The 56,190-nt window shown below is 70.3% G+C and carries 56 protein-coding genes, 1 pseudogene and 2 riboswitches (2 of these 59 running past the window's edge); of the genes and pseudogenes, 15 read left to right on the forward strand and 42 right to left on the reverse strand.

The features are described 5' to 3' along the window. From CP983_RS13130 to CP983_RS13155, 6 genes are all read right to left on the reverse strand, one after another. Nucleotides 1–1,620, reverse strand: partial view of a helix-turn-helix transcriptional regulator gene (locus CP983_RS13130; protein ID WP_150506572.1) — the 5' portion only. Its footprint begins 1,437 nt before the window's first position; 1,620 of the gene's 3,057 nt are visible here — the first part of the coding sequence; it begins with the start codon at nt 1,618–1,620; its stop codon lies off the left edge, out of view. Nucleotides 1,621–1,823: 203 nt separating this feature from the next. Beyond that, nucleotides 1,824–2,015 (reverse strand): hypothetical protein, encoded by a 192-nt coding sequence (locus CP983_RS13135; protein ID WP_107902529.1) that lies wholly within the window; start codon nt 2,013–2,015, stop codon nt 1,824–1,826. Nucleotides 2,016–2,222: 207 nt separating this feature from the next. Beyond that, nucleotides 2,223–2,795, reverse strand: a complete 573-nt coding sequence (locus tag CP983_RS13140) for a hypothetical protein (protein WP_150499700.1) — start codon at nt 2,793–2,795, stop codon at nt 2,223–2,225. A 35-nt stretch (nt 2,796–2,830) separates the two neighbouring features. Beyond that, a complete protein-coding gene (locus CP983_RS13145; RefSeq protein WP_107902533.1) occupies nt 2,831–3,406 on the reverse strand; it encodes a GNAT family N-acetyltransferase in 576 nt (191 codons plus the stop codon). Next, a complete protein-coding gene (locus CP983_RS13150; protein ID WP_125524352.1) occupies nt 3,384–5,630 on the reverse strand; it encodes an MMPL family transporter in 2,247 nt (748 codons plus the stop codon). Before CP983_RS13150 ends, CP983_RS13145 begins: the two co-directional genes overlap by 23 nt. 212 nt (nt 5,631–5,842) lie before the next feature. Further along, on the reverse strand, nt 5,843–6,226 hold the full coding sequence (locus CP983_RS13155; protein ID WP_150499701.1) for a hypothetical protein: 384 nt from the start codon (nt 6,224–6,226) through the stop codon (nt 5,843–5,845). A gap of 126 nt (nt 6,227–6,352) precedes the next feature. Between CP983_RS13155 and CP983_RS13160 the strand changes: the two genes are divergently transcribed. After that, nucleotides 6,353–7,159: an SAM-dependent methyltransferase gene (locus CP983_RS13160; RefSeq protein ID WP_125524351.1), complete on the forward strand. Its 807-nt coding sequence runs from the start codon at nt 6,353–6,355 to the stop codon at nt 7,157–7,159. 59 nt (nt 7,160–7,218) lie between these two features. On the opposite strand, the gene gatB is transcribed toward CP983_RS13160, so the two are convergent. From gatB to CP983_RS13190, 6 genes are all read right to left on the reverse strand, one after another. Next, nucleotides 7,219–8,733: an Asp-tRNA(Asn)/Glu-tRNA(Gln) amidotransferase subunit GatB gene (gene gatB, locus CP983_RS13165; RefSeq protein ID WP_150499702.1), complete on the reverse strand. Its 1,515-nt coding sequence runs from the start codon at nt 8,731–8,733 to the stop codon at nt 7,219–7,221. A 15-nt stretch (nt 8,734–8,748) separates the two neighbouring features. Further along, entirely contained in the window at nt 8,749–8,988 is a 240-nt protein-coding gene (locus tag CP983_RS13170) for a hypothetical protein (RefSeq protein WP_030950278.1), read from the reverse strand. Next, nucleotides 8,985–10,478, reverse strand: coding sequence for an Asp-tRNA(Asn)/Glu-tRNA(Gln) amidotransferase subunit GatA (gene gatA / locus CP983_RS13175; RefSeq protein WP_125524350.1), 1,494 nt, complete (start codon nt 10,476–10,478; stop codon nt 8,985–8,987). The genes CP983_RS13170 and gatA overlap by 4 nt, the downstream gene beginning before the upstream one ends. Before the next feature lie 5 nt (nt 10,479–10,483). Next, nucleotides 10,484–10,780, reverse strand: coding sequence for an Asp-tRNA(Asn)/Glu-tRNA(Gln) amidotransferase subunit GatC (gene gatC, locus CP983_RS13180; protein ID WP_007384860.1), 297 nt, complete (start codon nt 10,778–10,780; stop codon nt 10,484–10,486). A 97-nt stretch (nt 10,781–10,877) separates the two neighbouring features. Continuing rightward, entirely contained in the window at nt 10,878–11,372 is a 495-nt protein-coding gene (locus CP983_RS13185; protein ID WP_150499703.1) for a cupin domain-containing protein, read from the reverse strand. 37 nt (nt 11,373–11,409) lie between these two features. Then, nucleotides 11,410–11,781: a DUF4267 domain-containing protein gene (locus tag CP983_RS13190; RefSeq protein ID WP_150499704.1), complete on the reverse strand. Its 372-nt coding sequence runs from the start codon at nt 11,779–11,781 to the stop codon at nt 11,410–11,412. Between the two features lie 87 nt (nt 11,782–11,868). Between CP983_RS13190 and CP983_RS13195 the strand changes: the two genes are divergently transcribed. Continuing rightward, entirely contained in the window at nt 11,869–12,456 is a 588-nt protein-coding gene (locus CP983_RS13195; RefSeq protein ID WP_150499705.1) for a TetR/AcrR family transcriptional regulator, read from the forward strand. Nucleotides 12,457–12,634: 178 nt separating this feature from the next. Here CP983_RS13195 and CP983_RS13200 read toward each other — a convergent pair whose 3' ends face one another. From CP983_RS13200 to CP983_RS13220, 5 genes are all read right to left on the reverse strand, one after another. Further along, entirely contained in the window at nt 12,635–14,869 is a 2,235-nt protein-coding gene (locus CP983_RS13200) for a putative bifunctional diguanylate cyclase/phosphodiesterase (protein ID WP_150499706.1), read from the reverse strand. Nucleotides 14,870–15,141: 272 nt separating this feature from the next. After that, entirely contained in the window at nt 15,142–17,334 is a 2,193-nt protein-coding gene (ligA, locus tag CP983_RS13205; protein WP_150499707.1) for an NAD-dependent DNA ligase LigA, read from the reverse strand. Nucleotides 17,335–17,348: 14 nt separating this feature from the next. Then, entirely contained in the window at nt 17,349–18,350 is a 1,002-nt protein-coding gene (locus CP983_RS13210; protein ID WP_150499708.1) for a methionine synthase, read from the reverse strand. Between the two features lie 103 nt (nt 18,351–18,453). Next, nucleotides 18,454–19,152 carry an SDR family oxidoreductase gene (locus CP983_RS13215; RefSeq protein ID WP_150499709.1) on the reverse strand — a complete coding sequence of 233 codons (699 nt, stop codon included), beginning with the start codon at nt 19,150–19,152 and terminating at the stop codon, nt 18,454–18,456. An 18-nt stretch (nt 19,153–19,170) separates the two neighbouring features. After that, nucleotides 19,171–19,734, reverse strand: a complete 564-nt coding sequence (locus CP983_RS13220) for an LOG family protein (protein ID WP_107902558.1) — start codon at nt 19,732–19,734, stop codon at nt 19,171–19,173. Nucleotides 19,735–19,784: 50 nt separating this feature from the next. On the opposite strand from CP983_RS13220, the gene CP983_RS13225 reads away from it, so the two are divergent. Further along, nucleotides 19,785–20,120, forward strand: coding sequence for a DUF427 domain-containing protein (locus tag CP983_RS13225; protein WP_107902560.1), 336 nt, complete (start codon nt 19,785–19,787; stop codon nt 20,118–20,120). An 18-nt stretch (nt 20,121–20,138) separates the two neighbouring features. On the opposite strand, the gene CP983_RS13230 is transcribed toward CP983_RS13225, so the two are convergent. Further along, nucleotides 20,139–21,281: an RNA-guided endonuclease InsQ/TnpB family protein gene (locus CP983_RS13230; protein WP_150506574.1), complete on the reverse strand. Its 1,143-nt coding sequence runs from the start codon at nt 21,279–21,281 to the stop codon at nt 20,139–20,141. A 269-nt stretch (nt 21,282–21,550) separates the two neighbouring features. Between CP983_RS13230 and CP983_RS13235 the strand changes: the two genes are divergently transcribed. Continuing rightward, on the forward strand, nt 21,551–22,330 hold the full coding sequence (locus CP983_RS13235) for an alpha/beta fold hydrolase (RefSeq protein ID WP_150499710.1): 780 nt from the start codon (nt 21,551–21,553) through the stop codon (nt 22,328–22,330). 59 nt (nt 22,331–22,389) lie between these two features. Here CP983_RS13235 and mnmA read toward each other — a convergent pair whose 3' ends face one another. Continuing rightward, nucleotides 22,390–23,520 (reverse strand): tRNA 2-thiouridine(34) synthase MnmA, encoded by a 1,131-nt coding sequence (gene mnmA / locus CP983_RS13240; RefSeq protein ID WP_150499711.1) that lies wholly within the window; start codon nt 23,518–23,520, stop codon nt 22,390–22,392. Between the two features lie 60 nt (nt 23,521–23,580). Here mnmA and CP983_RS13245 point away from each other — a divergent pair, with 60 nt between their 5' ends. Further along, nucleotides 23,581–24,246 carry an N-acetylmuramoyl-L-alanine amidase gene (locus CP983_RS13245; protein WP_107902566.1) on the forward strand — a complete coding sequence of 222 codons (666 nt, stop codon included), beginning with the start codon at nt 23,581–23,583 and terminating at the stop codon, nt 24,244–24,246. A 48-nt stretch (nt 24,247–24,294) separates the two neighbouring features. On the opposite strand, the gene CP983_RS13250 is transcribed toward CP983_RS13245, so the two are convergent. The 3 genes from CP983_RS13250 to CP983_RS13260 all read right to left on the reverse strand — a co-directional run bounded on the left by CP983_RS13250 (nt 24,295) and on the right by CP983_RS13260 (nt 26,167). Continuing rightward, nucleotides 24,295–25,470 carry a cysteine desulfurase family protein gene (locus CP983_RS13250; RefSeq protein ID WP_107905165.1) on the reverse strand — a complete coding sequence of 392 codons (1,176 nt, stop codon included), beginning with the start codon at nt 25,468–25,470 and terminating at the stop codon, nt 24,295–24,297. A 126-nt stretch (nt 25,471–25,596) separates the two neighbouring features. Beyond that, entirely contained in the window at nt 25,597–25,875 is a 279-nt protein-coding gene (locus CP983_RS13255) for a DUF4190 domain-containing protein (RefSeq protein ID WP_107902568.1), read from the reverse strand. 58 nt (nt 25,876–25,933) lie between these two features. Then, nucleotides 25,934–26,167: a DUF3099 domain-containing protein gene (locus CP983_RS13260; RefSeq protein ID WP_150499712.1), complete on the reverse strand. Its 234-nt coding sequence runs from the start codon at nt 26,165–26,167 to the stop codon at nt 25,934–25,936. A 64-nt stretch (nt 26,168–26,231) separates the two neighbouring features. On the opposite strand from CP983_RS13260, the gene CP983_RS13265 reads away from it, so the two are divergent. Continuing rightward, nucleotides 26,232–26,858: a TetR family transcriptional regulator gene (locus CP983_RS13265; protein WP_107902571.1), complete on the forward strand. Its 627-nt coding sequence runs from the start codon at nt 26,232–26,234 to the stop codon at nt 26,856–26,858. A gap of 77 nt (nt 26,859–26,935) precedes the next feature. Here CP983_RS13265 and CP983_RS43950 read toward each other — a convergent pair whose 3' ends face one another. Next, nucleotides 26,936–27,355, reverse strand: a complete 420-nt coding sequence (locus CP983_RS43950; protein ID WP_229915071.1) for a hypothetical protein — start codon at nt 27,353–27,355, stop codon at nt 26,936–26,938. A gap of 131 nt (nt 27,356–27,486) precedes the next feature. Continuing rightward, nucleotides 27,487–28,353: a thioesterase family protein gene (locus CP983_RS13275; protein WP_150499713.1), complete on the reverse strand. Its 867-nt coding sequence runs from the start codon at nt 28,351–28,353 to the stop codon at nt 27,487–27,489. Between the two features lie 124 nt (nt 28,354–28,477). On the opposite strand from CP983_RS13275, the gene CP983_RS13280 reads away from it, so the two are divergent. Further along, the gene (locus CP983_RS13280) at nt 28,478–29,716 is read left to right on the forward strand and encodes an alpha/beta hydrolase (RefSeq protein ID WP_150499714.1); all 1,239 of its coding nucleotides are present in this window, start codon (nt 28,478–28,480) and stop codon (nt 29,714–29,716) included. Here CP983_RS13280 and CP983_RS13285 read toward each other — a convergent pair. The 9 genes from CP983_RS13285 to CP983_RS13325 form a co-directional block, all read right to left on the reverse strand. After that, a complete protein-coding gene (locus CP983_RS13285; protein ID WP_107902577.1) occupies nt 29,625–30,281 on the reverse strand; it encodes a trimeric intracellular cation channel family protein in 657 nt (218 codons plus the stop codon). The two genes, CP983_RS13280 and CP983_RS13285, sit on opposite strands and share 92 nt — an antisense overlap. Nucleotides 30,282–30,344: 63 nt before the next feature. Then, entirely contained in the window at nt 30,345–31,613 is a 1,269-nt protein-coding gene (locus CP983_RS13290; protein ID WP_373309900.1) for an ABC transporter ATP-binding protein, read from the reverse strand. 14 nt (nt 31,614–31,627) lie between these two features. Continuing rightward, a complete protein-coding gene (locus tag CP983_RS13295; RefSeq protein WP_150499716.1) occupies nt 31,628–32,710 on the reverse strand; it encodes an ABC transporter ATP-binding protein in 1,083 nt (360 codons plus the stop codon). Then, nucleotides 32,707–33,717, reverse strand: coding sequence for an ABC transporter permease (locus CP983_RS13300; protein ID WP_107902583.1), 1,011 nt, complete (start codon nt 33,715–33,717; stop codon nt 32,707–32,709). Before CP983_RS13300 ends, CP983_RS13295 begins: the two co-directional genes overlap by 4 nt. A 93-nt stretch (nt 33,718–33,810) precedes the next feature. Continuing rightward, nucleotides 33,811–35,562: an ABC transporter substrate-binding protein gene (locus CP983_RS13305; protein ID WP_107902585.1), complete on the reverse strand. Its 1,752-nt coding sequence runs from the start codon at nt 35,560–35,562 to the stop codon at nt 33,811–33,813. Between the two features lie 27 nt (nt 35,563–35,589). Then, on the reverse strand, nt 35,590–36,588 hold the full coding sequence (locus CP983_RS13310; protein WP_107905167.1) for an ABC transporter permease: 999 nt from the start codon (nt 36,586–36,588) through the stop codon (nt 35,590–35,592). Between the two features lie 360 nt (nt 36,589–36,948). Then, nucleotides 36,949–37,746, reverse strand: coding sequence for an enhanced serine sensitivity protein SseB C-terminal domain-containing protein (locus tag CP983_RS13315; RefSeq protein WP_107902587.1), 798 nt, complete (start codon nt 37,744–37,746; stop codon nt 36,949–36,951). Between the two features lie 148 nt (nt 37,747–37,894). After that, nucleotides 37,895–38,686 carry an enhanced serine sensitivity protein SseB gene (locus CP983_RS13320; protein ID WP_150499717.1) on the reverse strand — a complete coding sequence of 264 codons (792 nt, stop codon included), beginning with the start codon at nt 38,684–38,686 and terminating at the stop codon, nt 37,895–37,897. A gap of 79 nt (nt 38,687–38,765) precedes the next feature. Next, nucleotides 38,766–39,440, reverse strand: coding sequence for an AAA family ATPase (locus CP983_RS13325; RefSeq protein WP_167537698.1), 675 nt, complete (start codon nt 39,438–39,440; stop codon nt 38,766–38,768). Nucleotides 39,441–39,609: 169 nt separating this feature from the next. Continuing rightward, nucleotides 39,610–39,708: riboswitch (glycine riboswitch) on the forward strand. After that, nucleotides 39,709–39,824, forward strand: a riboswitch (glycine riboswitch). It abuts the riboswitch before it with no gap. A 39-nt stretch (nt 39,825–39,863) separates the two neighbouring features. On the opposite strand from CP983_RS13325, the gene gcvT reads away from it, so the two are divergent. From gcvT to CP983_RS13350, 5 genes are all read left to right on the forward strand, one after another. Continuing rightward, nucleotides 39,864–40,982 carry a glycine cleavage system aminomethyltransferase GcvT gene (gene gcvT, locus CP983_RS13330; RefSeq protein WP_150499718.1) on the forward strand — a complete coding sequence of 373 codons (1,119 nt, stop codon included), beginning with the start codon at nt 39,864–39,866 and terminating at the stop codon, nt 40,980–40,982. 121 nt (nt 40,983–41,103) lie between these two features. Further along, nucleotides 41,104–41,481: a glycine cleavage system protein GcvH gene (gene gcvH, locus CP983_RS13335; protein ID WP_107902594.1), complete on the forward strand. Its 378-nt coding sequence runs from the start codon at nt 41,104–41,106 to the stop codon at nt 41,479–41,481. 15 nt (nt 41,482–41,496) lie between these two features. Further along, entirely contained in the window at nt 41,497–42,783 is a 1,287-nt protein-coding gene (gene glyA / locus CP983_RS13340; RefSeq protein WP_150499719.1) for a serine hydroxymethyltransferase, read from the forward strand. Nucleotides 42,784–42,875: 92 nt separating this feature from the next. Next, complete coding sequence (locus CP983_RS13345) at nt 42,876–44,243, forward strand: L-serine ammonia-lyase (RefSeq protein ID WP_150499720.1); 1,368 nt, start codon at nt 42,876–42,878, stop codon at nt 44,241–44,243. Nucleotides 44,244–44,337: 94 nt separating this feature from the next. After that, the gene (locus CP983_RS13350; protein ID WP_107902601.1) at nt 44,338–44,895 is read left to right on the forward strand and encodes a glycoside hydrolase family 25 protein; all 558 of its coding nucleotides are present in this window, start codon (nt 44,338–44,340) and stop codon (nt 44,893–44,895) included. Nucleotides 44,896–44,937: 42 nt separating this feature from the next. On the opposite strand, the gene CP983_RS13355 is transcribed toward CP983_RS13350, so the two are convergent. Together CP983_RS13355 and CP983_RS13360 are read right to left on the reverse strand one after the other, a co-directional pair. Further along, nucleotides 44,938–45,156: an EF-hand domain-containing protein gene (locus CP983_RS13355; RefSeq protein ID WP_107902603.1), complete on the reverse strand. Its 219-nt coding sequence runs from the start codon at nt 45,154–45,156 to the stop codon at nt 44,938–44,940. 84 nt (nt 45,157–45,240) lie between these two features. After that, on the reverse strand, nt 45,241–46,188 hold the full coding sequence (locus CP983_RS13360) for a MerR family transcriptional regulator (protein WP_150499721.1): 948 nt from the start codon (nt 46,186–46,188) through the stop codon (nt 45,241–45,243). A gap of 65 nt (nt 46,189–46,253) precedes the next feature. Here CP983_RS13360 and CP983_RS13365 point away from each other — a divergent pair, with 65 nt between their 5' ends. Further along, the gene (locus CP983_RS13365) at nt 46,254–46,886 is read left to right on the forward strand and encodes a GNAT family N-acetyltransferase (RefSeq protein WP_150499722.1); all 633 of its coding nucleotides are present in this window, start codon (nt 46,254–46,256) and stop codon (nt 46,884–46,886) included. Nucleotides 46,887–46,925: 39 nt separating this feature from the next. Here the strand turns inward: CP983_RS13365 and CP983_RS13370 are convergent, their stop codons facing one another. The 5 genes from CP983_RS13370 to CP983_RS13390 all read right to left on the reverse strand — a co-directional run bounded on the left by CP983_RS13370 (nt 46,926) and on the right by CP983_RS13390 (nt 52,637). Next, nucleotides 46,926–48,107, reverse strand: a complete 1,182-nt coding sequence (locus CP983_RS13370) for a YncE family protein (protein WP_150499723.1) — start codon at nt 48,105–48,107, stop codon at nt 46,926–46,928. A gap of 143 nt (nt 48,108–48,250) precedes the next feature. Next, nucleotides 48,251–48,754: an ATP-binding protein gene (locus tag CP983_RS13375; protein WP_125529455.1), complete on the reverse strand. Its 504-nt coding sequence runs from the start codon at nt 48,752–48,754 to the stop codon at nt 48,251–48,253. A 286-nt stretch (nt 48,755–49,040) separates the two neighbouring features. Beyond that, the gene (locus CP983_RS13380) at nt 49,041–49,808 is read right to left on the reverse strand and encodes an enoyl-CoA hydratase/isomerase family protein (protein WP_030967100.1); all 768 of its coding nucleotides are present in this window, start codon (nt 49,806–49,808) and stop codon (nt 49,041–49,043) included. Nucleotides 49,809–49,982: 174 nt separating this feature from the next. Then, nucleotides 49,983–51,224: a L,D-transpeptidase gene (locus tag CP983_RS13385; protein ID WP_189749632.1), complete on the reverse strand. Its 1,242-nt coding sequence runs from the start codon at nt 51,222–51,224 to the stop codon at nt 49,983–49,985. Nucleotides 51,225–51,404: 180 nt separating this feature from the next. Then, nucleotides 51,405–52,637: a L,D-transpeptidase gene (locus CP983_RS13390; protein WP_150499724.1), complete on the reverse strand. Its 1,233-nt coding sequence runs from the start codon at nt 52,635–52,637 to the stop codon at nt 51,405–51,407. 307 nt (nt 52,638–52,944) lie between these two features. Between CP983_RS13390 and glgX the strand changes: the two genes are divergently transcribed. Together glgX and CP983_RS13400 are read left to right on the forward strand one after the other, a co-directional pair. Then, nucleotides 52,945–55,188 carry a glycogen debranching protein GlgX gene (gene glgX, locus CP983_RS13395; protein WP_150499725.1) on the forward strand — a complete coding sequence of 748 codons (2,244 nt, stop codon included), beginning with the start codon at nt 52,945–52,947 and terminating at the stop codon, nt 55,186–55,188. Between the two features lie 62 nt (nt 55,189–55,250). Further along, nucleotides 55,251–55,463 (forward strand): annotated as a pseudogene (locus tag CP983_RS13400) (twin-arginine translocation pathway signal protein); the annotation flags it as partial. Here CP983_RS13400 and CP983_RS13405 read toward each other — a convergent pair. Both CP983_RS13405 and CP983_RS13410 read right to left on the reverse strand, forming a co-directional pair. Further along, on the reverse strand, nt 55,460–56,107 hold the full coding sequence (locus tag CP983_RS13405; RefSeq protein ID WP_107902615.1) for a response regulator: 648 nt from the start codon (nt 56,105–56,107) through the stop codon (nt 55,460–55,462). The pseudogene CP983_RS13400 and the gene CP983_RS13405 sit on opposite strands and share 4 nt — an antisense overlap. After that, a protein-coding gene (locus CP983_RS13410) for a sensor histidine kinase (protein WP_125527325.1) crosses the window boundary here: on the reverse strand, nt 56,100–56,190 show its end. Its footprint extends 1,163 nt past the window's final position; the window shows 91 of its 1,254 coding nt (coding positions 1,164–1,254); the start codon falls outside the window, past its right edge; it ends in the stop codon at nt 56,100–56,102. Before CP983_RS13410 ends, CP983_RS13405 begins: the two co-directional genes overlap by 8 nt.

Below are 56,190 nucleotides of genomic sequence, written 5' to 3' on the forward strand. Positions count from 1 at the left end.
CACCAGCTCCTGGGCGGTGCCGAGCTCCTTCCAGCCGTCACCGCGGGCCATGGCCTGCATCAGCCGGGAGCGCTGGACCCAGAACCAGGCGGCGCGCAGGGGCTCGCCGTCGTCCTCCAGCAGGTGCAGTGCCCGCTTGGTGATCTTCAGGGCGCGTTCGCGTTCTCCGCAGCGCCGGCCGGCGACGGCTGCCTCGGCCATCAGGTCCAGGTAGCGCAGCGGGGTGGTGGCGGGGTCGCAGCCGCAGGGAGGGTAGACCTCGGTGTAGTCGACGGGGCGCAGCGTGGCGCGGATGTCCTCGGGGGCGGAGTCCCAGAGCTCCATCGCGCGTTCCAGCAGCCGCAGTTGCTCGGAGTGGGCGTGCCGGCGGCGGGCGGTCACGGAGGCGTCCAGGACGGCGGGGAGGGCCTTGGCGGGGTCGTGGGCGTGGTACCAGTAGCTGGCCAGCCGCATGACGCGCTCGCCGGCCGGGACGAGCGTCGGGTCGGCCTCCAGGGCCTCGGCGTAGCGGCGGTTAAGGCGGGAGCGTTCGCCGGGCAGCAGGTCGTCGCCGACGGCCTCGCGGACCAGGGAGTGCCGGAAGCGGTAGCCGTCGTCGCCGGGCGCGGCGATGAGGATGTTGGCGCCGACGGCGGCACGCAGTGCCTCGATGAGGTCGTCCTCGGCGAGCTGGGCGACGGCCGCCAGCAGCCGGTACTCGACGGTGGAGCCGCCCTCGGCGACGATCCGGGCGACCCGCTGGGCGCTCTCGGGCAGCCTCTCGACACGGACCAGGAGCAGGTCGCGCAGGGAGTCGGTGAGGCCGGTGCAGCTGCCCTCGTGGGCGGCGACGGCGAGTTCCTCGACGAAGAAGGCGTTGCCGTCGGAGCGTTCGAAGATCTCGTCGACCTGGGCCGGGTCGGGTTCGTGGGCCAGGATGCCGGCGATCTGGCGGCCGACCTCGGCGCGGTTGAAGCGGCCGAGTTCGATCCGGCGGACGGTGCGCAGCCGGTCGAGTTCGGCGAGGAGGGGGCGCAGCGGGTGGCGGCGGTGGATGTCGTCGGAGCGGTAGGTGGCGAGGACGATCAGGCGGCCGGTGCGCAGGGTGCGGAAGAGGTAGGCGAGGAGGTGGCGAGTGGAGGCGTCGGCCCAGTGCAGGTCCTCCAGGGCCACGACGACCGTGCGGCCCGCGGCGACGCGTTCCAGCAGGCGGGCGGTGAGTTCGAAGAGGCGGGCCATGCCCTCCTCGTCGGAGCGGTCGGGTCCGCCGGAGGGGGTGCTCTCGCCCAGCTCGGGGAGCAGTCTGGCCAGTTCTTCCTCCTGCCCGGCGGCCGCTGCGGCCAGTTCGTCGGGCAGTTCGCGGCGCAGGGCGCGCAGCGCGGTGGAGAACGGGGCGAACGGCAGGCCGTCGGCGCCGATCTCGACGCAGCCGCCGAGCACGACGACGGCGCCCTCGCGGGCGGCGGCGGACGCGAACTCCTCGACGAGCCGAGTCTTGCCGACCCCCGCCTCACCGCCGAGCACCCATGCCTGCGGCTCGCCCGCGGCGGCACGGGCGAGCGCGTCGTTCAGGATCTCCAACTCGGCCGTACGGCCGACGAACACGGGACTTACGGACCTGCTCTCCACGGGGGCGAGCATCGCACGCGGCACCGACAGGAGGGCACCGGTTTTCGCCGGGCCCGGCGCGATGCCGGCGGGGGTACGGGGGCTGCCGCCCCCGTACCCCCGCTTCGGCCCTGAACGGGCCTCGTCCTCAAGCGCCGGACGGGCTGAGATCGCCTGGACCGGCTTCGAGCCGTGCGGCACGGCATCGATCGGCGGCCCGGGACCGCCGTCGGCCGTCACGCGGCGCGTGGAGGCCGGTGCCTGTGGAGGCGGGACGTATCGGACTCGGGCTCCGCGGCGGCCCGGGCGGCGCGTTCCTGGCGGCGGGCCGCGCGGCGGCCACGGACCACCTCGCGGACCAGGCGCTCGTGCTCGGCCCGGCGGATCAGTTCGGCGGAACGGATGTGGTGGAGTTCGTACCCGTACATGGTCGATTCCTCGTTTTCCCTGGTGAGAGGTGGTTTCCTGCGTCGCTTTCCGCGATGCCTCAACCTTCCTCTCCCAGGGGGGTCCGCCACATCGGGAGAGTTCCGCATCTTGGCCCGCCGTAGGGGCCTCAGACATGCGTAAGGGGCCTCAGGGCGCCGTCTAAGGTGCTTACGGCGGCTCTGAGGCCCCTTCGGACCTGCGGTGACTCAGCCTGCTGAGGGCAGGCCGAGCAGTGCGTCGGTGTACTTGAGGACGGCCAGCAGGAGGCCGATGACGCCGAGTGCGACGCCGCCCCACGCGACCGACTTGATCCACACGGCCTGCGGCTTGCCGGGCGCCCCGAACGCGGGACGGGCCAGCACCACGACGCCGACGATCAGCGCGGCCAGCGCGAACACGCCGGCCCACAGCGCGGAGGTCTGCCAGGCGTCGCCGTAGACCTCCTTGATCTGCTGGGACACGCTCGCGTTGGAGGCGGTCTCCAGCTGGCCGATGAGGGTCTCGCGCGCGGCGGCGACCGTCCCGATCCAGCCGCCGGTCAGGGAGACGAGGCCGAGCGCCGCGGAGACGACCGCTCCGGCGCCCTGGCCGACGGCGGCGGGGGCCGCTTCCGTCGCCTCGGCGGCCACCTCCTCATCGGTGTCTTCGGTCTCCGCCGCCTCGTCGGCAGCGGTGGAGTCGGTGGCGTCGACCGTCTTGGTGACGTCCACCTTCTCCTCGTCGTTCTTCGCGTCGGTGCCCGTCTCGGCCCCGGTCTCGTCCACTGTCTTCGTTCCCATGCCTCGCACCGTACGGACGCTGTCTGAGAGCTTTCTTAATGATCCTTGTGAGCGGCACGCGCGCGTGCCTGACGCCACTCGGGGGCCAGAATCGACCACACCTCGAGGTCGTGCCGCACCCCACGATAGGGGTAGCTCTCCCTGCGCACGCCCTCACGGGTCAGGCCGAGCCGTCGTGCCACGTTCAGGCTCGGCGTGTTCCCGGCGGCGGCGATCCACTCGACGCGGTGGATACCGCGCCGCTCGATCGCGAAGTCGATGAGCACGTGCATCGCGCGGGTGACGAGCCCGCGCCCGGTGCCGGCGGGTTCCAGCCAGCAGCCGACCTCGCAGTTGGCGTTCGCGGCGTCGAAGTTCAGGAACAGCACCCCGCCGACCAGCTTCCCGTCCAGCCACAGGCCGTGCAGTGATCCGGTGTCGGCGGCGCGCATGTCGGCGTAGCGCTGGAGCGCCTCGCGTGCGGAGTCCACGTCCGTGGCCTGCGCCCCGAAGGGGATGTACTGGTTGATGAACTCCCGGCCACGCTCCAGGTGGGCCAGGAACTCCTCGGCGTGCCAGGGCTCCAGCGGGCGCAGTTCGGCTCCGTCGTCACCCAGCGATATCGCGTACATCCCGCTGTCGCTCCTCCTCGGCCAGCACGTCCGCCACCTCGGCGTCCGTCGCGGCGGCCAGCCTCTCATGGGCGGCGCGGGACTCGGGCGGCTCGATGCTGATGCGGGGCATGCGCCGGTCCAGCCAGCGCGGCAGCCACCAGTTCGCGCCGCCGAGCATGTGCATGAGGGCGGGGACGAGGAGCGTGCGCAGGACGAAGGCGTCCAGGGCGACGGCTGCGGCCAGCGCGATGCCGAACATGGCGATCACGCGGTCGCCGCTGAGGACGAAGGCGAGGAAGACCGAGATCATGATGACGGCGGCGGAGTTGATCACCCGGCTGGTCTCGGCGAGGCCGACCCGGACGGCGCGCCGGTTGTCGCCGGTCTCCAGCCACTCCTCGTACATCCGGCTGACCAGGAAGACCTGGTAGTCCATCGACAGGCCGAAGAGCACCGAGACCATGATCACCGGCAGGAACGGTTCGATCGGGCCCGCGCGGCCCAGCCCCAGCAGTTCGCTGCCCCAGCCCCACTGGAAGATCGCGACGACCACCCCGAAGGCGGCGGCGACGGCGGCCACGTTCATCGCGGCGGCCTTCAGCGGTATGCCGACCGAGCGGAAGGCGAGCAGGAGCAGCAGACAGCCAAGACCGATGACGACGCCCACGAACAGCGGCAGCTTGCCGACGATCACGTCGGCGAAGTCGTCGTAGCCGGCGGTCATGCCGCCGACCTGCACATCGAGCGAGGTGCCGGTCTCGGCGCGGGGCAGGACGTCGCCGCGCAGCCGGTCCACGAGGTCGCTGGTCTGCTGCGACTGCGGGGAGGACTCGGGTACGACGGTGAGGTACGCGGTGTCGCCGCCGGCGTTGTAGGTCACCGGGGTCACCGACGCGACGCCGTCCGTGTTGCGCAGAGCGGCGTCGAGGTTGTCCAGGGCGAGCTTGTCGTCGCCGCCGTCGACCTCGGTGACCAGGGTGAGCGGGCCGTTCACGCCGGGTCCGAAGCCGTCGCCGAGGAGGTCGTAGGCCTGGCGGGTGGTGGCGGTCTGCGGGCCGTTGCCCTGGTCGGAGGTGCCCAGGCGCAGCCCGAGGGTGGGCAGCGCGAGGACCGTGATGACGGCGAGGGCGATGGCGCCGAGCGCCTTCGGGTGGCGCTCCACGAACGCCGACCAGCGCGCGGCGAACCCGGTGGGCACCTCGGGCTCGGGACCGTGCTCGGCCAGCCGGCGCCGCTCGCGGCGGCTGAGGGCGCGCATGCCGATGAACGACAGCAGGGCGGGCAGCAGGGTCACGGAGGCGGCGACCGTGAGGACCACGGTCAGCGAGGCGGCGATCGCGACACCGTTGAGGAAGCTCAGCCTGAGGATCAGCATCCCGAGGAGGGCAATGCACACCGTCGCTCCCGCGAACACCACCGCCCGTCCGGTGGTCGCCACCGCGTTCGTGATCGACTCGGTGACGGACAGCCCGCGTTTCAGTCCGCGCCGGTGTCTGGTGACGATGAACAGGGCGTAGTCGATGCCCACGCCCAGCCCGATGAGCATCCCGAGCATCGGCGCGAAGTCGGCCACCGTCATGGCGTGCCCGAGGAGGGCGATGCCGGCGTACGCGGTGCCGACGCTGACCAGGGCGGTGGCGATGGGCAGCAGGGACGCGGCGAGCGAGCCGAAGGCGAGGAACAGCACGACCGCGGCGACGGCCACGCCGACGATCTCTGCGATGTGCCCGCCGCTCGACTCGGTGAGTCCGATGGCGCTGCCGCCCAGCTCCACCTGGAGCCCGTCGGTCCCGGCGTCCTTGGCCGTGTCGACGACCGCCTGCGCCTCGCCCTGGTCGATGTTCTCGGCGCTGTCGTCGAAGGTGACGGTGGCGTACGCCGTGTGCCCGTCCTCGCTGATCTGGGCGGAGCCCGGCTTGTCGTAGGGGCTGCCGACGGCCGCGACGCCGGGCAGTTCGGCGATCTCGTCCAGGGTCCGCGTCATGGTCTGTTCGACGTCGGTGGCGCGGACGGTGCCGGACGGGGTGTGCCAGACGACGGTGTCGCTGTCGCCGCCCAGGCCGGGGAAGCCGTCCTGAAGGAGCTGGGTGGCACGGCCGGACTCGGTGCCCGGGACCTCGTAGTCGTTCGAGTACGCGGTGCCCGTCACGGCGGCGGCCGCGGTCACCCCGCCGAAGGCGACGAGCCAGAGCAGTACGGCGACGAGGCGGCGTTGGACACACCAGCGTGCTAGAGCTGCCACGAACGTGCTCCCGGGGGGCGATTTATGGATCTTTGACCGGGATCAGTTGTTCAGGGAGTGAACAGCCCGCAAAGAACGCATGAGCGATGTGAAGCAAACTCTCGCAGGCGGGAGAGATCGTTTGCCCTGTTCGTGGGGTTATTCACAGGAGTGGGAGGCAGATCACAGGACAGTAACGGCCACTCTGTCGTTGCCGAGTGGCAACTGTCACATCAGTCGAACTGGTCCCCGAGCGCCATCACCATCACTCCGGCCACGAGCACCCACAGGGCTCGCCGGGTGCGCCCCCGGGAGCCGAGGAACGCGGCGAACGCACAGAAGCCGGCCCCGAAGGCATAGGCGGCCGGGACGAGCGCCGGAGCCGAGCCCGTGACCCGCAGCACCGCGGCGGCCAGCCCGGCGAGAGCCAGCAACGCCCCGCTCCCGGCGGCCGTCCAGCGGGCCCGCCGCGCCACGTCCTCCGGATCGTCGAGGTCCTCAAGATCCTCAAGGTTCTCGATCCCCTCGACGTCCTCGACGTCCTCGACGTCCTGGCCACTCTCGGCGTGCTGCTCCTCCCCCGTTTCGGATATCTCGGAATCACCGCGTCCACTCATGGCGGGCGAGCGTAGCGCGTCGGGCGGCACGCCGCCGCCGACCTGGGCAGGCGCATGGTTTGAGCGTCGGACCGAGCTCCTCCGTATCCCTTTCCGCTGCCCCGGACTCAAGGAGCCCGTTCACCGATGCCAGACATCACCCCGAGGACCTCGGACGAGGATCTCGCCAAGCGGCTGGCCCACCCCGGCCACCCGCGCAGTAACAGCTACGACCCCCGCTGGGTCGTCGAGAACCAGATGGGCCCCAACGCCCTCTGGCTGCTGGAGTGGCTGGCCCCCGCCCTCGGCCTGGACGCCCTGCGCCCGGGCGCCCGTGTCCTGGACCTGGGCTGCGGCCGGGCGATGACCTCCGTCTTCCTGGCCAGGGAGTACGACGCCCAGGTCACCGCCGCCGACCTGTGGATCGAGCCCGACGACAACGCCCGGCGCGTCGCGGAGGCCGGCTTCGCCGACCGGGTGCTGCCGGTGCGCGTCGAGGCGCACGACCTGCCGTTCGCCGAGGGCGGCTTCGACACGATCGTGAGCGTCGACGCGTATCAGTACTTCGGCACCGACGATCTCTATCTGCCCACGCTCACCCGGCTGTTGAAGCCGGGCGGCCGGATCGGCGTCGTCGTGCCCGCGCTGCGCGAGGAGCCGGACGGCCTCGAACCGCCGGAGCACCTCGCGCCGTGGTGGGAGCCCGACTACTGGTGCTTCCACTCCGCGAACTGGTGGCGCCGCCATTGGACCCGCAGCGGGGCCGTCGAGGTCGAGGCCGCCGACTGGCTGGAGGACGGCTGGCGCGACTGGCTGCTGTGGTGCGAGGTGATCGCCGAGGAGAGCCCGGAGGAGTTCCACCGCACGATGGCCCGCCGGGTAGGCGAGATGGTGCGGCGGGACGAGGGCCGCGCGCTGGGCTTCGTACGGCTGGTGGGCCGCCGCGTCGGATGACGCGCCGAGGGGGACGCATCACGGTCGATGCGTCCCCCTCGGGGTGTACGGCTAGCGGGTCAGCCCTCGCTGACGCCCAGCTTCTCAAGGATCAGCTCCTTGACGCGGGCCGCGTCGGCCTGACCCCGGGTCGCCTTCATGACCGCGCCGACCAGGGCGCCGGCCGCGGCGACCTTGCCGGAGCGGATCTTGTCGGCGATGCCCGGGTTGCCGGCGATGGCCTCGTCGACGGCGGCACCCAGGGCGCCCTCGTCGGAGACGACCTTCAGACCGCGCTTGTCGACGACCTCGTCCGGGGCACCCTCGCCCGCGAGGACGCCCTCGATGACCTGACGGGCCAGCTTGTCGTTCAGGTCGCCCTTCGAGACCAGCTCGGAGACACGGGCGACCTCGACCGGCGTGATGGCCAGCTCGTCCAGCGACCTGCCCGACTCGTTGGCGCTGCGCGCCAGTTCACCCATCCACCACTTGCGGGCGGAGGCGGCGTCGGCACCGGCGTCGATCGTGGCGACGATCGGGTCCAGGGCACCGGCGTTGAGGATCGCCTGCATGTCGAGGGCGGTGATGCCCCACTCGGCGAGGAGCCGGGTACGACGGGCCAGCGGCATCTCGGGCAGGGCTGCCCTGATCTCCTCGACCCACTCGCGCGAGGGGGCCACCGGAACGAGGTCCGGCTCGGGGAAGTACCGGTAGTCCTCGGCCTCCTCCTTCACGCGGCCCGAGGTCGTCGACCCGGTGTCCTCGTGGAAGTGGCGGGTCTCCTGGATGATCGTGCCGCCGGACGACAGCACGGCCGCGTGCCGCTGGATCTCGAAGCGGGCCGCGCGCTCCACGGACCGCAGCGAGTTGACGTTCTTCGTCTCCGAGCGGGTGCCGAACTTCTCGGTGCCGTTCGGGCGCAGCGACAGGTTCACGTCGCAGCGCATCTGGCCCATCTCCATACGGGCCTCGGAGACACCGAGCGCCCGGATGAGCTCGCGCAGCTCACGGACGTACGCCTTCGCCACCTCGGGGGCACGCTCGCCCGCGCCCTCGATCGGCTTGGTGACGATCTCGATGAGCGGGATACCGGCGCGGTTGTAGTCCAGCAGCGAGTGCGAGGCGCCGTGGATACGGCCCGTCGCGCCGCCGACGTGCGTCGACTTGCCGGTGTCCTCCTCCATGTGGGCGCGCTCGATCTCCACGCGGAAGGTCTCGCCGTCCTCCAGCTGCACGTCGAGGAAGCCGTTGAAGGCGATCGGCTCGTCGTACTGGGAGGTCTGGAAGTTCTTCGGCATGTCCGGATAGAAGTAGTTCTTCCGGGCGAAGCGGCACCACTCGGCGATCTCGCAGTTCAGCGCGAGACCGATCTTGATCGCGGACTCGACGCCGGTCGCGTTGACGACCGGGAGCGCGCCGGGCAGGCCGAGGCAGGTCGGGCAGGTCTGCGTGTTGGCGTCCTGACCGAGGGCGGTCGAACAGCCGCAGAACATCTTGGTCTTGGTGCCGAGTTCGACATGGACCTCGAGGCCCATGACGGGGTCGTACGACGCGAGAGCGTCCTCGTACGACACCAGGTCGGTCGTGGTGGTCACGGTGAAACTTCCCTCTCAGCCGAGCAGGACGTCGTCGTCGCCCAGCCGCTTCAGCTCGCGGTAGAGGATGGCGAGGCCGGTGGCGATGGCGGCGGCGGACACGGCGGCGTCGATCAGGCGCAGCGTGTCGCTCTCCGTGCGGGCCTTCTTGGCCTGCTTGGCGACGCTGACCGCACCGAACGCGGTGGTGGCCATGGACAGGTACAGACCGGACTTGGACTTCTTGAAGTCCTTGGCCTTCGACAGCTTGCTCACAGCGACGGTGCCTCCTCCAGGAGCGGGTGCCCCCACTTTTCCACGAAGGCCGCCTCGACGGCCGCCCCGACCTTGTAAAGACGGTCGTCCTTCAACGCCGGGGCGATGATCTGGAGACCGACGGGGAGGTTGTCCTCCGGGGCGAGACCGCACGGCAGCGACATGGCCGCGTTGCCCGCGAGGTTGGTCGGGATGGTGCACAGGTCCGCGAGGTACATCGCCATCGGGTCGTCGGCACGCTCGCCGATCGCGAAGGCGGTGGTCGGGGTCGTCGGGGAGACGATCACGTCGACCTGCTCGAAGGCCTTCTCGAAGTCGCGCGTGATGAGCGTGCGGACCTTCTGGGCGCTGCCGTAGTACGCGTCGTAGTAACCGCTCGACAGGGCGTACGTGCCGAGCATGATGCGGCGCTTGACCTCGGGGCCGAAGCCCGCCTCACGGGTGAGGGAGGTGACCTCCTCGGCGGAGTGCGTGCCGTCGTCGCCGGTCCGCAGGCCGTAGCGCAGGCCGTCGAAGCGGGCGAGGTTGGAGGAGCACTCGGACGGGGCGATCAGGTAGTACGCCGACAGGGCGAGGTCGAAGGACGGGCAGTCCAGCTCGACGATCTCGGCGCCCAGCTCCTTCAGCACCTCGACGGACTCGTCGAAGCGCTGGATGACGCCGGCCTGGTAGCCCTCGCCGCGGAACTGCTTGACCACGCCGACGCGCATGCCCTGCACGCTGCCGTTGCGGGCGGCCTCGACGACCGGCGGGACCGGGGCGTCGATGGAGGTGGAGTCGAGCGGGTCGTGCCCGGCGATGACCTCGTGCAGCAGGGCCGCGTCCAGGACCGTACGGGCGCAGGGGCCGCCCTGGTCGAGGGAGGACGAGAAGGCCACCATGCCGAAGCGGGAGACCGCGCCGTACGTCGGCTTGACGCCCACCGTGCCGGTGACGGAGGCGGGCTGGCGGATGGAGCCGCCGGTGTCGGTGCCGATGGCGAGGGGGGCCTGGAAGGAGGCGAGCGCGGCGGAGGAGCCACCGCCCGAGCCGCCGGGGATCTTGGTGAGGTCCCAGGGGTTGCCGGTCGGCCCGTAGGCGCTGTTCTCCGTCGACGACCCCATGGCGAACTCGTCCATGTTGGTCTTGCCGAGGATGACGACGTCGGCGGCCTTGAGGCGCTTGGTGAGGGTGGCGTCGTACGGCGGGATCCAGCCCTCGAGGATCTTCGAGCCGACGGTCGTCGGAATGCCCTCGGTGGTGAAGATGTCCTTCAGCGCGAGCGGGACGCCGGCCAGCGGGCCGAGCTTCTCGCCCTTGGCGCGCTTGTCGTCCACGGCACGGGCCTGGGCGAGGGCGCCCTCGCGGTCGACGTGCAGGAAGGCGTGCACCTTCTCGTCGACGGCCTCGATCCGGGCGAGGTGGGCCTCGGTGACCTGTACGGCCGTGAGCTCGCCGGAGGCGATCTTCTCGGCGGTCTCGGCGGCCGTGAGCTTGATGATGTCCGTCATGGCGATTAGTCCTCCCCCAGGATCTGCGGCACCTTGAAACGCTGCTGCTCCTGGGCCGGGGCGCCGGAGAGCGCCTGCTCGGGGGTGAGCGACGGACGGACCTCGTCCGCCCGCATGACGTTCGTCAGCGGGAGCGGGTGCGAGGTCGGCGGTACGTCTTGGTCGGCGACCTCACTGACGCGTGCGACCGCGCCGATGATGTCGTCCAGCTGTCCCGCGAAGTGCTCGAGCTCTTCGGGCTTCAGCTCCAGACGCGCCAGCCGGGCGAGGTGGGCGACCTCCTCGCGCGTGATGCCAGGCATGCAGCGATCCTCTGGGGTGAGAGTTTGTGGTTTGGGGCCAATCCTATGGGGCGGGGAGCGATGGCCGTTAAACGGTTTCCCCGCCCCGCCCTCGTGGTCACCCGCGGCGCCCGTCCCAGACCTCGCTCCTCATGAAGTGGTTGTCGTAGCGGTCCTGCACCTCCAGCAGGCTCTCCACGGTGGCCTCGCCCAGCGCGATGCGCTGGAGGTGGCGGAAGTACTCGAAGCGCTCGACGCCCGGCGTGATGACGATGAGCAGGTCGGCGTCGGCGCCCGGTACGGCGGCGAAGGCGTGCGGTTTGCCGGGCGGCACCACGACCAGGTCGCCGGGGCCCGCGGTGACGACGTCGTCGCCGGAGAGGATCTCGGCGGCGCCGTCGAGCAGGAAGAACATCTCGGCGGAGTTGTCGTGCCAGTGCGGTTTGGCGCCGTCCGCGCCGCCGGTGAGCGTGACGCGCTGGGTGGACAGCGCGCCTCCGGTGTGGCTGCTGTCGGCCAGCAGGCGGACGGTGGTGGGCGCCCGGCCGACGAGCTCGGCCTCCGCCGCACGGACGATCACGGACTCGTCGAACTTCGGAACGAACAGCGACATGTCTCGAACCCCCGGTGCGAGATCGGTGTTGGCGTGCTCAGACGAGGAACAACAGGACGGCGCTGCTGAGGACGACGACCGCCGTGGCGAAGTGGATCCCGAAGGCCGTCGCCTTCGCGCCGCCGTTGCGCAGCACTATCAGTGTGTCGAAGAGCGGGACGAGTGCCACGGCGAGCATGAACCAGGCCTCCGCACGGGCGCTGACGAAGAACAGCAGCACCAGTCCCACCACGCCGAAGGTGCCGTCCCGCAGGCCCTTGACGGAGAGATAGGCGCCGGCGTCGCCCTCCGGCCGGGCCGGGACGCCGTAGCCGGTGGCGGCGGAGGCGGGCTGGAGCAGGAACCGGTAGCCGAGGAACAGGCAGAACAGGTTGAGGACGACGGCCAGGGTGTACGCGGTCACGGTCATGACTTGACTCCTCGCTAGCACTGCTAGGGACAAGAGCGAAGCTAGCAGAGCATCGACAGATGCGCTAGCACTGCTAGAATTCCTGGCATGACGATCCAGACGCGCAAGGAGCGCGAACGAGCGGAACGCGAGCGGCTCATCGTCACGGCCGCACGGGAACTCGCGGAGTCGGAGGGCTGGGACGCGGTGACGACCCGCCGCCTCGCGGCGGAGATCGAGTACAGCCAGCCCGTCCTCTACAGCCACTTCAAGGGCAAGGACGCGATCATGGCGGCGGTGGCCGTACAGGGCTGCGCCGACCTCGCGGACGAACTGCTCGCGGCCCGTACGGCGGCGAAGGGCACCCGCGCGGCGCTGACGGCGGTGGGCGAGACGTACACGTCCTTCGGCCGACGCCGACCGGCGCTGTACGACGCCATGTTCACGTACCGGGTGGATCTGCCGTTCGCCACGGACGAGGCCCCGGAGCCGCTGAAGCGGGCCTTCGGGGAGCTCGCGGCGGCGGTGGAGCCGATCGCCGGGGTGGGCGAGGACCTGGGGGTGCTGACGGAGACGTACTGGGCGGGGCTGCACGGTCTGGTGACCCTGATGCGCAGCGGGCGGCTACCCGAGAGGGATCATGAGCAGAGGCTGGCGCTGCTGATCGGACACTTCACGGCGGACGCGAGCCGCTGAACAGATCGGCTGGCGGCTGGCGGCTGGCGGCTGGCGGCTGGCGGCTGGCGGCTGGCGGCTGGACAACGCCCTCAGGGGCGCGGGGAACTGCGCGACCCGCCACGACGGCGCCGCAGCCACCCACCACCCCTCGCGGCACCCGGCACTCAGCACCGAGTACCCGGCACTGGCAGGAGACCTACTCCGCGGCAGGCAGTGCCGCGCGCGGCCGCTGCCAGCCGCGCGACCCGCGCGCAAGCAGCCATGCCGTGGCCTCCTCCGGCGGCATCGCGGCGGCCACCAGCCAGCCCTGTACGGCGTCGCAGCGCAGGTCGCGCAGCCGCTCCCAGGTCTCGTCGTCCTCGACGCCCTCGGCGACCACGAGCAGGCCCAGCGAGTGCGCCAGATCGACGGTGCAGCGCACGATCTCGGCGTCCTCGTTGTCCACCGCGAGCCGGGCCACGAACGACCGGTCGATCTTCAGCTCACTCACCGGCAGCCGTCTGAGGTGGACCAGGGACGAGTAGCCCGTGCCGAAGTCGTCCAGGGACATCTTCACGCCGTGCCCGGTCAGTCCGGCCAGCGTGTCCGCGGCTCGCTGCGGGTCCTCCAACAGGACGTGTTCCGTTATCTCCAGTTGGAGCGATCCCGCAGGGACACCGTGCCGGGCGAGCCGGGCGGCGACGGAGCCGGCGAAGCCGGGAGTGTGGACGTCGCGCGGGGAGACGTTGACCGCCACGGGGACATGCAGTCCCTGGGCCCGCCAGCGGGCGACCTGAGCGAGCGCCGTCTCCAGCACGTACTCCGTCAGATGCGGCATCAGGCCGGACGACTCGGCGATCGCTATGAACTCGTCCGGCGGCACCTTCCCGCGCTCCGGGTGCACCCACCGGACCAGGGCCTCGAGGCCCGCCACCTGGCCGTCGAAGCGGACCTTGGGCTGGTAGTGCAGTTCGACCTCGTGCGCGTCGAGGGCCCGGCGCAGATCGCCCAGCAGCCCGAGCCGGTCGGGGGTGTTCGAGTCGCGCTTGGACTCGTAGACCTCGACGCCGGTGCGGTCCCGCTTCGCCTGGTACATCGCCACGTCCGCGCGCCGCAGCAGCCCCTCGGCGTCGAGGGCGTGGTCCGGGAAGACCGCGACGCCGGCGCTGGCCTCCAGGACCAGGGTGAGGCCGTCGAGGTCGAGCGGCGAGCTCAGGGCGGTGACAAGGCCGCGGGCGACCCGGGTCGCGGACGTCGTGGAGTCGGCGACGGGCAGTAAGACGGCGAACTCGTCACCGCCGAGCCGCGCGGCCTCCGCCCCGCGCGGCAGGGCCAGCCGCAGCCGGTCCGCTATCTGCAACAGCAGCCGGTCACCTGCGAGATGACCGAGCGTGTCATTGACCGATCGGAACCGGTCGAGGTCGATCAGCATCAGGGCGGACCGGGCGCCGATGCGCTCGGCGTCGTCCAGTGCGGTCCAGATGCGTTCCAGCAGCCACTGCCGGTTGGGCAGCCCGGTCAGCGGATCGCGCAACTGCTCCTCCGCCCGGGCCCGGGCTATCCACAGGGTGGAGTCGAGGGCGACGAGCGGAATGGCGAAAAGCGGCAGCAGCAGCGGCTTGGCAATGGCGACGACGCACACCAGCGGTGCGATCCCGAGCAGCGCGACGGCGACCAGGCCCTGCCGGACCAGCGCGGTGCGCTCCACGGTCGGCAGGCCGCCGCGCGGGGCCTGGAGGTACCAGAGCAGGACCCGGGTGACGGCGAGGTAGGCGGCGGCGACGAGCACCACGCCGGGCGCGGTGTAGAGCGTCCAGGTGTCCGGGTTCCAGGGGTTCTCGACGGTGGGCACCCGGCCGAAGGCGGCCAGCACCAGGGCGCCGGCGGCGATGCCGAGGATGTCCACCGCGCCGTGCAGCACGCCCTGGCGCCAGCGGTTGCGGCGTGCCACGCCGACCAGGACGACGACGGTGAGGCTGACCATGCCGGCGGGCACCCAGCCGTAGAGCATCAGCACGGCGAGGGTGAGGGCGGCGCCGGAGCCGGTGCCGCCCCACCAGCGGGCGCGGCCGAGGGCGACCAGATGGCCGACGATGACGCCGGTCAGCACGGCCAGCGCCCAGCCGACCGTGCCCGACGGGAAGAGGGCGTGATGGTCCGTGAACGCCCGGTAGAACCCGGCGCCCAGGACGAACGCGGCCGCCGCGACGACCGCCGCGGGCAGCGCGGGCCAGGACAGGTGGCGTTCGTGGTCGGGGTGCGCCGGCCCGACGGTGGGCTCGACGCCGATCTGTACGGTGGTGCGGGCGTCCGGCACGGTGCGCGCCCCCGCGGCGCCCCCCGCGACTCTTTCCGCCCGCGAACGCTCCGCGGTCCGCGCCGCCCACTCTCGCCATGCGCCGGCCAGCCGGCGCAACCGTGAGTGCGGGGCGGCGCTCTCGGTCGGTTCCATTCCCGTCCCTCTCACAGCCGGCGGTGCCCACGCCACGCGGCCCGATGCCCGAAATCGACCTTCAACGGCACCGCGTTGGAAAGCCCTTCCCCTCACCCTTCAAAGCCCTTCAAGAGCAAGGGGATGCCCCAACCGCAGCTGGGCACGGCAGGCGCACATCTCAACAGTAGGCCGCAGAAGGCTTCCACGGGCAGCGGTCGTCGACGGTTGCCCGAATGCGCCCCAGCCACCCGTATGCATCTGGTATGCACCGATCGGGTGGCCTTCAACCGTTACTCCTCTGCGGGGAGGGCAACTTCGGCCGCCGCTTCCGGCCCCTGTTCCAGCAGGACATTGAAGCCGTCCTCGTTCAGGACAGGCACCTTCAGCTGCATCGCCTTGTCGTACTTGGATCCGGGGTTGTCGCCCACCACCACAAAAGATGTCTTTTTCGAAACGGAACCGGTTACCTTCGCTCCGCGGCTCTGGAGCGCTTCCTTGGCGCCGTCGCGCGTGAAGTGCTCCAGTGTGCCGGTGACGACGACGGTGAGCCCCTCCAGCGGACGCGGCCCCTCGTCCTCACCGGAGCCCTCCTCCTCCATGCGGACGCCGGCCGCCCGCCACTTGCGCAGGATTTCCTGGTGCCACTCCTCGGCGAACCACTCCTTGAGCGAGGCGGCGATGATCGACCCGACGCCGTCGGTGTTCGCCAGCTCCTCCTCGCTCGCCTGCTCGATGCGGTCGATGGAGCGGAACTCGCGGGCCAGCGCCTCGGCGGCGACCGGGCCGACGTGACGGATCGACAGGCCGGTGAGGACGCGGGCCAGCGGGCGCTCCTTGGCGGCGGCGATGAACTCCAGCATCGAAACCGCGTTCTTCTTGAGCTCGCCCTGCTGGTTGGCGAAGACCGTGGCGATCTTCTCCTCGCCGGTCTTCGGGTCGCGCTTGGGCAGGCCGCTGTCCTGGTCGAGGACGTACGCCCTGATGGGCAGCAACTGCTCGGCGCTCAGGTCGAACAGGTCGCCCTCGTCCATCAGCGGCGGCTCGGACGGCTCCAGCGGCTTGGTGAGCGCGGCGGCGGCTACATAGCCGAAGTGCTCGATGTCCAGCGCCTTGCGGCCCGCGAGGTAGAACAGCCGCTCGCGCAACTGGGCCGGGCAGGAGCGGGCGTTCGGGCAGCGCAGGTCGACGTCGCCCTCCTTCATGGGCCTGAGCGCCGTACCGCACTCCGGGCACTCGGACGGCATCACGAACTCGCGCTCGCTGCCGTCGCGCAGGTCGACGACCGGTCCGAGGATCTCCGGGATGACGTCACCGGCCTTGCGCAGCACCACCGTGTCCCCGATGAGAACGCCCTTGGCCTTGACCACGTCCTGGTTGTGCAGGGTGGCGAACTCGACCTCCGAGCCCGCGACCGTGACGGGCTCGACCTGGGCGTACGGCGTGACGCGGCCGGTGCGGCCGACACCCACACGGATGTTGACGAGCTTGGTGTTGACCTCCTCCGGCGCGTACTTGTACGCGATGGCCCAGCGCGGGGCGCGCGAGGTGGAGCCGAGGCGGCCCTGGAGCGGGATCTCGTCGAGCTTGACGACCACGCCGTCGATCTCGTGCTCCACGGAGTGGCGGTTCTCGCCGTAGTACGCGATGAACTCGCGGACGCCGTCGAGGTCGTCGACGACTCTGTTGTGCCGGGAGGTGGGCAGGCCCCAGGACTTGAGCAGGTCGTAGGCCCCGGACAGCCGGGACAGGCCCTCGAAGCCCTCAAGGGCGCCGATGCCGTGGACGACCATGTGCAGCGGAAGGGTCGCGGTGACCTTCGGGTCCTTCTGGCGCAGTGAACCCGAGGCGGAGTTGCGCGGGTTGGCGTACGGCTTCTCGCCGGCCGCGACCCGGCGGGCGTTGAGCGCCTCGAACGCCTCCATCGGGAAGTAGACCTCGCCGCGGATCTCGACGAGCCCCGGGACGTGGTCGCCGGCCAGCCGGTGCGGGATCTCCGCGATCGTCATCACGTTGGGCGTGATGTCCTCGCCGATCCGGCCCGTGCCGCGGGTGGCCGCGCGGGTCAGCCTGCCGTTCTCGTACGTCAGGTTCACCGCGAGGCCGTCGACCTTGAGCTCGCACAGGAAGTGGTACCCGGGGGTGCCGACGTCCTTGTGGACGCGCTCGGCCCAGGCGGCGAGCCCGGCGTCGTCGAAGACGTTGTCGAGGGAGAGCATGCGCTCGCGGTGCTCGACCTCGGCCAGATCTGTCTCGAACTCGACGGACACCTTCTGGGTCGGCGAGTCCGGGGTGCGCAGCTCCGGGTAGTCGTCCTCCAGCGCTTCGAGGATGCGCAGCAGGTCGTCGAACTCCGCGTCGCTGACGACCGGGGCGTCCTTCACGTAGTACCGGAAGCGGTGCTCCTCGATCTGCTCAGCGAGCTTCGCGTGCTGCTCCCGTGCCTCGGTGGGCACCGTCGTCTCCGCTTGCTTGTCGCCGGCCACCGTGTTTCCTCCCGTTACTCTGGGTTGTCCGCGAGGGATCTCGCCGCCCGGACGCAATGGGCGAGAACCTTGCGCGCGTACTCGGGAGAAGCCCCCGCGAGTCCGCACGATGGCGTGATGGTGACCGCCTCCGCGAGAAGCCCCGGTGACAGTCCCAGCCTGCGCCACAGCGTCCTGACACCCATGACGCTACCGGCAGGGTCTGACAATGGGCCGTCCGTGCCCGGGACGACACCGGCGAAGAGCCGGGTACCCGATTCCACCGCCTCACCGATCGCTTCGTCGTCACGCTCGGTGAGGAGGGAGAAGTCGAAGGAGATCGCCGCCACGCCCGCCCGGCGCAACAGGGCGAACGGGACGTCCGGTGCGCACGAGTGGACCACGACGGGGCCGTCGCCGTGAACCCCGACGACGTCGCGGAGCGTGGCCTCCACGAGCTGCCGGTCCACGGCGCGGTATGTCCGGTATCCGCTGGCGGTCCTCACCTGCCCGCGCAGGACGGCGGTGAGGGACGGCTCGTCGAGTTGCAGCACGATCTGGGCGCCGGGGACTCGGCGGTGGACCTCGGCGAGGTGCTGGCGCAGTCCCTCGGCGAGCGAGGCGGCGAGGTCGCGGCAGGCGCCGGGGTCGCCGAGCGCGGACTCGCCGTTCTTCAGCTCCAGCGCGGCGGCCAGGGTCCAGGGCCCCACGGCCTGGACCTTGAGCTGCCCCTGGTAGTCCTGCGTGAACTCCTCCAGCGCGTCGAGGTCCTCCCCCAGCCAGGACCGGGCACGCCTGGTGTCCCGCCCCGGGCGGTCCCCGATCCGCCACCCGCTGGGCTCCACGCGCGCGTACAGCTCGACGAGCATCCCGGCGGTCCGCCCGATCATGTCGGCGCCGGGCCCGCGGGCGGGCTGTTCGGCGAGGAACGGGAAGTCCTCGAAGGACCCGGTGACGGTCTTGGCGGCTTCCCGGGCGTCGCCGCCCGGCATGGAACCGATGCCGGTGGCGGGGGCGAAGGTGGGGTTTGCGTTCACGCCCAGAAGCCTATGTTTTCCGCCCCCGCCGCCCCTACCCGTCCCATCCCTCCGGGGCTCAGCCCCGGAACCCGCTCCTCGAACGCCGGAGGGGCCGCGTCCTTCAGCGCCCCGGCCGCACCGTCAGGTCGTTGACCTCGGCGTCCCTCGGCAGGTCCAGGGCCATCAGGATCGTCGTGGCCACCGACTCGGGGTCGATCCACTTCGCGGCGTCGTACTCCTTGCCCTCCTGCTGGTGGACCTTGGCCTGCATGGGGCTGGCCGTGCGGCCCGGGTAGACCGTGGTGACCCGGACGCCGTTGCCGTGCTCCTCATGGCGGAGCGAGTCGGCGAGTGCCTTCAGGCCGTGCTTCGACGCGGCGTAGGCGGACCAGTCGGCGTGCGCGTTCAGGCCGGCGCCGGAGTTCACGAAGATCACCTGGCCGCGGGTGGTGCGGAGCTGCGGGAGGAAGTGCCGGGTCAGTTCGGCGGGGGCGATGAGATTGACGTTGAGCTGGTGGCGCCAGGTCTTCGGGGTCAGGTCCGCCACCGGGCCGAGGTCGACGACCCCGGCGATGTGCAGCAGGGAGTCCACCCGGTCGGGGAGCGACTGGTGGGAGAAGGCCCAGGACAGCTTGTCCGGGTCGGCCAGGTCGCCGACCAGCGTCCGGGCGCCGGGGAACTCCGCCGCAAGTTCCTTCGCGCGGCCCGCGTCGCGCGCGTGGAGCACGAGTTCGTCCCCGCGCGCGTGCAGGCGGCGGGCGACGGCCGCGCCGATGCCGGATCCGGCTCCGGTGATCACATGTGTAGCCATGCCCGCCATGCTCGCATCAGCGGGGAATCACTCCACGCCCTGGTCCGCGGCGGGAGCCGCTGATGTCACAGCCTCCAGGTAGGCCAGCGCCCCGACCGGCTCCTCGGCGAAGAACACCAGCTCGGTCAGCGGGCGGGGCAGAAAGCCCTCGTCCTCCATGCGCCGGAACTGCTCCTTCAGGCCGTCGTAGAAGCCGGCGGTGTTGAGCAGGACCACCGGCTTGTCCGTGTGGCCGTGCTTCTTCAGCTCCAGGATCTCGGTGGCCTCGTCGAGCGTGCCCGTGCCGCCGACCATGATCACCACGGCGTCGGCCTTCTCCAGCAGCAGCCGCTTGCGCTCGGCGAGGTCCTTGGTGATCACCATCTCGTCCACACCCGGGCGGACCTTGGCGGCCAGGAACTCCACGGAGACCCCGACGAGCCGGCCGCCCGCCTCCTGCACGCCGTCCGCGACGACCTTCATCAGCCCGACGTCGGAACCGCCCCAGACGAGCGTGTGACCGCCCTTGCCCAGCAGTTTCGCGAACTCGCGCGCGGGGCGCGTGTAACGGTCGTCGAGGTCGGCGGCGGAGAGGAAGACGCAGATTCGCATGCAGCCACCGTACGCGGGAAGAACCCGGCGCCCGCGAGCGCTCTTCGGATATGGCTGATGGACACACGATCACGATCGAGCAGGGCACGCGACGCGTGCGGGCGGTGCACGGCGACCAGGTCCTCGCGGAGAGCGACCGCGCGCTCGTCCTGCGCGAGACGGGCTGTCCCGCCCGCTACTACATCCCCGCCGAGGACGTACGGCTGGAGCTGCTGACCCCCTCCGACACCCACACCTACTGCCCCTTCAAGGGAACGGCGTCCTACTGGTCGCTGCCGGGCGCCACGGACCTCGTCTGGTCCTACCCCGACCCGAAGCCGGACGTGGCGGAGATCAAGGACCACCTCTGCTTCTACGAAGTCGAATTGACTGCTCCCCTCCCGTAGCGGCGGGGGATTTCTGGCTCAGGCTGCCTCCTGGAGCAGCGCTCCAGGAGGTCTTGCGCCCTCGGCGCCAACCGGGTTCAGACCAGCCCGGACGAGCATCACGCGGGCGGAGTTCCTGTCCCTGGAGGACATGGCTCCGCACTCGATGCAGGTATAGGTACGTTCCGACAGCGGCAGCGCGTGCTTGGCTCTCGCTCCGCATCGACCGCAATCCATGGTTGTGTACGCGGGGTGCACGAGCCGAACATCGCGCCCGTGCTTGCGGCCCATCTCGATCAGAGCGCGTTTGGTGGCTCCGATCGCGGCATCAGCCGCCTTACGGGCCATGGGGGTCCTGGCCAGGAACTTTGGGCGGAAGTCCTCCACCGCCATGGCATCGTGGTCAGTCACAACCTTCTTTGCCCACTTGCGTCCGGTGTCCTGTCGCTGGCGGGCCACCTTCTTGCACGCCTTGGCGCGCAGCATCTTCGCCTTGCGGTAGCCCTTGGAGGCCGGCTCTCCTTTTGCGGGTCTACGGCGAGCCATCATCCGGTCGTACCGTGACAGTTTCGCCTGGGTCTTCCTGCCGTGCTCAGCATGCGAGAGGTCGTGGGCGTCCGACGTGGTGGTGGCGGTCTCCTTCACACCCCAGTCGACGCCGATCACTGCGCCGGTAGCCGGAAGCGGCTGGACTTCGGTGCGCACGACGAACGAGGCGTACCAGTGACCGATGCTGTCCCGGTACACCCGCACGCTGGACGGCTCAGCGGGCAACTCACGTGACCACACCACTGTCAGGACGATGCCGCCCACGAGGTGCAAGCGTCTGTCCTTGAGTCGAAAGCCACGGCGCGTGTAGTTGAGTGTGGGGTCAGCCTCGCGCTTCCTCTTGTGTTTCGGCATCCCGGCCCGCTGCCGCTGCGGCAAGCGGTCCTTAATGTCCTTGAGTGCCTTCGCGCGAGACTTGCCGAAGTCACGGATGAGCTGCTGCTGCGGCATCGACGCGCCCTCAGCCAGCCACGGTGTGACGGCACGGGCCTCGGTCAGCATCCGGTCAAGCCGGGCCGGGCCGCACTTCTCCCCATCACGGTGGGCCTTCTTCGAGCGGGCGACGCACTCGTTCCAGATCCACCGGCAGCGGTCCCACTCCGCCAGGAGCGCCGTGCAAGCCCACGACGACATGCGAAGCCGGAAGGTGTACCGGGCACACCCACCCCCCTTCGTCACGCGTTCCTCCCTTGCCTGCCCCTCCTGCGCCCCTGCTTCCAGTTGAGACTGTATGTGCGAGATGCGCACAACCGTCCCTTGATCACGACACAGCCACTACAACCAGCGAATCTGGCAACACAGGTTCGATTCCTTGCTCGCTTGTGCGGGCCGCGCCTCAGGAAATCGGACACGCAGGTGAAGGTGAACGATTAGTTTCGCGCCTTACGGCAATCTCCACAGACATGGATAAGAACACCAAGTCGGCCGACGGCACCTCCATCGCGTACGAGACCAGCGGTGACGGCCCGGCGGTGATCCTCGTCAGTGGGGCGATGTCCACCGGGGGCACGGTGGCGCCGCTGGCCGTGCCCCTGTCGAAGCACTTCAGAGTGGCCGTGTACGACCGCCGCGGGCGCGGCGCGAGCGGTGCGGCCTCGCCGTACGCCGTGGAGCGCGAGGTCGAGGATCTCGCCGCGCTCATCGACGCGCTGGGCGGCGAGGCGGCGCTGTACGGCACCTCCTCGGGCGGCGCGCTGGTGCTCCGGGCGGCGGCGAGCGGGCTGCCGGTGCGTCAGGTCGCGGTCTACGAGGTGCCGTTCGCCGTGTACGAGGGCGGTGCGCAGGAGCGCGCGGAGTACACCGAGCGGCTGACGGCGGCGCTGGACGAGGGCCGCCGCGGGGACGCCGTCGAGCTGTTCCTGCGGCTGACCGGGATGGCCGAGCAGATGATCCAGGGCGCCCGCCAGTCCCCCATGTGGGCCGGGATGGAGACGATCGCGCCGAGCCTCGCCCACGACAACGCCGTCATGGGCGACGGTCTGGTGCCCCGGGACCGGCTCGCGTCGATCACCGCGCCGGTGCTGGCCGTCGCGGGCAGCGCGAGCCCCGCGTGGATGCACGAGGCGGCGCGGGCGGTCGCACGGACGGCGCCCGGCGGGTCGTACCGGAGCCTGGAGGGACAGACCCACATGGTGGAGCCGGACGTGCTGGCGCCGGTGCTGACGGAGTTCTTCGCGAAGTGACGCGGCGGCCCGGCCGGCCGAGGTGACCGGGCGCCCCCGCCGGCGTCGGGGCCGTCGCCTCAGACCGCCGTCGGTGTCGCCCGTACCGTGGACGCGATCGTCGCCGAGCCCACCACGCGCGTGTCGTCGTACAGGACGATCGCCTGGCCGGGGGCCACGCCGCGGACGGGCTCGGTGAAGGTGACCTCCAGGGAGCCGTCGATCAGCTCGGCGGTCACCTCGGTCTCGCCGCCGTGGGCGCGCAGCTGGGCGGTGTAGGTACCGGGGCCGGTCGGGGCGGCGCCGCACCAGCGGGGCTTGATGGCGGTGAGGGCGACGACGTCCAGGGAGGCCGCCGGGCCGACCGTCACCGTGTTGTTCACCGGCGAGATGTCGAGGACGTAGCGCGGCTTGCCGTCGGGGGCCGGGGTGCCGATGCGCAGGCCCTTGCGCTGGCCGATGGTGAAGCCGAACGCGCCCTCGTGCGTGCCGAGCTTGGCGCCGGACTCGTCGACGATGTCGCCCTCGGCCTTGCCGAGCCGGTGCGCGAGGAAGCCCTGGGTGTCGCCGTCGGCGATGAAGCAGATGTCGTGCGAGTCGGGCTTCTTCGCGACCGCGAGGCCACGCCGCTCGGCCTCCGCGCGGATCTCGTCCTTCGTGGTCAGCGTGTCGCCGAGCGGGAACATCGCGTGCGCCAGCTGCTTCTCGTCCAGGACGCCGAGGACGTACGACTGGTCCTTGGCCATGTCGGAGGCACGGTGCAGCTCACGGGTGCCGTCGTCGTTCAGCACGACGGTGGCGTAGTGGCCGGTGCAGACGGCGTCGAAGCCGAGGGCCAGCGCCTTGTCGAGGAGTGCCGCGAACTTGATCTTCTCGTTGCAGCGCAGGCACGGGTTCGGGGTGCGGCCGGCCTCGTACTCCGCGATGAAGTCCTCGACGACGTCCTCGCGGAAGCGGTCGGCGAGGTCCCACACGTAGAACGGGATGCCGATGACGTCGGCGGCGCGGCGGGCGTCACGGGAGTCCTCGATGGTGCAACAGCCCCGCGCGCCCGTGCGGAAGGATTGAGGGTTCGCGGAGAGCGCGAGGTGGACGCCGGTCACGTCGTGACCCGCTTCGGCCGCGCGGGCGGCGGCGACGGCGGAGTCGACCCCGCCGGACATGGCGGCGAGGACGCGGAGGGGGCGGGAGGGCTGCGCGGTGTCAGTCATAACCCTTCCAGGGTACGGGGGCGCGGGAACCAGGGCCCACGAGTATCCGTTGACGATCACATGGGACAGCGGAAGGCTCCGAAGGACGGCGACCGGAAGGTCGGGCGTCGTGCGTTGCTCATCGGCGGGACGGCGGCCGCGGTGGGCTCGGCCGTGCTGGCCCGGGACGAGCTGGCGCGCCTGTGGTGGCGGGTGCCTGGCGTGGAGAAGCCGCGCAAGGAGGGCGAGGTCGACTTCGCGGGCGCGCGCTGGGTGGCGGCGTCGGACGCGAACTGGCGGCGGGCGGACCGGCCCGACGACTACGGCATAGACATGGTGGTCATCCATGTCACCCAGGGCAGCTTCGACAGCGCGGTGAAGGTGTTCCAGGACCCGGAGCACGGGGCGGCCGCCCACTACATCGTCCGCAAGGACGGCCACATCACGCAGATGATCCGCGAGCTGGACGTGGCGTACCACGCGGGCAACCGCGACTACAACGAACGCAGTGTCGGCATCGAGCACGAGGGCTTCGTGGAGCGCCCGCAGGACCTCACGGACGAGATGTACGAGGCATCGGCCCGGCTGACGGCCCGGATATGCGCGCGCTACGACATCCCCGTCGACCGCGAGCACATCATCGGGCACGTGGAGGTGCCGGGCACCGACCACACGGACCCCGGAAAGCACTGGGACTGGGACCGGTACATGAAGCTCGTACGGACGGCACGCACGGCGCCCGCATAGCGCTCCCCGTGGTGCCGGCCGGAGCTCCCCGTGGGACCGGCCGGCGCCCTATGTCAGACCGGCGGCCCGCGCCCGTTCCACCGCCGGACCGATCGCCTTGGCGACCGCTTCGACGTCGGCCTCCGTGGAGGTGTGGCCGAGGGAGAAGCGCAGGGTCCCGCGGGCCAGGTCGGGGTCGGTGCCGGTGGCCAGCAGGACGTGGCTGGGCTGGGCGACTCCCGCGGTGCAGGCGGAGCCGGTGGAGCACTCGATGCCCTGGGCGTCCAGCAGCAGGAGCAGGGAGTCGCCCTCGCAGCCCGGGAAGGTGAAGTGGGCGTTGGCGGGGAGCCGGCCGTCGGGTGCCGGGTCGCCGCCGAGGATCGCGTCCGGGACCGCCGTACGGACCGCCTCGACCAGGGAGTCGCGCAGGGCGCCGATCTCCCGGGCGAACCACTCGCGCTGTTCGGCGGCGAGGCGGCCGGCGACCGCGAAGGAGGCGATGGCGGGGACGTCGAGGGTGCCGGAGCGGACGTGGCGCTCCTGGCCGCCGCCGTGCAGGACGGGTACGGGGGTCTGGTCGCGGCCGAGGAGCAGGGCGCCGATGCCGTACGGGCCGCCGATCTTGTGGCCGGAGACGGTCATGGCGGCGAGGCCGGACGCGGCGAAGTCGACGGGTACCTGGCCGAAGGCCTGGACGGCGTCGGCGTGCAGGGGGACGTCGAACTCGGCTGCCACGTCGGCCAGTTCGCGGATCGGCATGACGGTGCCGATCTCGTTGTTGGCCCACATCACGGTGGCCAGGGCGACGTCGTGGGGGTCGCGGGCGATCGCTTCGCGCAGGGCGTCGGGGTGGACGCGGCCGTGGGAGTCGACCGGGAGGTACTCGATCGTGGCGCCCTCGTGCTCGCCGAGCCAGTGGACGGCGTCGAGGACGGCGTGGTGTTCGACGGGGCTGGCCAGGACGCGGGTGCGGGTCCTCGCCGGGTCGGCGTCGCGGCGGGACCAGTACAGGCCCTTGACCGCGAGGTTGTCGGCCTCGGTGCCGCCGGAGGTCAGCACGACCTCGCTGGGGCGGGCGCCGAGCGATTCCGCGAGGGTCTCGCGGGCCTCCTCGACGGTGCGCCTCGCGCGGCGGCCGGATGCGTGGAGGGAGGAGGCGTTGCCCGTGACGCTCAGCTGGGCGGTCAGCGCCTCTGCCGCCTCCGGGAGCATGGGGGTCGTCGCGGCGTGGTCGAGGTAAGCCATGGTGGCCACGATTCTAAAGGGCGCCGGTAAGGGGCCTTGTGTCAAGGTCGGCCGGTTGCGGCCGGGGGTGCCCCTACAGGTTCCCCACCGGAGTCGGTGCCCTCGTCGCCCGTGCGACGACCGCCCCTAGAAGCTCCAGGACAGCGTGCTGTCCATCTGGATGAACGCCAGCAGGACCAGCAGGTCGGCGACGCCCAGCCCCATGCCCAGGTACGCCCGGCCCTTGCGGCCGGTGCCACGCCACAGGGACGCGGCGGCCAGGACGATGGCGGTCGGGCCGAGGAACACGTTGAAGACCAGCAGGCCGAGCAGGCCGAGGATGAAGGACGCCACGGCCATGCCGTCGGCGTCGCGGGTGCGGCTGCGCGCGCCGGGGCGGGCGGTGGCCGGTGCGGTGAGATGCATGGGGTGTCAGCTCCTGATGTGTCGGTTCGGTCCGGGTCGGCGAAGTCGATCGGTGAAGTCAGTTGCGGCGGGCGTGCCGCTCACGGGCGGCGAAGACGGCCAGCCAGACGGCGATCACACCGGCGGCGACGACCGTGAAGGCGAGCGGTGCGTGGGCGACGGCGCCCAGCACCACGCCCAGCAGCAGGAGCGCGGCGACAAGGAACAGCATGGGTCGGATCCCCCTCCGAGATCTCTTGTGGCGATCTCTCTCGTTACATTTCGGTGAACAGTTGTAGTAACAGTTGTTCACTGACCCCAAGTCTAGCGCGCCGCACGGCTTTTCAATTCCAGAGAACAGTTGTTAACTGCATGGTATGAGTCACACCCTCGGCCTTCGGCAGGCCCAGAAACAGAAGACCCGCCAGGCGCTGCTGGACGCGGCGCTGGCACTGCTGGAGGAGCAGAGCCTGAGCAGCCTGGGCCTGCGCGAGGTCACCCGCGCCGTCGGCGTCGCCCCGACCGCCTTCTACCGGCACTTCCGTTCCACGGCCGACCTCGGCGTCGCCCTCGTCGAGGAGGCGCTGGGCAGTCTGCACCCGATGATCCGCACGATCGTCTCCTCGGTCGGCGACAGCGACCGACGCATAGAACGGGCCGTCGAGTTGATCGCCGGCCATGTCGAGACGCATCCGGCGCATGTGCGCTTCATCGCCCGCGAGCGGCACGGCGGGGTGCAGTCCGTACGGGAGGCGATCCAGGACCAACTGGCCCGGTTCGCGGGCGAGGTGAAGGAGGCCCTCGCCAAGGACCCGCTCTCCGAGGGCTGGAACGACGAGGACCTCCTCATGCTCGCCCACCTCTACGTCGACCAGATGCTGATCACGGCCTCGCTGTTCCTGGACGTGCTGGAGGCCCCGGAGGACGAGCGGCACGGCGTCGCCCAGGCCGCGACCCGCAGGATGCGGCTGATCAGCATCGGCCGGGAGCACTGGCTGGACTGAGCGCCGGCAGCACGAACAGGGCGGCACCCCCGGTCACCGGGAGTACCGCCCTCATTCGTGCCGTACCGCGTCGCGCGTCAGCCCTCGGTCGCGGAGGCCGCCGCGCTCGGCGCACCGCTCGGGGCACCGCTGGGCGCGGCCCCGCCACCCTGGCCACCACCGGGACCACCGCCGCAGCCACCGCCCGGCCCGCCACCGGGACCACCCTGCCCCCCGCCCGGAGCACCAGTCGGTGCGCCGCTCGGAGCACCACTGGGAGCACCGCTCGGCGCCCCCGACGGCACACCGGAGGCACCGGCCGCACCGGCCGAGGGCGCACCCGACGGCGCCCCGCTCGGCATGCCCGAGGGCGTGCCCGACGGCTGTTGGCACGACTGCTGCTGCCCGGAGCCGCCGTTGTTCGACGTCGACGACGAGTCGCCGGACCCGCAGGCCACGAGGGCCAGGGGCGAGAGCGCCAGCAGGGCGACGGCGGGGAGGAGACGCGCACGCTTCATGAGAGACCGCTCCATGGAAGATGAGAAAAGTCCTGGAGCGGGAACTCAACCAACCCCGGTTAGGGCCCACTTGAGGATCCGCTGTCGGCGGCCTGTGCGCCCGGCGGGCGGCCGCGATCGCGCGGGTCGCTTCAGCGCGCGAGCCGCACCCGGGCCAGCTGCCTCGACTGGGCCACCAGCCGGCCGGCGCTGTCCCAGACCTCGGCGTCCTCCTCCAGGAAGCCGCCCGCGAGGTTGCGGGTGGTGATCGACACCCGCAGCGGGCCGGGAGCCGGGCGGCAGCGTATGTGGGCGGTCAGCTCGACCGTGGGGACCCAGCCGGAGATGCCGATCTCGAAGGCGGTCGGCGGCAGCGCGTCCACCGCGAGGAGCAGCGAGAAGGGGTCGGCGTCCCGGCCGTCGGCCAGGCCGAACCAGGCGCGCATCTCACCCCGGCCGGAGGGCTGCCCGAGCGCCCAGCCAAGGGTGGCCGGGTCGAGCTTGAGCATCAGACGGTCGGCGATGGCCGAGCTGCCGTCGACGGGGGCGGGGCCGTCCTCGGGGCCGAAGCAGTGCTCCATCGGCGGGATCACGGGCGGCTCGGCCGTCGTACGGACGTCGTCGGGGAGGGAGTCCAGGTCGCCGTAGGAGGCGAGGACGCGGATCCGCTCGATCTCGCGGCCCTGCTCGTCGAACTGGAAGAGCGAGGCCTGGCCGGTCGACAGGGTCCGGCCCGTGCGCACCACGTCGGTGCGGACGACCGCCGGGCCCGGCTGGGAGGCGGTGAGGTAGTGCGCGGAGATCGTGAACGGGTCGGCGTGCGGCAGGGCGTCCGCGAGGGCGCGGCCGAGGACTGCCAGCAGATAGCCGCCGTTGACGGCGCTGATGATGGTCCAGCCGGCGGAGAGGTCGATGTCGTAGACGCCGGGTTCGCGGCGGGTGAGCGCGGTGTCGCGGTCGAACTCGCTGTCGCCGATCGTGGCCCGTCGGGCCGTCGTGGCGGAGGCTGCTTCTGGCATGGATGAACGGTACAACAGCTAACTACTAAGCGGTAGCTTTGGAATCTGGTGAGATCCGGGCAACTTTTCGGCAAGTGTCCGGCTCGCCCGAAACCCGAGGCCCGATCTCCCCCTCTATCAGGACATGAGTCTCACCGGGACCCCGTTCCTCTACACGCTCGTCGTCCTGTGCGTCGTCGCCGTGGCGCTGCCGCTCGCCCTGTGGTCACGGGTGGGCGGCCCCAGGATCGTGCGGGGCGCCGCCCGGGTGCTGATGGTGCTCTTCGCCCAGGGCACGGCCGTGGCGCTGGTCTTCACGCTGGTCAACAACTCCAACCAGCTGTACGACAACTGGGGCGACCTGCTCGGCACGAGCGACCATGTGCACGAGGCCGCCGACCTCGGGGCGAGCGGCACCGGCGGGATTTCGCTGGAGAAGCTGCCCAGACTCCGGCAGAGCTTCAAGCAGGCCAAGGGCCCGGGCATGCGCGCGGAGGGCGGGGTGCTCGTCACGCACCTCAAGGGCCGGGTGTCCGGAGTGCACGCGGAGGTCAACGTCTGGCTGCCGCCGCAGTACCACCAGCCCGCCTACCGCAACCACAGGTTCCCGGTCGTGGAGGTCCTGCCGGGCTATCCGGGCTCGTCGAAGGCCTGGTACGGCACGATGGACGCGCCCCAGCAGCTCGCGCCGCTGATGCGCAGCGGGCAGATCGAGCCGTTCATCATCGTCTCGCCGCGCACCACCCTGCTGCCCGGCAAGGACACCGGCTGCGCGAACATCCCGGGCAAGGTCAACGCCGACAGCTGGCTCAGCATCGACGTGCCGAAGATGGTCCGGGACAACTTCCGGGCCCAGGCCGCGCCGGACGGCTGGGCGGTGGCCGGGTACTCGGCGGGCGCGCACTGCGCGGCCAAGCTCGCCGTCGCCCACCCCGACCGCTACCGGGCCGCGGTCAGCATGTCCGGCTACAACGACCCCGCCGCGGTGCCCCAGTCGCTGGCCGGCAGGTCCCCGGCGCTGCGGGCCGCGAACAACCCCTACGAACTGCTGAAGGACTCCCGCGTCCCGCCGCGCGTCGCGCTGTATCTGTCCGGTCAGCCGAACGACGGCTACGAGGCCGCCATGGCCCTCCGGCGGATCGCGAAGGCGCCCACCACCGTGAACGTCGTGTTCGTCCCGACCGACGCCGGCGGCCACACCATGGCGCTGTGGAAGCCGCAGGTCGTGCCCGCGTTCCGCTGGCTGAGCGAGGTGATGGGCGACGAGCACCGCACCGGTACGGCGCCCGGGACTACTCCTCTCGCACCGTCGACCGCCGGTTCCAGGCACGCGGAGCTCGCCAGTGGAACCGCATCGCCAGCAGACGCAGCACGAAGGCCGTGACGGCCGCGAGCGTGCTGGTGAGCGGGGTCAGGGCGTCGTAGTGGATGCACAGGACGGTCATCGTGGCGCCGACTATCGCCGGGACCGCGTACAGGTCACGGTCCCAGCGCAGCAGTGAGGGCACCTCGTTGGCCAGGACGTCACGCAGTACACCGCCGCCCACGGCGGTCGCGAGGCCCAGGGCGACCGAGGCGGTGAGGTTGAGGCCGTAGTCGTACGCCTTCGCCGTCCCGGCGACGCAGAACAGGCCGAGGCCCGCCGCGTCGAAGACGTTCACGCCGGTCTGGATGCGCTCCACGTGCGGGTGGAGGAAGAAGACCAGGAGCGCGGCCAGCAGCGGGGTGAGGAAGTACCCAAGGTCCGTGAACGCGGCCGGCGGCACGGCCCCGATGACCACGTCCCGGAACAGCCCGCCGCCCAGCGCCGTGACCTCGGCGAGTACGGCTATGCCGAAGACGTCGAAGTTCTTGCGGACGGCCAGCAGGGCGCCGGAGATCGCGAAGACGAAGATGCCGATCAGGTCGAGCGTGTGCTGGACGGACGGGCTGAACAGTTGCTGGAGCACCCGTACATTCTCACCCAGCACAGAGCCCCCGCCTTACAAAGAAAGGCGGGGGCCCGGCTTGGGTTACTTCTCGCTGGTTTCGGAGGAAGCCTCCCCGGCCTCCTCGGCAGCCGGTGCGTCCTCGGACACGGTCTCCTTGGACACGGCCTCCTCGGACACGGCGTCGTCGGCCTCCGTGGCCGCCACCTCCGCCGCTACCGCCGCGGAAGTGGCCGCCGACTCCGCGAGCACCTCGTCGGCCACCAGCTCCGCCGCCTCCTTGGCCACCGACAGCAGGACGGTCTCCTGCGGCTGCTGGTCCTCGAAGTTCTCGGGGTGGTGGCACGCCACACGCTGGCCGGGCCGCAGTTCCAGCAGCGGCGGCTCGGTGGTCTTGCAGACCTCCGTCGCCTTCCAGCACCGCGTGTGGAAGCGGCAGCCGCTCGGCGGGGAGATCGGCGAGGGCACGTCGCCGCGCAGCAGGATCCGCTCGCTCTTGACGCCACGGCGCTTGGGGTCCGGGATCGGCACCGCAGACATCAGGGCCTTGGTGTACGGGTGCATCGGCGCCGTGTAGAGCGACTCGCGGTCGGCGAGCTCGACGATCTTGCCGAGGTACATCACCGCGATGCGGTCCGAGACGTGCCGTACGACCGACAGGTCGTGCGCGATGATCACGTACGTGAGGCCGAGCTCCTCCTGGAGGTCGTCCAGCAGGTTCACGACCTGCGCCTGGATCGACACGTCCAGGGCGGAGACCGGCTCGTCGGCCACGACCAGCTTCGGGTTGAGCGCGAGGGCGCGCGCGATACCGATGCGCTGACGCTGACCGCCGGAGAACTCGTGCGGGTAGCGGTTGTAGTGCTCGGGGTTCAGGCCGACTACCGACAGCAGCCGCTGGACCTCCTTCTTCACCCCGCCCTCCGGCGAGACGCCCTGGAGCCTGAAGGGAGCGCCGACGATCGTGCCGATGGTGTGCCGCGGGTTCAGCGAGGAGTACGGGTCCTGGAAGATCATCTGCACGTCACGGCGCATCGGGCGCATCTGCCCGACGCCGAGGTGCGTGATGTCCCGGCCCTCGAACTCGACCTTGCCGCCGGTCGGTTCGAGCAGCCTGGTGATCAGCCGGCCCATCGTCGACTTGCCGCAGCCCGACTCGCCGACGACGCCCAGCGTCTCGCCCTTGCGGACCTCGAAGTCGATGCCGTCCACCGCGCGCACCGCGCCGGTCTGCCGCTGGAGCAGCCCCTTGCGGATCGGGAAGTGCTTCTGAAGGCCCTCGACCTTCAGCAGGACCTCGCCGTCGGCGACGCCGGCTTTCGTGAGGTTGTCCTTCTGCGCGGGGATCTTCACCGCTTTTTCGTCGCTCACAGCTTCGGCGCAATCTCTTCGGTCCAGATACGCTCCCGCTGCTCCTGGCCCATGTGGCAGGCGGCCCAGTGTCGCTCGCCGACCTCGGTCAGCTCGGGGCGGACCGTGCGGGTGACGTTGTCCTTCGGGATGTCGGCGTACGGGCAGCGCGGGTTGAAGGCGCAGCCGGACGGGACATTGATCAGCGAGGGCGGGGAGCCCTTGATCGGGATGAGACGCTCGGTGTCCTCGCGGTCCAGGCGCGGCATCGAGCCGAGCAGGCCCCAGGTGTAGGGGTGGCGGGGCTCGGAGAAGACGGATTCGGCGGGGCCGCGCTCCACGGGCCGGCCGCCGTACATCACCAGCAGGTCGTCGGCCATCTCCGCGACGACACCGAGGTCGTGCGTGATCATGATGACCGCGGAGCCGAACTCCTTCTGCAGGTCCCGGATCAGGTCGAGGATCTGCGCCTGCACGGTGACGTCCAGGGCGGTGGTCGGCTCGTCGGCGATGAGCAGCTCGGGGTTGTTCACCAGCGCCATGGCGATCATGGCGCGCTGGCGCATACCGCCGGAGAACTCGTGCGGGAAGCCGTCGACGCGCTTGTTGGGCTCGGGGATGCCCACGCGGTCCAGCATCTCGATGGCCCGCGTGCGGGCCTCCTTCTTGCTGACCTTGTGGTGGACCCGGTACGCCTCGACGATCTGCTGCCCGACCGAGTAGTACGGGTGCATCGCCGACAGCGGGTCCTGGAAGATCATCGCCATCTTGCGGCCGCGCAGCCGGCGTACGTCGTCGGGGTCGGCGGCGATCAGTTCCTGGCCGTCCAGCCAGACTTCGCCGGTGACCTTGGCGTTGGCCGAGCGGTGCAGGCCCATCACGCCGAGCGACGTGACGGACTTGCCGGAGCCGGACTCGCCGACGATGCCCAGGGTCCTGCCCCGCTGCACGTCGAAGCTGACGCCGTCGACGGACTTCACCAGGCCGTCGTCCGTGTTGAAGTGGATACGCAGATCGCGTACCGAAAGGAAGGCGCCGTCCGTGTCGGACGGGGCGGCAGCGGCGGGTTCGCCGAGTGCCGCTTTCTCGAGCTTGCTCACGAGTACCTCACCCGGGGGTCGATGGCGGCGTACACCAGGTCGACGACGAGATTGCAGAAGACGATGAAGAACGCGGCGACCAGGGTCACGCCCATCACGATGGGCAGGTCGTTGTCCTTGATGGACTGGACCGCGTAGGCACCGATGCCCTGCAAGGAGAAGACGGTCTCGGTGAGTACGGCGGAGCCGACGAGGGTGCCGAAGTCCATGCCGAAGATGGTGACGATCGGGGTCAGCGCGGCGCGCAGGCCGTGCTTGGCGACGACCGTGGTCTCCTTGAGGCCCTTGGCCCTTGCCGTTCTGATGTAGTCCTCGCCCATCGTCTCCAGCATGCCCGCCCGGGTGAGTCGGGCGTACAGCGCGGAGAAGAGGAAGGCGAGGCTGACCCAGGGCAGGATCAGATGCCAGGCCCAGTCGGCTGGGTTCTCGGTGAACGGTACGTACTCGATGGCGTCCCAGATGGGGATCTCGTACACGAACAGGGCGTTGAGCACCTGGCCGGTGAAGAAGATCGGGAGGGAGACGCCGGCGAGGGCGATGAACATCGAGATGCGGTCGATGGGCTTGCCCTTGCGCAGCGCCGAGATGACGCCGGTCGTGACACCGAAGATCAGCCAGATCACGGCGGCACCGACGGCCAGCGAGAAGGAGACCGGGATCCGCTCCGTCAGCTGGGGCCACACCTCGACGTGGCTCTTGAAGGAGTAGCCGAAGCAAGGGGCGTCGCAACGGGTGGCGTCGGGACCGAACTTGTAGTCCGCGCCCACCACGAGGCCCTTGATGTAGTCCCAGTACTGGACGGCGATGGGCTGGTCCAGCCCGAGGTTCCGCTTGATGGCGGCGACGGACTCGGGGTTGGCGTCCTTGCCGACATACTGAGTGGCCAGCTGGTCGGCGGTCTGGCCACCGAGCTTTGGCACGAGGAAGAAGATCGCGAAGGTGACTGCGCTGACCACCAGCAGCAACAGCACCGCGCCGAAGACGCGTCGGATGATGTACGCAGCCACAGCTGTACGGCTCCGGACGGCCGGGGCGGGTTGTGCCCGCCCCGGCCATCCGGTGCCTTCACCTGCCTTTCAGGGAATCCGGCCTGACGGCCACTACTTGGTGGAGCTCAGCAGCGTGTAGTCGTACATGCCGAGGTAGGCCTGCGTGACCGTGACGTTGGCCGCGGACTCCGGACGGAACAGCAGGTTCTTGCGGTAGATCAGCGGGACGACGGACGCGTTGTCCATGACCATCTTGTCGATCTCGCCCCAGGCCTTGGTGCGGGCGGCGTCGTCGGTGTTGGCGATCGCGTCCGTGAGGGCCTTGTTGATCTTCGGGTCGTTCAGTTCCATCAGGTTGTTGCCACCGGAAGGCTTGATGGCCGCACCGTTGATGATCTGGTCGAGGAAGCCGTAGCCGGTCGGCCAGTCAGCACCCCACGCCATCGACAGCATGCCGAGCTTGTGCTCGTGGACGTAGCTCGGGACACCGGCGAAGTTCGAGAAGTACTTGCCGGAGGGGAACTGCTTGATCTCGACGTTGATGCCGACCTTCTTCAGCGAGTTCTGCACCGCCGTGGCCGAGGCGACCTCGGCGGGACGGTCGGAACGCGCGGTCAGGATCGTGTCGAAGCCGCTCGGCTTGCCGCAGGCCTTCAGCTCTTCCTTGGCCTTGGCGACGTCACCCTTGTTGCCCTCGGTGGCGTAGGTGTCGAACTTGGTGTAGCCGTTCACCGACGGGGGCAGCAGCGTGGAGGCCACGTCACCCTTCGGCGAGCCGCCGATCGCGTCCTGGACGGACTGCTTGTCCATGGCCCACTGCACGGCCTTGCGGCAGTGCTCGTTGTCGAACGGCTTCACGTTCACGTTCAGCGCGATGTACTGCGTCGCACCGGCGTACGAGGCGTCCGTCTGGGCCACGTTCTTGCCGGTCAGCACCTTCGGCTGGGTCGCCGGCTGGACACCGGTGCCCGCCGCGTCGACCGTGATCTTGTCGGAGAGCAGGTCGTTGTCGACCGTCACCGGGTTGACCTTGAACTTGATCGTGACCTTGTCCGGCAGCGCCTTGCGGATCGGGTCCGTCTTGGCGTCCCAGTTCTTGTTGCGCACGAGGGTGGCGCTGCGGCCCTCCTCGTAGGACTCGAACTGGTACGGGCCGGAGGACACGATGTTCTGGACGTACTTCGCGCCCGTGTCCTTGGCCTGCGGCACCGGAGCCGTCTGCGAGAACGTCGCCAGGTAGTCGAAGTCCGCGAAGGGCTGCTTCAACTTGAAGACGATCGTGCTGTCGTCCGGCGTCTCGATGGACTTGATGCCGTCCGCGGACTTGTCCTTGTAGGGGCCCTTGTACTTGTCGCCGCCCTCAAGGTACGCCTTGAAGTACGTCGGGCCGTTGGACAGCGCCTCGGGCGCGAAGTTGGAACGCTCGATGGCGTACTTCACGTCCTTGGACGTGATCGGCGTGCCGTCCTGGAACTTCACGCCCTGCCGGAGCTTGTACGTCCACGTCTTGGCGTCCGCGCTCGGCTTGCCCAGGCCCTCGGCCAGGTCGGGAACGACCTCGAGGCCCTCCTTGCCGGCGGCCGGCTTGAACGTCGTCAGCGCACGCGCGTAGAGGCGGGAGAAGTTCTGCACCCAGCCGTAGTACGTGTTGCCCGGGTCCAGGGAGTCCGGAACGTCCGAGTGCTCGTACGTGACCGTCCCCCCCTTCTTCGTGGACGCGTTGACGATGGAGGACAGCGCGGCGTCCTTCTTGCCGTTGCCTCCGCCGTTGCCGTCACTGTCGTCCCCGCCACCACATGCGGCAGCACCCAGCGAGAGCGCCAGGACCGACGCGATCGCGGCGGTCACCCTTCTCGTCTTCACCTGAGGAAAGCCCCCTCTATCGATGGATCACTTGCTGCGAGGGTCGAGGGCGTCACGCAGCCCGTCACCCAGCAGGTTGAAGGCCAGGACGGTGATGAAGATCGCCAATCCGGGCACGAACATGTACTGCGGATCTGCGGTGTACAGATCGACAGCGTTGCTGAGCATGCCGCCCCAGGAAGCCTGCGGCGGAGCGATACCGACTCCGAGGAAGCTCAGCGCAGCCTCGAAGAGGATGTTCGTCGGGATGATCAGCGTCGAGTAGACGAGGATCGGCGCGACGAGATTGGGGAGCAGTTCACGGAACAGGATGTACGGCCCGCGGGCGCCGAGGCTCGTGGAGGCCTCGATGAACTCTCGCCGGCGCAGCGTCATCGTCTGCGCGCGCACGATGCGGCCGATGTACGGCCAGCTGAAGAAGCCGATCACGAAGATCAGCACGCAGATGCGGAGCGAAAGGCCGTCGAGTCCGAAGAAACCGTCCTGCACAGAGGCGGAGATCGAGATCGCGAACAGCAGCAGCGGGAACGCCAGGAAGGTGTCCATCAGCCGGCTGATAACGCTGTCGATCCAGCCGCCGTAGTACCCGGCGATGATGCCGAGCACCGTGCCGATGACCACGGACAGGAGCGTGGCGCCTCCCGCGACCAGCAGCGAGACCCAGGAGCCGTCGATGATGCGGGCGAGCATGTCGCGGCCGTACTGGGGGTCGACGCCCAGGGGGTGGTCCCAACTCATTCCGCCCCAGCCGCCCTTGGGGGCGAGCAGGGCCGGGTCGATCAGGTCCTGGTTGAACTTGTTGGGGTCGAGGCCGAAGACCCACTGGATCGGCTTGGAGAGCACAGCCATCAGCACGAGGCAGATGACGACGATGCCGCCGGACATGGCGACCTTGTCCCGCTTGAAGCGCATCCAGGCGATCTGGGAGAGCGAACGCCCCTCGATCTGGCTCTTCTTGACTCCGGAGAGCACGGCCTCGGGCTGCGCTTCGGCCTCCGCTCCCGTTGTCTCGATCGGTGCGGTCACGGTGAGATTGACCCCTCTCGGCCGACGGTTGTCGACCCCCATGGCTGCCGCTGTAGCGGTTGCTTTCTCGTACACAGGACCGACCGGCCCATGTCTTGCGGGGAGTCTTCAACGCTTTGGCGATCTGTTGCCAGAGGTGGCCGGGAAAGTATGCGCAACCGTGATGCTGTCTGGGGGGTTCCGTTATCCGAACAGTGGGTAACGCCCGGCGGACGCGAGTCAGTTGGGGCGTATGAGGGCGGACCGGGACCTTCCGATCACATCTACGCGCGGAGATTTGCCTATGAAACCGCAGTCAATGCCCCTGCGCACCTACGAAGTAGGGAAACCGACTGAACGGTAGGTTAGCGCGTTCGATGATCAGTAACGGCCCTGTGCCGGTGGGTAACCGTAGCCTCCGGCGGGGGCCTGAGCGGGTGCGGCGTGCGCCTCGCGGTCGTAGAACGGACGGGAGCTCGCGCGCATCCACATGGCGATCGGATCGTCCTCGTCGGACATCGCCACGGTCGACACCGGCAGCCCGTCCGGGACCGCGGCGATCGACTGGAGCATCATCGAGCGCACCGAGTCCACCGCGGGCGGGCTGGTGTCGTACACATCGAGGCCGATGGCGAGATACGGCGCACCGAGCGCCGGCTGCACCCAGGCGCGGCGCAGCGAGCGGACGGCCTGGGTCCGGTGGGCGTTCTGCGCGAGCATGGCGTAGAACTGCGGGATCTCGATGGCGGGCTCCGACAGCCGCAGCGGACCGGCGGGCTGGCGGTCCAGGCCCGTGGCGATACGGCGCAGGTCGAGCCAGGGGATGCCGACGCCGCCGCCCGGGGCGTGCGGGTTCAGCCAGAGGCCGTAGTGGTCCGGGTAGAGGGTGCGGGCCACGTCGACGCCGTCGACCACCTCGTAGCTGCGGTTCCAGCCGCTGGCGGAGAGCTCCTGGGCGGAGGTGACGCACGGGGCGTAGCCGTACCCTTCGACCTCCATGTTTCCGTACTGGGCGTCCGGGGACCCGGCATGGCCGTGCCAGAGCAGCATCCAGACCTGGCCGGTGGAAGGGGTGGCGAGGGCCCGCAGGAGGGCCTCGTAGGCGTCGTAGCGCCCGGGCGTCACCTGGCGCAGCATGTGCTCGACCTGCCCGGTCGAGGTTGTGCCGCTCGCGCTCACGATTTACCGCCCCTTCGGGAAACATGGCTTGTGAGCCCCAGCTTAGGCGCTCCGCTGGGAGAGCCGTGGAGAGCTCGGGACTTGAGGTGGGTCTTCTGTCTGCGGGCCGGTGGGGGCTGGTCGCGCAGTTCCTCGCGCCCCCAGGTTCTCAGAGTTCGCGCGTGTAGAAGGGCCGTACCTTCGCGCGCATCCACTCGATCACCGGGTCCTGGGCCACGTCCAGGAGGACCAGGTTGACCTGCCAGGGCAGGGGGGCACGGGTGAGGGCGCGGGCCAGGGCCTCGGTGGGGGCGGCGCGCAGGTCGCCCTCCCAGTGGGAGAGTTCGACGCCTATGAACATCACCGGGGCGGCCGTCTCGATCGTCGCCAGGCAGCGGCGGGCCGTCGCGACCACGCCGGTCGCGGCGAACTCGGCCGACGCCGCGGCGAGGAAGTCGATCGGGTCCTCCTGCCAGTCCGGCTCGTAGAGCTTGACCCGGCCGCCGGAGGTCGGGCCGTCCAGCTGGGTGCGGCCCACCCGGCATAGCTCGGCGACGGCCGCCGGGGGCAGCGGGACGCCGACCACGCCGTCGGGGTTCAGGGCGATGCCCACGTGCGGCGGCAGACCGCGCGCGAACTCCACGGCCGGCGCGACCGTGAACGCCATGTGGGAGCCGACGACCTGCCGGAACTGCTCCTCGGAGCTGAAGACCGGGACATATGCCTGGCCCTCGATCTCCACCGTGGGCAGGTCCAGCGGGCCGCTGTCCGGGCCGCCGCCGTTGGGCAGGGGCACCCAGACGAAGCTGCGGCCCAGCACCTCGACGATCCGGGCGCCCGCCGAGGGCATGCCGAGGGAGGCGGAGAGCACCTCCTCCAGTTCATTGCCGGGCCAGCCTCCATGCGGGTGGAGGTGGGCCCGGGCCGAGAAGTCCGCGGGGAGATCCGCTGGGAAGTCCATCTGTCTGACCGCCTGCTGTGAACCACGTCTGAGGCTCAGAAGGCTAGCCGGTGTCCGCCCCCGCCAGGGCTGCGGGCGGTCAGCCCGTGAAACCGATCCGGCGCAGCACGTCCGCCGCGTCCCGGTCGATCAGCACCGCCGAACCGCAGCCCTGCGGCAGATCGCCCTTCGCCGCCGAGCGCAGCAGCCGGGAGGCCGCCCGGCGGTGCCGCAGGAAGGCGTACCGCGAGACGCCCCGGCCGCGCTCGCGCTGGCCCTCCAGAGCGGTGCCCGGCGTCACGTCGAGCAGCAGCAGGTGCAGGGTGCCGCCCCGACGGCGGGCCGCGCGGGCCAGCCAGCCGCGCACCCAGGCCTGCGTGCCGCAGTCGTGCACGACGACGCCCTCGCCGGAGCGCAGCGCGCGGCGCAGCCCGGCGTAGTGCGCGAGGCGGACCAGGGGGCGGTAGACGGCGTACGGGAGGTAGCCCGGCATCCGGGCGTCCCAGCGGTCCCGGGTGTCCTGGGAGTCGATGCGCAGGCCCTTCACCGTCCGCCGCATCAGCGTCGACTTGCCGCTGCCGGGCATTCCGGTGATGACGACGAGGTCCTCGGGGCCGAAGAGCAGCGCGTGCGGGCTGTGGCCGGAGCGGTCGCGCAGATCGCGGACCACGGGTGCGGGGCACGCGACGTGCGCTTCGACACCGGGTGCCGCGGGCTGCTTGGGCAGCGCGATGCCCGAGGTCGTGGCGTACGCCGTGGTGCGGTCCACCGTCATCGTCCTCCTCCGGGGTCAGGAGTCCCCATCCCCACTGAGCGTAAAGAGAAGGTAATAGAGGATCTCCTCCTTTTCGTTCGCTTCCTGCCACAAGCCGGTTACAGAGATGGCCTGCCCCCGACGGGGTCCGGCATGCAATGATGGCGGCGCCAACTGCATACCGGCCGTTTGAATCCGCGCGGGAGAGTCCCTGGCAGTGCATCGCCGGGGCGCCGAAGGAGCAAGTCCCTCCCTTGAATCTCTCAGGCCCCGTTACCGCGCGGGCGAGGCACATCTGAAAAGCGGGTCGCTGTGTGCACAGCGGCTCCACCCAAGGTGCAAGCCATGATCACCGTCTCCGGGATCATGGCGAACCTCTCAGGTTCCGATGACAGATGGGGAGGAACGACCTCGCCTGTCATGCCTTTGGGAGACAACGGACCGATGAGCAGCACCGAACCCCGTCGTACCGCGCTCGATGCCCTGCATCGCTCGCTCGGCGCCACGATGACCGACTTCGCCGGCTGGGACATGCCCCTGCGCTACGCCTCGGAGCGCGACGAGCACAACGCCGTACGCACCAAGGCCGGCCTGTTCGACCTCTCGCACATGGGCGAGATCACCGTGACCGGCCCGGACGCCGCCCGGCTGCTGAACCACGCCCTCGTCGGCAACATCGCCTCCGTCGGCGTCGGCCGGGCCCGCTACACCATGATCTGCCAGGCCGACGGCGGCATCCTCGACGACCTGATCGTCTACCGGCTCGCCGAGACCGAGTACATGGTCGTCGCCAACGCCTCCAACGCCCAGGTCGTGCTCGACGCCCTGGCGGAACGATCCGCCGGCTTCGACGCCGAGGTCCGCGACGACCGCGACGCCTACGCGCTGCTGGCCGTCCAGGGCCCCGAGTCCCCCGGCATCCTGAAGTCGCTGACCGACGCCGACCTCGACGGCCTGAAGTACTACGCCGGCCTGCCCGGCACGGTCGCCGGCGTCCCCGCCCTCATCGCCCGCACGGGCTACACCGGCGAGGACGGCTTCGAGCTGTTCGTGAAGCCGGAGCACGCCGTGGAGCTGTGGCAGGCGCTCACCAAGGCCGGCGAGGGCGTCGGCCTGGTCCCCTGCGGGCTGTCCTGCCGCGACACGCTGCGCCTGGAGGCCGGCATGCCGCTGTACGGACACGAGCTGACCACCGCCCTCACCCCCTTCGACGCCGGGCTCGGCCGGGTGGTGAAGTTCGAGAAGGAGGGCGACTTCGTCGGGCGCGAGGCGCTGACCGAGGCCGCCGAGCGCGCCGCCCAGAACCCGCCGCGCGTGCTGGTCGGCCTGGTCGCCGAGGGGCGTCGCGTCCCGCGTGCCGGGTACCCGGTCGTCGCCGGCGGCGAGGTCATCGGCGAGGTCACCTCCGGTGCCCCCTCCCCCACCCTGGGCAAGCCCATCGCCATGGCGTACGTCGACGCCGCGCACTCGGCGCCCGGCACCGCCGGGGTCGGCGTGGACATCCGTGGCAGCCACGAGCCCTACGAGGTCGTGGCGCTGCCGTTCTACAAGCGGCAGAAGTAACGCCACAAGAAGAGACTGACAGCGGCAGGCGCGTGACTCTGCGCACATTTCCGCTGATCACGCACGTATCCAGCGGTCCCTCATTCATCACCACTCCCGCGCGTACAGGAGAATTCAGGCCATGAGCAACCCCCAGCAGCTGCGTTACAGCAAGGAGCACGAGTGGCTGTCGACCGCCGAGGACGGCGTCTCGACGGTCGGCATCACCGAGTTCGCGGCCAACGCGCTCGGCGACGTCGTCTACGCCCAGCTCCCCGAGGTCGGCTCGACCGTGACCGCGGGTGACACCTGCGGCGAGCTGGAGTCGACCAAGTCCGTCTCCGACCTGTACTCCCCCGTCACCGGTGAGGTCACCGAGATCAACGAGGACGTGGTGAACGACCCGGCGCTCGTGAACTCCGCCCCCTTCGAGGGTGGCTGGCTGTTCAAGGTACGCATCACGGAGGAGCCGGCCGACCTGCTCTCCGCCGACGAGTACGTCGCCCACACCGCCGGCTGAGGAGTCGTATCCCTTATGTCTGACACGTCTGACAAGTCGCTTCTGAACACCCCCCTGCATGAGCTGGATCCGGCGATCGCGGCGGCTCTGGATGCCGAGCTGGAGCGTCAGCAGTCGACGCTGGAGATGATCGCGTCGGAGAACTTCGCTCCGGTCGCGGTCATGGAGGCGCAGGGCTCGGTCGCCACGAACAAGTACGCCGAGGGCTACCCGGGCCGGCGTTACTACGGCGGCTGTGAGCATGTCGATGTCGCCGAGCAGATCGCGATCGACCGGGTCAAGGAGCTGTTCGGCGCCGAGTACGCCAATGTGCAGCCGCACTCGGGTGCCTCCGCGAACCAGGCGGCGCTGTTCGCGATCGCCCAGCCCGGCGACACGATCCTGGGCCTGGACCTCGCGCACGGCGGCCATCTCACCCACGGCATGCGGCTGAACTTCTCCGGCAAGCAGTTCAACGTGGTCGCCTACCACGTGGAGACCGACAGCGGCCTGGTCGACATGGCCGAGGTCGAGCGCCTGGCGAAGGAGCACCGCCCGAAGGTGATCATCGCCGGGTGGTCGGCGTATCCGCGGCAGCTGGACTTCGCCGCGTTCCGCCGGATCGCGGACGAGGTCGGCGCCTACCTGTGGGTCGACATGGCGCACTTCGCCGGCCTGGTCGCCGCGGGGCTGCACCCGAACCCGGTCCCGCACGCCGACGTGGTCACCTCCACCACCCACAAGACCCTCGGCGGCCCGCGCGGCGGGATCATCCTGGCCCGCAGCAAGGAGTTCGCCAAGAAGCTGAACTCCGCGGTCTTCCCCGGCTTCCAGGGCGGCCCGCTGGAGCACGTGATCGCCGCGAAGGCGGTGTCCTTCAAGGTCGCCGCGTCCGAGGAGTTCAAGGAGCGCCAGCAGCGCACCATCGAGGGTGCCCGCATCCTGGCGGAGCGGCTGACCGCGCCGGACGCCCGCGAGGCCGGTGTGAACGTGCTGTCGGGCGGCACCGACGTGCACCTGATCCTGGTCGACCTGCGCGCCTCCGACCTGGACGGGCAGCAGGCCGAGGACCGCCTCCACGAGGTCGGTATCACCGTCAACCGCAACGCCGTGCCCGACGACCCGCGCCCGCCGATGGTCACCTCCGGCCTGCGCATCGGCACCCCGGCCCTGGCCACCCGCGGCTTCACCGCGCAGGACTTCACCGAGGTCGCCGACGTGATCGCCGAGACCCTCAAGCCGGTCTACGACGCCGACGCACTCAAGGCCCGGGTCAAGGCACTCGCCGACAAGCACCCGCTCTATCCCGTTCTGAACAAGTAGTTCCTTTCCGTGGGGTGTCCCGCACACTGGTCAGTGAGCGGGCGGGGCACCCCGCGGAAGCCTTCTGCACCACCCCGTATTGAGGAGTCCCCGTGGCCATCTCGGTCTTCGACCTGTTCTCGATCGGCATCGGCCCGTCCAGCTCCCACACGGTCGGCCCGATGCGCGCGGCACGCATGTTCGCCCGCCGCCTGCACAACGAGGGCGTACTGTCCTCCGTCGCCTCCATACGCTCCGAGCTCTACGGCTCGCTCGGCGCGACCGGCCACGGCCACGGCACCCCCAAGGCCGTGCTGCTCGGTCTGGAGGGCGACTCGCCCCGCACCGTCGACGTGGAGACCGCCGACGAGCGGGTGGAGAAGATCAAGTCGTCGGGCCGCCTGAGGCTCCTCGACGAGCACGAGATCCCGTTCGACTTCGACAAGGATCTCGTGCTGCACCGCCGCAAAGCGCTGCCCTACCACGCGAACGGCATGACGCTGTGGGCGTTCGACGCCTCCGGCGAAGAGCTCATGTCCAGGACGTACTACTCCGTGGGCGGCGGCTTCGTCGTCGACGAGGAGGCCGTCGGCGCGGACCGGATCAAGCTCGACGACACCGTCCTGAAGTACCCCTTCCGCACGGGTGACGAGCTGCTGCGCCTGACCCAGGAGACGGGTCTGTCGATCTCGTCGCTGATGCTGGAGAACGAGCGGGCCTGGCGCACCGAGGAGGAGATCCGCGAGGGCCTGCTGGAGATCTGGCGGGTGATGCGCGAGTGCGTGTCCCGCGGCATGGCGCGCGAGGGCATCCTGCCGGGCGGCCTGAAGGTCCGCCGCAGGGCCGCGAACACCGCCCGCAAGCTGCGCTCCGAGGGCGACCCGAAGGCGCTCGCGATGGAGTGGATCACGCTCTACGCGATGGCCGTGAACGAGGAGAACGCCGCGGGCGGCCGCGTCGTGACGGCCCCCACGAACGGTGCGGCGGGCATCATCCCCGCGGTCCTGCACTACTACATCAACTTCGTGCCGGGCGCCGACGAGGACGGCGTGGTCCGCTTCATGCTGGCCGCGGGCGCGATCGGCATGCTCTTCAAGGAGAACGCCTCCATCTCCGGCGCCGAGGTCGGCTGCCAGGGCGAGGTCGGCTCCGCCTGCTCCATGGCGGCCGGCGCACTCGCCGAGGTCCTGGGCGGCAGCCCCGAGCAGGTCGAGAACGCCGCCGAGATCGGCATGGAACACAACCTCGGCCTCACCTGCGACCCAGTCGGCGGCCTCGTCCAGATCCCCTGCATCGAGCGCAACGGCATGGCCGCGGTGAAGGCGGTCACGGCCGCCCGCATGGCGATGCGCGGCGACGGCTCCCACAAGGTGTCCCTCGACAAGGTCATCAAGACCATGAAGGACACGGGCGCCGACATGTCGGTCAAGTACAAGGAGACGGCGCGGGGAGGGCTCGCGGTCAACATCATCGAATGTTGACAATTCCACGTCAGGAACGCGTCAGCCGTGCCACGGTGGGGCATACACCCAGTCCAACTCCTGTCCCCCCACCGGTACATCAGGGAGTCCCCCCATGCTGCGCGGCATCGACGTAAGCGCGTACCAGTCCTCGTCCTACGACACCGACGGCCTCTCCTTCGTCTTCATCAAGGCGACGGAGGGGCGTTCCTACATCAACCCCAAACTCGCCGCCCAGACGAAACGCGCCCGTGACGCCGGCCTGGTGGTCGGCTTCTACCACTTCCTCTGGCCGGGCAACCTCTCCGCCCAGGCCGACTACTTCGTCGGCAAGGCCCCCGAGAAGGCGGGCGACATCCTCGCCGTCGACTGGGAGACCACGAGCGAGGGCACGCATGCCAGCAACGCGGAAAAGGACCTCTTCATCCGCAAGTTGCGAGAGAAGCGCCCGAACAACCCGGTCGTGCTCTACTGCAACCGTCACTACTGGCTCAACGTCGACACCACCTCCTACGCCGGCCACGGCCTCTGGATCGCCGACTACGTGACGGCCGGAAAGCCCCGCATCCAGGCGAAGTGGCGCTTCCACCAGTACACGGACAACCCACTGGACAAGAACGTCGCGAACTTCTCCAGCAAGGCGGCACTCCGGGAGTGGGCCGAGAACGCCTGAAGGGGCGCCTTCCCGGGAGGAGGGCGCCCCTTCGTGGGTGTGCTACTTGTTCAGGAAGGCCCAGAACTCGTCGAAGGACAGGAGCTTGTCGCCGTTGAGGTCGCGGCTCCTGATGATCGCCTCGGCGACCGCCTCGGTGACGTTCCAGTCGCCGCCCTGCGCGAGTGCGGACTTGAACTCGGCGGCGGTGATGGTGCCGTCACCGTCCGCATCGATGCGCTCGAACTGCTTGCGTGCTTCCTCGATGTCGATGTGCGCCACCGGTCCGCCCCTTTACTCGCGTCTACTCGCGTCTGTCGTGTTTGTACTGGCCTGCTGCCGCAGGTCACATTAGCCGCGGTCAGATTAGCCGCCCACGCACGCCTCCAGTGCGGCGACCACCCACGCGAACTCCGCACGGTACGCCGACTCGGGCCCGCGGCCCTTCACGACGGACAGCAACTCGCGGTAACGGGCGACCTCGTCGCTCACACTCGACGTCAGGCGTTCCAGCACCATGGCCGGATCGGCGTCACCGATCAGGTCCCGCAGGATCCGCCCGGCCTCGGGCGACCCGGGGTCGACGCCCCGCCCGAGCGCCTCGGCGGCCAGGTGCACCAGCTTCCGGGAGAACCACATCGACGCCCCGGCCGGCGTCTCCGGCCCGCGCCCGGCCGCGTTGAACTCGGCCACCTTGCGCATCCGTGCCCGGAATCGCGGGTCCTGGATCAGCTCGGCCAGCTCCACCCAGGCGTCCACCTGCTCGGACGTCGGGTCGTCCGGCAGATCCACGGCCATCTCCCGCATCCGGTCGCGGACCACCGGGTCCGCCGTGTCCAGTCCGTGGAACATCTCGTCCACGAACTCCTCCAGGACCCGCCGCCGCTCGGCGGCCGACAGTCGCGCCAGTCGATTCATCAAGGTCATCTCCTCGGTGGTCGAGCCGCGTCGTGCCACGGTCGACAGCACCGCACGGGTCACCTTCAGGGAGCGGATCTGGGCGTCCAGGGCGGCGACGTGCGTGGCCGCCACCGCTGCCACGTCCTTCTCGCCGCTGACCACCTTCCGTACGTCGTCCAGGCCCAGACCCAGTTCGCGCAGGGTGCGGATCAGCTCCAGGCGGGCGACGGACTCGGCGTCGTAGAGGCGATAGCCGCCGGAGGAGCGGGTGACCGGGTGCAGGACGCCCTCGTCGGACCAGTAGCGGATGGTCCGTACGGTCAGCCCGGTGGCCCGGGCCAGCTCGCCGATGGTGAAGAGTCCGGTGCCGTCGTGCGGGGGGTCTGGGGGGTGTCCCCCCTGATGACGCAGCATGTTTGCGAGTGTGGGCCTTCCACTGGGTGGAGACTCAAGGAGTCGAACGGGAGGGAGAGGGCTTCGTGGAAACCCTGCGGGACATTCTCGACTCGGTGACGCGGGGCGTCTTCCCGCCCGCGGACGGCCGTACGACGGTCCTCCCCCAGCCCTCCCGGCGCGACGCGGGCGTCCTCGCCTTCACCGCGCACTCCGTCGTCCTCACCGACGAGGACCCGGCGTGGGTGTACGACACCCTGCGCGAGGTGGACTGCGACGCGCTGGCCGCGCCGATGAACCCGCGCTTCCTGGCCGCCTTGATGGAGCGGACCGGGCGCGGGGCGGAGACCGTCGACGCGGTCCTGGTCGCCGAACCGCTGCCGGGCACGCCCCCGCTCGCGCTGAGGGAGATCGAGGACGCCGGGCACTCCCGGGTCGGCTATGCCCGACGCCGGCGCGACGACGTGCGCGCGTGGGCGGCGGACGGCGGGGTGCTGGTGATGGGGCGCGGGGTCGCCGGGCGGCTGGAGGTCTCGGTGGAGGTGGACGAGGGGGTACGGCACCGGGGGCTGGGGCGCCTGCTGGTGACCGCGGCCCGGCATCTCGTCACGGAGCCCCTGTGGGCGCAGGTCACACCGGGGAACGCCCGCAGTGCGCGGACGTTCCAGGCGGCGGGCTATCGGCAGGTGGGCGCGGAACTGCTGCTGCACACGCGATAGGCGACGACGGCCGGTGAAGGGCGTCCGGCCGGGCGGCGGCTAGCGGAAGATGCCGGTGTGGCCGAGGGAGTAGCGGCCCGGCTGCGGGTACACGGCGAGGCCGTGCGGGCCCTCGCCCACCTGGATGCGGGCGAGTTCGGCGCCGGTGCGGGTGTCGATGGCGTACACCTCGGAGTCGTAGCGGCCGGAGAGCCACAGCACCTTGCCGTCGGCGGAGACGCCGCCCATGTCGGGGCTGCCGCCCTCGGGGAGGTGCCACTTCCGGGTCAGCCTGTTCCGGGTGAAGTCGAAGACGGAGACGGTGCCTTCGCCGCGGTTGGACACGAACATCTCGCGTGAGTCGCGGCTGACGTAGAGGCCGTGGGTGCCCTTGCCGGTGGGCAGGAGCTTCGGGGTGTCGAACTTGTCGCCGTCCAGCACCCACATGCCGTCGGCCATCATGTCGGCGACGTAGAACCGCTTGCCGTCCGGGGAGACCTTGACGTCCTGCGGCATGGCGCCGTCGAAGGGGAGCTTCTGCTGAGCGACGACCTTCATCCTCTCGGTGTCGACCTTCAGCAGTTCGCCGCTGAACTCGCAGGAGACGATGAAGTAGCGGCCGTCGAGGGAGAAGTCGGCGTGGTTGACGCCGTAGCAGGTGACCGGTTCGGTTCTGATCCGCTTCATGGTGTGGGGGTCGCGGAAGACGAGTTCGCGGTCGAGTGAGGCCATGACGACGGCGTACTTGCCGTTGGGGGTGAAGTAGAGGTTGTAGGGGTCGTGGACCTCCACCTCCTCGCCCGCCTTGCCGGTCCTCGGGTCGATGGGGGTGAGGGTGTGGCCGCGGTTGTTGTTGACCCAGAGGGTCTTCAGGTCCCAGGACGGGACGACGTGCTGGGGCTGGCGGCCGACGGGGATGGTCTCGATGACCTCGTACGTCTTCGGGTCGATGACGGAGACGGTGTCGGACTCGCTGTTCGGGACGTAGACGCGGGACGGGAAGTCCTTGACGACCGGGGAGAGCCGGTTCGGGCGGTCGGCGGCGTAGACGTCCTTCGGGTCGAGGACGGGCGGCATGCCGGGGAGGCCCTTGACGGGCTCGTCCTTCACCGGGGCGGGAACGGCGGCCTGGGTGCCGCGGGGTGTCCCGGTGTGGTCCTCGCTCTTGGGAGAGCCGGTGCCGCAGGCGGCGAGGGCGAGGAGGGCCAGGCCGGCGAGGAGGGTGCGGTAGGTGTGGTTCATCGGCAGTTCTTCCGGTGCGGCGGGGTGGGGGCGCCGCACTATTTAATGAGTATTACGCCGAAAACCACGCCATTTACCCGATTGGCCCCAAGTCACGGGTCGCCGTGACCGGCCCCGGAACGCCGCCTCTTCGACCCCGCCCGCTAGCGGTCCGCCACCCGCATCTCGAACCACGTCGTCTTGCCGCGCGGCAGCAGGTCCACGCCCCAGCGGTCGGAGAGCTTGTCGACGAGGAACAGGCCGCGGCCGCTGACGTCCATCTCCTGGACCGGCATCAGACAGGGCAGTCCGCGAGAGGGGTCCCGGACCTCGATACGGATCCAGCCCCGGCGGCGGCGCATCCGTAAGCCGAAGACGCGGGCGCCGGTGTGGCGGACGGCGTTGCCGACGAGTTCCGAGACGAGCAGGACCGCGTCCTCGGTCATCTTGGGGGTGAGGCCCCACTGGCGCAGAACCACCACTTGCGCGAGCCGGCGCGCGGTCGCGGCGGATTCCGGTCGGGAGGGCAGCGGAACTTCCGCCTCCGTAGGATTTCCGAACAGTTCCAGCGCCTTTGAGGCAGCTTCGTCCTCGACCGCCGGCGACCAGCGCGCCGCAGTCGCACGGCCGTTTCCCCGCGGGTGTTCGACACCCTCCAGCCCCGCCATGCCCCCATCATGGCCGCCCGCACGGTCCTCCGGGGCCGTTCCGGAGGAATACACCCCCCGGAAGCCTTCATTCCGCACCGACCCCTTGGCATATGACGGTGGCAGTTCGGAGTCCTCAACAGCCCGTCCGACCTGCGACGAAGGGTCTGCTGGAGGCAATCGACGGGCTCCCTCGACAAGGCACGCTTAAGGTTGCCTTAAGACTGCCATAAACCGCCCCATCGAGGGACCCGGGTCAGACACTCCGTCAATTGCAAGTGGTTCGGGGGAGTTTCAGATGTGAGATTCAGAGGAACTTGGCCTTGCCCGGCCCTTCCTCGACGAAGCTGCGCATGCCCCGCTCCCGGTCCTCCGTCGCGAACAGCCCGGCGAACCAGCCGCGCTCGACCGCGAGGCCCGTCTCGATGTCCGTCTCCAGGCCCGTGTCGATCGACTCCTTCGCCGCGCGCAGCGCGATCGCCGGACCCTGCGCCAGCTTCGCTGCCCAGGCGTGCGCCTCGGCGTAGACCTGGTCCGCGGCGACGACACGGTCCACGAGGCCCAGCTCCCGCGCCTCGTCGGCCTTGACCATACGGCCCGTGAAGATCAGGTCCTTCGCCTTGGACGGGCCGATCAGCCGGGCCAGCCGCTGGGTGCCGCCGGCGCCCGGGATCAGGCCGAGCAGGATCTCCGGCTGGCCGAGCTTGGCGTTGTCCGCGGCGATACGGAAGTCCGCGCAGAGCGCCAACTCGCAGCCGCCGCCGAGCGCGTAGCCGGTCACGGCCGCCACGACCGGCTTCGGGATCCGGGCCACCGCGGTGAACGACTCCTGCAGGCCCCGGGCGCGCAGGACCATCGCGGTGTGGTCCATGGCCTGCATCTCCTTGATGTCCGCGCCCGCCGCGAACACCTTCTCCCCGCCGTAGATCACCACGGCCCGCACGTCGTCACGCCGGGTCGCCTCCTCGGCGAGCTCCTTGAGCCTGTCCTGGGTGGCGACGTCCAGCGCGTTCATGGGCGGGCGGTCGAGGCGGAGGGTACCGACACCTTCGGCGACTTCGAGATTCACGGTCATGGAGGCAGGTTAACGGGGACTAACGGCACGGGCTGGAGTGCGGTCAGTCACACACGGCCGGGGGTCTGGGGGTTGCCCTCAGGCAGACACAGCACGGGGACCAACGCGGACGGCCCCGGTGCCGTACCTCACATCGAGGTCGTGCACCGGGGCCGTCGGGCCGTCTTGGGGGAGTTATGCCTTCCACTTCTCCCAGGACATGTTCCAGCCGTTGAGGCCGTTCTCCGGCGCGACCGTCGCGTCGGCGGAGTTCTTCACGACCACCACGTCGCCGATCATCGAGTGGTTGAAGAACCAGGCGGCCGGCGTGCTCTTGTCCCACGCGCCCTTGACGTCACGCAGGCCGATGCAGCCGTGGCTGGCGTTGTAGTTGCCGAAGGCGCCGCCGCCCCAGTAGTTGCCGTGGATGAAGGTGCCCGAGTCGGTCAGGCGGGTGGCGTGCGGGACGTCATCGATGTCGTACTCGCCGTCGTAGCCGACCGTGTCGCCGTTCATCCGGGTCTGGACGAACTTCTCGGTCATGACCATCTGGCCGTTCCAGGTGTCGTACCCGGGCTTGCCGGTGGTGACGGGGATGGTCTTGACGACCTTGCCGTCCTGGGTGACCTTCATCTTCTTGGTCTTCACGTCGACGACCGAGACCTGGTTGCGGCCGATCGTGAAGGTGACCTTCTTGTCCTGCTCGCCGTAGACGCCGTCGCGGCCCTCGACGCCGTCGAGGTTGAGCTCGACGGTGACCTTCGTGCCGGACTTCCAGTACTTCTCGGGACGGAAGTCGAGGCGGTCGTTGCCGAACCAGTGGCCCGCGACCTCGACGGCCGGCTCGGTCTTGACGGTGATCGCCTTCTCGACGTCCTCGGGGTTGGTGATGCCCCGGTCGAAGCGGAGTGAGAACGGCATTCCGACGCCGACCTTCGAGCCGTCCTCCGGGGTGAACCGGCCGATGAAGGTGTTCTTCGGCGTCAGGGTGGTGAAGTCGGCCTCCTTGGCGGCCTCCAGGCCGTCGGCGTCCTTGGCGACCGCGTGCACCGTGTACTTCGTCGCGGCGGCGAGGTGCGTGGACGGAGTCCACGTGCCGCCGTCGCCGGATATCTTCCCGTCTATCGCGTTGCCCTTGGCGTCCTTGACCTCGACGTCCGTCAGCTTGCCCTTGGCCGCGGTCACCTTCAGCGCGCCGCTGGTGTCGACGGACTTGGCACCGTCGCCCGGCGCTATGGTCACGACCGCCTGGGACTTCTTGGCCTCCGCGGTGCTGGAGTCCCCGCCCTTGCCGTCCCCGGCCCCTGTGTCCGAACCGCCGCCCCCGCCGCACGCGGTGACGGCGATCAGCAGGACGCCGGCCAGTGCCGCAAGGCCGGTGCGCCCGCGCCCTCCGCGCCCGTCAACCGACGCCCCCGATATCGGCCGCACGTTCAAGTCTTTCTCCCCTCCCCGGGTCTGGTCCGACCCGCGCCCCCGCGCGTCCACTGCGCGCATCGGCGCATATTAACCACAAGGTCAGGCCTGCCGGCGCCACGCGTTTGTCACCGTTCCGTTCCAACATCGTCGGGCCGCCCGACGGCCGGGCCGTCCGCCGCAACTCACCCCCCTGTCCGATTACTTCACCGCACTACCGCTCTTCCACTCCTTCCAACCCATATTCCATCCTCCGAGGCCATTGTCGGGAGCGACCTTTTTGTCATTGCTGCGGACCACCTCGACGACGTCGCCGACCAGGCTGCGGTCGAAGAACCAGCCCGCCGGGGTCTCGGATCCGCCGCCCTTGACGTCCCTGAGTCCCACGCAGCCGTGGCTGACGTTGCTGTGGCCGAAGATGGCGGAGTCCGCCCAGTAGTTGCCGTGCAGGAAGGTGCCGGAGTCGGTCAGCCGCATGGCGTGCGGGACGTCGGGGATGTCGTACTCGCCCTTGCCGTCCTTCTTCTTGAAGCCGACCGTGGCGCCGTTCATCCGGGTGAGCTCGAACATCTCGGTGACCACCATCTTGCCGTTGTAGGTGGTCATCTTCGGGGCGCCGGCCGTGACGGGGACGGTGGCGAGGAGTTCGCCGTCGCGGCGGACCTGCATGGTGTGCTCGGTGGCGTCGACGAGGGATGTCTGGTGGCGGCCGACGGTGAAGGAGAACGTCTTGTGCTGCAGGCCGTACACCCCGCGTGCTCCCTCGACGTCCCGCAGCCGCAGCACGACGGTGACGCGGGTGCCGGGCTGCCAGTAGTCCCGGGGGCGGAAGTCGAGGCGGGACTTGCCGAACCAGTGCGGGCGGATGTCCACGGCCGGTTCGGCGGTGACCTCGACGGCGCGTTCGACGGCGGCCCGGTCCTCGATCTCCCGGTTGAACTCCAGGGAGACGATCATGCCGGTGCCGACGGTGGAGCGGTTCTCCGGGGCGACGTAGCCGACGAACCGCTTGTCGGGGACGTACGTGGTGAAGGTCGTGTGCCGTGCGCTGCGGCGGCCGTGGGCGTCGAGGGCCACCGCGTCGACCGTGTATCTGGCGGCCAGCGCGAGCCGGGGGTCCTCGGGTTCCCAGCGCAGGCCGTCCCCGGAGATCCGGCCCGGCACCGGGGTGTCCTGGGCGTCCTGGGACTTGACGACCTTCACCGACTCCAGGCGTCCGCTGGGCACCCGGACGAGCAGTTTCTCGTCGGGGCGCGCGCCCTTGGAGCCGTCGTCGGGAGTGACCCGGATGACGTCCTCGGGCGCCGGCGCCTTCTGGTCGACGGCGCCGCCGTCCGTCGTGCATCCGGCGGCCCCGCTCAGCAGCCCTGCCCATGTCAGTACGGCGGCCAATACGGCCCCCGCGCGCCGCGCGCGCCCTTGTACGTGCCTCACGAAGACCCCAACGACCGGGGCGGCCCCGGGGAAACGTGAGTGCGGGGCGCCGCGCGACGTGTGCCGCAACAGCCAGGCGATCCGGCTGCGGGTCCGTCGTGGCCGGTCGCGCAGTTCCCCGCGCCCCTCGGGGGCCGGCCGGCCCCGGGAGCCTGCCGGACTCGGCGCTCGGCCGACTTCCTCAGGGTCGCTTGGCCATGCCGTGGGCAGAACATGTGGGAGGACGACGCGACGGGGAGCCGGGGTCAGGGACGACCGCGTGCTCTCCTTCCACGTTGTGTGGTCCGTGAGCCGTGGGAGGCCACAGGTGTCGAGCGCAGCCGAGCAGGAGGCGGTGGCCGGGGTGGTCGCCGCTGAGGAGGGGCGCCCGGCCGCCGTCGTGAACGGCGCGCGGCTCAAGGCCCCCGGGGTGCCCGTGTGGCCGGGCACGCCCGTGCCGCTCGGCGCCCGCTTCCGGGTCGGCCCGGACGGGGTGGCGGGCACCAACTTCGCGCTGTGGGCGGGCGGGGCGGAGTCGGTGGAGCTGTGCCTGTTCGACGAGCAGGGCAGGGAGACGCGGGCCCGACTGTCCGAACTGACGCACGAGATCTGGCACGGCTTCGTGCCGGGTGTGATGCCGGGGCAGCGCTACGGCTACCGGGTGCACGGCCGCTGGGACCCGTGGACCGGCGGCCGCTGGAACCCGGCGAAGCTGCTCCTCGACCCGTACGCCCGGGCGGTGGACGGCGACTTCAGCCTGCCGCCGGAGGTGTACGGGCACGTCCGCGACTGGCCGCAACAGCATGTCGCGGACACAGTTCGCGACGAGCGGGACTCGGCGCCCTTCGTCCCCAAGGGCGTCGTCGTCCACGATGACGACGACTGGGCGGACGACCGCCGGCCGAAGACGCCGTGGGCCGACTCGGTGATCTACGAGCTGCATGTGCGGGGCTTCACGAAGCTGCACCCCGGGATCCCGGAGGAGTTGCGGGGGACGTACGCCGGTCTCGCGCATCCGGCGGCGATCGAGCACCTGGTCAGGCTGGGCGTGACGGCGGTGGAGCTGCTGCCGGTACACCAGTTCGCGCACGAGGACCATCTGCTGCGCAAGGGCCTGCGCAACTACTGGGGCTACAACTCCATCGGCTACTTCGCCCCGCACGCCGCGTACGCCGCCTCGGGCACGACCGGCGAGCAGGTCGGCGAGTTCAAGCGGATGGTCCGCGCCCTGCACGCCGCCGGGATCGAGGTCATCCTCGACGTGGTCTACAACCACACGGCGGAGGCGGGCGAGCTGGGGCCGACGCTGTCGCTGAAGGGCATCGACAACCGGGGGTACTACCGGTTGCAGTCGGATGCGCGCCGGTACGCCGACTACACGGGCTGCGGGAACACGCTGCATGTGGTCCAGCCGCAGGTGCTGCGGCTGATCACCGACTCCCTGCGCTACTGGGTGACCGAGATGGGCGTGGACGGCTTCCGCTTCGACCTGGCCGCCGCGCTGGCCCGCTCCATGCACGACGTCGACATGCTGTCACCGTTCCTCGCCGTCATCGCGCAGGACCCGGTGCTGCGGCGGGTGAAGCTGATCGCCGAGCCGTGGGACGTCGGCTCGGGCGGCTACCAGGTGGGGGCGTTCCCGTCGCTGTGGACGGAGTGGAACGACCGCTACCGAAATGCCGTACGGGACTTCTGGCGGGGTGCCCTGCCGGACGTACGGGATCTGGGGTACCGCCTGTCGGGGTCCAGCGACCTGTACGCGTGGGGCGGCCGCCGGCCGTACGCCTCGGTGAACTTCGTGACCGCGCACGACGGGTTCACGCTGCGGGACCTGGTGTCCTACGAGCGCAAGCACAACGAGGCGAACGGCGAGGGCAACCGGGACGGCTCGAACGACAACCGGGCCTGGAACTGTGGTGCCGAGGGCGAGAGCGAGGACGAGCGGGTACGCACGCTCAGGCGGCGGCAGCTGCGGAACCTGCTGACGACGCTGCTGCTGTCGACGGGGGTGCCGATGCTGGTCGCGGGCGACGAGCTGGGGCGCACCCAGCGCGGCAACAACAACGCCTACTGCCAGGACAACGAGATCAGCTGGCTGGACTGGAGCCTGCTTCAGGACCCCGGCTGGAAGGCCCTGTTCGAGCTGACCGCCCGGCTGATCGAGCTGCGGCACCGGCACCCGGTGCTGCGCCGCCGGGCCTTCTTCTCGGGGCGGGCGCACTCGGCGGACGGGCTGCGGGACCTGGCCTGGTTCACCTCGCGGGGCTCGGAGATGACGGAACGGGACTGGTACGCGCCCGCCGCGACGCTGGGCATGTATCTGTCGGGGCGGGACATCCCGGGCCGGGACGAGCGCGGGGCGCCGATAGTGGACGACAGCTTCCTGGCCGTCCTGCACGCCGGGGACCGGCCGGCGAGCTTCGTGCTGCCGGGGCCGCCGTGGGCCGAGCGGTACGAGGTCGTCGTCGACACCTCGCGGGAGGAGCAGGGCGAGGCGCCGGGCGTGGCGCACCGGGCGGGGACGGCGATCACGGTGCCGGCCCGTGCGGTGCTGTTGCTGCGGGTCGACTGAGGCGATGTCGCGGCTCATTGAGGGGGCATTGCAAGGTCGTGAACTCCGCGGCCGGTTCCTGGCGGGACCTGTTCTGGCGGGTGCGGGCGGGCCGGGCGCTCAGGCGGGGCGACTGGAAGTACTACCGGGACGCCGACGGCAAGGACCACCTGTACGACCTGGCCCACGACAAGCGCGAGCAGGCCGACCGGGCCCCGGACGAGCCGGCGTTGCTCGCCGAGCTGAAGGCGTCCTGGGAGAGGACCGCGAACACCCTGCTGCCATACCCGTCCTAGCCGAGGATCCCCCGCTCGTACGCCGTCGCGACCGCCGCCGCGCGGTCGTTGACGCCGAGCTTGGCGTACAGGTGGGTGAGGTGGGTCTTCACGGTCGCCTCGCTGATGAAGAGCTCGCGGGCGATCTCGCGGTTCGGGGTGCCCTTGGCGACCAGGGCGAGGACCTCGCGCTCGCGGGCGGAGAGCGGCTCGTTGCCGGGGGCCCTCGGGGTGCGTACGGCCGAGACGAGGCGGGAGGCGACGGCCGGGGACAGGACCGTGCGGCCCTCTGCGGCGGCGCGGACCGCGGTGAACAGCTCGTCGCGCGGGGCGTCCTTCAGCAGGTAGCCCGTCGCGCCCGCCTCGATCGCGGGCAGCGTGTCGGAGTCGGTGTCGTACGTCGTCAGCACGAGGACCTTGGCGCGGGCGCCGGTGCGGGTGAGGTGGGCGATGGCCGCGACCCCGCCGCCGCCCGGCATGCGCAGGTCCATCAGGACCACGTCGGGGTCGAGTGCGGCTGCCCGCTCCAGGGCCTCCTCGCCGCTCGCCGCCTCGCCGAGCACGACGAAGCCGGGCGCGGACTCGAACATGCCGCGCAGACCGTCCCGTACGACGGGATGGTCGTCGACGATCAACACGGAGATGGACGACTCGTCGCTACTCATGGCGCACCAACGGTACGCGAGCGGACAGGGCGGTGCCGCGCCCCGGCTCGGTCTCCACGGTGAGGCAGCCGGCCATGCGCTCG

The sequence above is a fragment of the Streptomyces chartreusis genome, from assembly GCF_008704715.1.
Classification (GTDB): domain Bacteria; phylum Actinomycetota; class Actinomycetes; order Streptomycetales; family Streptomycetaceae; genus Streptomyces; species Streptomyces chartreusis.

Coding starts and splice junctions, on each gene's coding strand:
- CP983_RS13350 (WP_107902601.1), top strand. CDS start 44,338: ATGCTGCGCGGCATCGACGTAAGCGCGTACCAGTCCTCGTCCTACGAC.
- CP983_RS13405 (WP_107902615.1), bottom strand. CDS start 56,107: ATGAGTAGCGACGAGTCGTCCATCTCCGTGTTGATCGTCGACGACCAT.
- CP983_RS13325 (WP_167537698.1), bottom strand. CDS start 39,440: ATGACGGTGGACCGCACCACGGCGTACGCCACGACCTCGGGCATCGCG.
- CP983_RS13250 (WP_107905165.1), bottom strand. CDS start 25,470: ATGGCTTACCTCGACCACGCCGCGACGACCCCCATGCTCCCGGAGGCG.
- CP983_RS13215 (WP_150499709.1), bottom strand. CDS start 19,152: ATGGCGGGCATGGCTACACATGTGATCACCGGAGCCGGATCCGGCATC.
- CP983_RS13245 (WP_107902566.1), top strand. CDS start 23,581: ATGGGACAGCGGAAGGCTCCGAAGGACGGCGACCGGAAGGTCGGGCGT.
- CP983_RS13135 (WP_107902529.1), bottom strand. CDS start 2,015: ATGTACGGGTACGAACTCCACCACATCCGTTCCGCCGAACTGATCCGC.
- CP983_RS13155 (WP_150499701.1), bottom strand. CDS start 6,226: ATGAGTGGACGCGGTGATTCCGAGATATCCGAAACGGGGGAGGAGCAG.
- CP983_RS13190 (WP_150499704.1), bottom strand. CDS start 11,781: ATGACCGTGACCGCGTACACCCTGGCCGTCGTCCTCAACCTGTTCTGC.
- gatA (WP_125524350.1), bottom strand. CDS start 10,478: ATGACGGACATCATCAAGCTCACGGCCGCCGAGACCGCCGAGAAGATC.
- gatC (WP_007384860.1), bottom strand. CDS start 10,780: ATGCCTGGCATCACGCGCGAGGAGGTCGCCCACCTCGCCCGGCTGGCG.
- CP983_RS13220 (WP_107902558.1), bottom strand. CDS start 19,734: ATGCGAATCTGCGTCTTCCTCTCCGCCGCCGACCTCGACGACCGTTAC.
- CP983_RS43950 (WP_229915071.1), bottom strand. CDS start 27,355: ATGAAGCGTGCGCGTCTCCTCCCCGCCGTCGCCCTGCTGGCGCTCTCG.
- CP983_RS13185 (WP_150499703.1), bottom strand. CDS start 11,372: ATGTCGCTGTTCGTTCCGAAGTTCGACGAGTCCGTGATCGTCCGTGCG.
- CP983_RS13275 (WP_150499713.1), bottom strand. CDS start 28,353: ATGCCAGAAGCAGCCTCCGCCACGACGGCCCGACGGGCCACGATCGGC.
- CP983_RS13380 (WP_030967100.1), bottom strand. CDS start 49,808: ATGACCGTGAATCTCGAAGTCGCCGAAGGTGTCGGTACCCTCCGCCTC.
- CP983_RS13235 (WP_150499710.1), top strand. CDS start 21,551: ATGGATAAGAACACCAAGTCGGCCGACGGCACCTCCATCGCGTACGAG.
- gcvT (WP_150499718.1), top strand. CDS start 39,864: ATGAGCAGCACCGAACCCCGTCGTACCGCGCTCGATGCCCTGCATCGC.
- CP983_RS13370 (WP_150499723.1), bottom strand. CDS start 48,107: ATGAACCACACCTACCGCACCCTCCTCGCCGGCCTGGCCCTCCTCGCC.
- CP983_RS13195 (WP_150499705.1), top strand. CDS start 11,869: ATGACGATCCAGACGCGCAAGGAGCGCGAACGAGCGGAACGCGAGCGG.
- CP983_RS13280 (WP_150499714.1), top strand. CDS start 28,478: ATGAGTCTCACCGGGACCCCGTTCCTCTACACGCTCGTCGTCCTGTGC.
- CP983_RS13230 (WP_150506574.1), bottom strand. CDS start 21,281: ATGTCGTCGTGGGCTTGCACGGCGCTCCTGGCGGAGTGGGACCGCTGC.
- CP983_RS13320 (WP_150499717.1), bottom strand. CDS start 38,686: ATGGACTTCCCAGCGGATCTCCCCGCGGACTTCTCGGCCCGGGCCCAC.
- CP983_RS13375 (WP_125529455.1), bottom strand. CDS start 48,754: ATGGCGGGGCTGGAGGGTGTCGAACACCCGCGGGGAAACGGCCGTGCG.
- CP983_RS13265 (WP_107902571.1), top strand. CDS start 26,232: ATGAGTCACACCCTCGGCCTTCGGCAGGCCCAGAAACAGAAGACCCGC.
- CP983_RS13255 (WP_107902568.1), bottom strand. CDS start 25,875: ATGCATCTCACCGCACCGGCCACCGCCCGCCCCGGCGCGCGCAGCCGC.
- CP983_RS13140 (WP_150499700.1), bottom strand. CDS start 2,795: ATGGGAACGAAGACAGTGGACGAGACCGGGGCCGAGACGGGCACCGAC.
- CP983_RS13145 (WP_107902533.1), bottom strand. CDS start 3,406: ATGTACGCGATATCGCTGGGTGACGACGGAGCCGAACTGCGCCCGCTG.
- CP983_RS13360 (WP_150499721.1), bottom strand. CDS start 46,188: ATGCTGCGTCATCAGGGGGGACACCCCCCAGACCCCCCGCACGACGGC.
- CP983_RS13160 (WP_125524351.1), top strand. CDS start 6,353: ATGCCAGACATCACCCCGAGGACCTCGGACGAGGATCTCGCCAAGCGG.
- glyA (WP_150499719.1), top strand. CDS start 41,497: ATGTCTGACACGTCTGACAAGTCGCTTCTGAACACCCCCCTGCATGAG.
- mnmA (WP_150499711.1), bottom strand. CDS start 23,520: ATGACTGACACCGCGCAGCCCTCCCGCCCCCTCCGCGTCCTCGCCGCC.
- gcvH (WP_107902594.1), top strand. CDS start 41,104: ATGAGCAACCCCCAGCAGCTGCGTTACAGCAAGGAGCACGAGTGGCTG.
- CP983_RS13200 (WP_150499706.1), bottom strand. CDS start 14,869: ATGGAACCGACCGAGAGCGCCGCCCCGCACTCACGGTTGCGCCGGCTG.
- CP983_RS13225 (WP_107902560.1), top strand. CDS start 19,785: ATGGCTGATGGACACACGATCACGATCGAGCAGGGCACGCGACGCGTG.